The sequence below is a fragment of the Flavobacterium sp. genome (genome assembly GCF_040402955.1).
Lineage (GTDB): Bacteria > Bacteroidota > Bacteroidia > Flavobacteriales > Flavobacteriaceae > Flavobacterium.
This window is the reverse complement of the sequence record NZ_JBBALQ010000001.1, coordinates 1-57,671: the sequence shown is the minus strand read 5'-3', so window position 1 is coordinate 57,671 and position 57,671 is coordinate 1. Positions and strand designations below refer to the sequence as shown.

Below are 57,671 nucleotides of genomic sequence, written 5' to 3'. Positions count from 1 at the left end.
GTTCTGCCTCTTATGGCCTATTTGGCTTTCTTTTGTGGTTTAATGGAGTTGCTAATAATTTCAGGTGCATCCGAAAAATTAGCCAAAAAATTAAGTCCGTTTTTCGCACAAATATTTCCATCTGTACCTAAAAATCACGAATCGGTTTCTTATATGACGTTAAACTTTGCGGCAAATTTCTTAGGATTAGATTCTGCTGCCACACCTTTCGGATTAAAAGCTATGGAAAGTTTACAAACGCTTAATACAGACAAAGACAAAGCCAGCGATGCGCAAATTATGTTTATGTGTTTGCATGCGGCAGGGTTAACTTTAATTCCAACATCAATTATTGGTTATCGTGCAGCAGCAAATGCGGAAAATCCAGCAGATGTTATGTTGCCTTGTATCATCACCTCATTTATAGGCACTATTGCAGCCCTATTAATTGTTGGAATCAAACAGAAAATAAACTTTAAAAGCGCTACTTTAATCGTTGGATTAATGACTATAATTGCTGCAATCACCGGATTATTATTTTACGTTAACGGATTAAATTTAGTAGAAAAAAACTTCTTTACCTCTAATTTATCAGGTTTAATGTTAATTGGAATTATTGGGATTACATTAGTTTATGCTTTCACTAAAGAAAGTAAATTTGTTGAGCAAAAAACCACAATCTTTGATGCTTTCGTTTCCGGTGCCAAAAACGGATTAACAACTGGTGTTACAATTTTTCCTTACGTAATGGGAATGTTAGTGGCCATTTCATTTTTTAGAAATAGTGGCTTGTTTGAAATTATGAGTAACGGAATTTCTTTTGTATTTTCCAATATTGGCGTAAGTAAACAAATTACCGATTCTTTACCTGTTGCCATGTTACGCCCTTTCAGCTCAAGTGGTTCGAGAGGATTCATGATTGATGCCATGAATACGTTTGGAGTAGACTCATTAACCGGAAGATTGAGCGCTATTTTTCAATGCAGTGCAGAAACTACTTTTTATGTAATTGCGGTATATTTTGGAAGCATTCATGTAAAAAACACCCGATACACTTTAGGAATTATGCTTTTGGTAGATTTAATTTGTGTAATAGCAGCAATTGCTGTGGCGAGTTGGTTTTTTTAGAAGATAGTTACCTGTAAGAGTTTGAAACTCATGCCCGGTTTTTTTAAAATATTCCTTAACTTTACGCTTCAAAACTCAAACAAATGGACTTTATATATCAAGACCCGTATCCTATTTTAAAAGACGATACAACCTACAAAAAATTAACTTCAGATTTTGTAAAAATAGAACTACATGGCGATAGAGAAATCTTAGTGGTAGACCCAAAAGGATTAGAATTATTAGCACAAGAAGCGATGGACGATGTTTCTTTCATGCTGCGTTCAACACATTTACAAAAATTACGAAATATTATCGAAGACCCAGAAGCCACAGACAACGACCGATTTGTAGCCTATAATTTATTACAAAATGCGGCTGTAGCTGTAGAAGGTCAATTACCTTCTTGTCAAGATACAGGAACAGCGATTGTTGTGGCTAAAAAAGGTGAAAACGTGTACACAGGTGTAGAAGATGGCGAATGGTTATCCAAAGGAATTTACAATACGTACCAAAATAAAAATCTTCGATACTCGCAAATTGTACCAATTTCGATGTTTGAAGAAAAAAACTCAGGTTCAAATCTTCCAGCTCAGATTGATATTTATGCAAAAAAAGGCGCCACGTATGAGTTTTTATTTCTAACAAAAGGTGGTGGTTCGGCCAACAAAACCTTCTTATATCAAAAAACAAAATCGTTATTAAATGACAAATCTTTAGAAGAATTTGTTCGCGAGCGCATTATGGATTTAGGAACAGCGGCTTGTCCGCCGTATCACTTAGCTTTAGTAATTGGTGGTACATCTGCTGAAGCGAATTTAGCAACTGTCAAAAAAGCATCAGCGGGATATTATGACAATCTTCCAACTTCTGGAAATATGTCTGGTCAAGCGTTTCGCGATTTAGAATGGGAAAAAAGAGTGCAGATTATTTGTCAAGAAAGTCAAATTGGAGCCCAGTTTGGTGGAAAATATTTAACTCATGATGTACGAGTAATTCGTTTGCCTCGTCACGCAGCATCTTGTCCTGTTGGAATGGGAGTTTCGTGTTCTGCAGATAGAAATATTAAAGGAAAAATTACGAAAGACGGTATTTTCTTAGAACAATTAGAAACCAACCCAAGTCAGTTTTTACCAGCAACAGCACCACATTTAGAGCCAGCGGTAGAAGTTGATTTAAACAAACCTATGTCGGAAATTTTAACTGAATTATCGAAATATCCAATCAAAACCCGTTTAAAATTAAATGGCACATTAATTGTAGCTCGTGATATTGCACATGCAAAAATTAAAGAATTATTAGACGCTGGAAAACCAATGCCAGAGTATTTTAAAAATCATCCTGTATATTATGCCGGACCTGCAAAAACACCAGACGGCATGCCATCAGGAAGTTTCGGACCCACAACCGCAGGAAGAATGGACGTGTATGTAGATGAATTCCAAGCCGCTGGCGGAAGCATGATTATGCTAGCGAAAGGAAACCGAAGCAAGGATGTAATGAATGCTTGTAACAAATATGGTGGGTTCTATTTGGGTTCTATTGGTGGTCCTGCAGCCATTTTGGCAAAAGAAAACATCTTATCTGTGGAAGTTATTGATTTTGAAGAATTGGGTATGGAAGCCGTTCGTAAAATAACCGTGAAAGATTTCCCAGCGTTTATTATTACCGATGACAAAGGAAATGATTTCTTTGCCAATTTGTAATAATAATTAAATAAAAGCAAATTAATGGATTAGATAACAAATGTTAAAGTTAAGAAATTTAAAACCAAGATATTGTTATTAAACCTTAAATTAATATATTTGCTATCTATACCACACGATATCACCCGAAAAAATAAAAAAAATGAAAAATAAAATACTTATACTAACTTTATGCTTTACAAGTCTTTTTGGATATGCACAATCTGAAAAAGACATTATAAATATCACTAAAGATTATGATGTTGCGCTAATTAAAAGCAAAGCAAAGGAATTCAAAATTTTAGAAGAAAAGGAGAAAGCAAGAGCTTATGACTTTTCATTAAAAAATAATATCCCAATGAGTTACACGGATAGTAAAGGTAATTTTCATGAATTAGTAAGAATTACTTCTGATGGTTTTCCTATTTATCGATCAACGGAAAATCAAGCCGCAGCTAAATCAACTAGAGCAGTACAATTAAATACTGGTGGAAGTTTAGGGCTTACCCTAAACGGCCAAGGGATGGTAGCGCGAGTATGGGATGGTGGTACGGTTAGAGCCGAGCACAATCATTTTGGAGGAAGAGTAGTTTCAATTGATGACGGAGGCGGAACAACTTATATTCAACATGCTACGCATGTAACTGGAACAATTTTGGCTAATAGTACAAATTTAGCACATAGAGGAATGGCTTATGAAGCCACCGGAAGAACATTTAATTGGACAAGTGATCAAACAGAAGTTCTTGATGAAGTTTTGGGCGGGATGCTTATTTCAAACCATTCTTATGGTGTACCTGTAACAAATAATAATGTGACCTTACCAGCTTGGTATATAGGAACTTATGATCAAGATGCAAAAAATTGGGATGAAATTGCTTATTTAGCACCTTACTATCTAATGGTGGCTTCTGCAGGAAATTCAGGAGAAGACGAAAATAATACTAATCCAATATCATTTGGAACTGATAAACTTACTGGAAATAAAACAGCCAAAAACAATTTAGTCATAGCAAATTGTCTAGATGTTTCTGTGAATTCAGTTGGAGATATATTAGCTACACCAGGAATTAATACTTCAAGTAGTCAAGGACCAACTGATGATAGAAGAATAAAACCGGATATAACCGGTAACGGAACTGGGTTAACATCAACTAGTCATACAAGTAATACCTCAACCGCCACATTAACCGGTACATCGATGGCTTCGCCTAATGTTGCAGGTACTTTATTGCTTTTACAACAACATCATAATAATTTAACTACTAAATTTATGAAAGCGGCTACCTTAAAAGGTTTGGCTTGTCATACCGCAAATGATTCTGGAAGTATTGGTCCAGATATAAATTTTGGTTGGGGATTATTGAATGCTAAAGCAGCTGCGCAAGCTATTACTTCTAATGGTTTAAATGCATGGATTTCTGAAGAAAAACTAAATCAAGGACAAACATATACAATTACAGTAAAATCTTTGGGAACTTCTCCTTTAATGGCTTCCGCTTGTTGGACAGATGTTCCAGGAGACCCAAATAATGGACAAAGAGGAGCTAACGATTTAACTCGCGCTCTGGTAAACGATTTAGATGTTAGAATCACAAGAAACGGAACTACATATTTCCCATGGAAATTAGATTCAGACCCAACTCTTGATGCCACTAGATTTGGTGATAATAATATTGATAATGTAGAACAAGTAAAAATAGATGCGCCGCCTGCGGGAGATTATGTAATAACAGTTACTCATAAAGGAACCCTTGTAACTAACAAACAAGACTTTTCGTTAATTATTACTGGCGTTACTTCTGGATTTGCTATTATTCCTACTTCTAATGATCTTGAAGTATGTGCTAATCAAGATGCAACATATACTTTTAACTATTCTCAAACAGGTACAACAACAACAAATTTTTCAACAATTGGTTTACCAAGTGGCGCAACTGCTGTTTTTACACCTTCTTCTAGAAATTCTAATGGGCCGGTTAGTTTAACTGTTTCAAATTTATCTGCAGTAAATCCAGGAAATTACAACATGGGTATAGTGGGAAACAACGGTTTAGAAACTGAAACTAGATATAAAAATTTAAAAATATTTAGCAGCACTTTTACACCAGTTGTTATCTCTAGTCCTATTAATAATCAGGTTGGTGTGGCTACGACTGTAAATTTAAAGTGGAATGTGCAAGCAAATGCTGAATCATACCAATTACAAGTTTCTTCGTCTCCTTCTTTTGCAACTACAATTCTGAATGTTTCTAACATAATTGGAAATTCTTATATAGTATCTAATTTAACCCAACAAACTACTTATTATTGGAGAGTATCACCATCCAACAGATGTGGAGCAGCTATAGTATCAAACGCAACAGTAAATAACTTTCAAACTGGTGTATTATCTTGTGGTAATGAATTTTCTGCTACTAACTTTTCAAATGCGACGATTGCCAGTACTGCAAACGCTATAGCTTCTGTGCCAATTGTAGTTACAGGTGGGTTTACAATAGGTGATTTGAATGTTGCACTAAATATATCGCATACTTATATTCAAGATTTTAAAGTTAAATTAACAGGACCGGCTTCAATTGGAAGTCCAGTGATAATACTATTAGATCAACCTTGTGGTGACAATGATAATGTAAACTGTACAATGGATGATAGTGGTATAGCTGTTGCATGTAGTACTGCTGTACCAGCATTAACTGGAAGTGTAATTCCCTCGGAGACATTAACAGCATTAAATGGTTTAATTGCGGATGGAACATGGACACTTACCGTTGATGACCCTTATAATGGTGATGGCGGAACAATCAATTCTGTGAAATTAATAATTTGCAGTATACAACTTCCACTATCTGTAGCGGATACAACTTTTTCTAACTTAAAAATATATCCTAATCCAACAACTGGATTTGTAAATATTGATTTGGGTAATCAAAATTTAGAAAGTAATTCAATCGTAAAACTATTTGACATACAAGGCAGAATAATTTCAACTAAAGAAATGAAAACCGCTGTAGACAATGTAAACATTTCTAATTTATCGGATGGCGTTTATATAATAACTATAGAAAACGGAAGTTCTAAAACAACCAAGAAAATTGTGTTAGCAAAATAATCATAAAAAGGAGTTCTAATTAGAACTCCTTTTTATGTATTAAACACGCTAGTAATTTTTGTTTACATTTTATAGCTTTACTTTTAATTTATCAAAGCAAATTAATATAGAGGTTGAGCAAACGCTAAAAAATAAAGTGTAGAAAATATCCATAAAAAAACCCGATAAAGAATATTTATCGGGTTTAAATATAAAAAATACTTTATTATTTTGAAGCTGGAGCAGCTACTGCTGGTGCTTCATTAACTTTAACTGTTCCCTTAATTGTAATTGTTTTCGGCATAGCGTTTTCTTCACTAGTTATTACTGTAACCGTTTTATGGAAAGCACCACCTGCAGCTGCATTATAAGTAGCTGTAACTGTTCCTTTTTCACCTGGTTTAATAGCTGTTTTAGTGTAATTTGTTGCCGTACATCCACAAGATGCTTTTACATCTTTTAAAGTAACGTCTTTGTTAGTTGTGTTTGTAAAAGTAAACTCATAAGAAACTGGTTTTCCTTGTTCAATAGTTCCGAATTCGTGTGTTTCTTTTTCCCATTTCATTTGTGATGGTGTTTGTGGAGTCGCTAGAGTAGCTACTGTAGCTGGCGCAGCATTTTGGGCAAATGAAAGTGAACCCATAAATAATGCAAATGCAAGTAATTTTACTGTTTTCATAATTTTTATATTTAATTAGTTGTTTATTAACATCACAAATGTATTTATTTTTTTAATTAATGTTGTTAATCGACAGTATTTATTGTGTTAATGAGTTGTTAATGATTAATTTCGCTCGATAATTTATCTTAATATCGTTAAAAATTTAGAAAATAAATGAAACTATCACGATTTAATATTGTCATAATAATTGGATTTCTTGCTATTGTAGGCGTGATTATTATGCAATTGTTTTTAATAAATAACGCCCATAAATTAGCTAAAAAAGATACTGAAGATAAAATATTTTTTGCTTTACAAGACGTATTAGAAAAACTATACAAAGATAATTTAACAGGTTTACTAGTTTCTAATCAGGTAGAAAAAGTGACTGGAAATTATTTTACGGTTAATGTAAATTATGAATTTGAAAACACCATTTTAGAACATTATTTAATTTCAGAATTTGAGAAAAATAATTTAGATGTAGATTTTGAATATGCGGTTTACAATTGTTCGTCAGATAAAATGGCATTTAGCAATCACATCAATAGCAATGGAAAAAAAGAGCCTATTAAATGTCCGAATTGTTTTACGAAAAATCCTAAATACACGTATTATTTTGCCATTCGATTCCCAGATATTGAACAAAATTATTTTAAAAACTTAAATCAATATTGGATTTTTACAACCGTTTTGTTTCTCGTATTAATTATTTATGTGTATTCAGTTGTATTAATGTTAAAACAGAAAAAATATACCGAATTACAAAAAGATTTTATTAATAATATGTCGCACGAATTTAAAACGCCGTTGGCCTCCATTCTCATCGCGTCAAATTATGTTAAAGAACAAAACGAGATAAAAGAAAATCCGAAACTTAAAAAATACAATCAAATTATTGTCAACCAAACCAATAAATTGAACGAACATATTGAAAAGATTTTATACGTAGCAAAAACTGAAAGCAAACAAATGCTTATTGATAAAACTAAGTTTGAGTTAAGACCCGTTTTAGACTTATTAAAAGACAATATTATATTAAAATATGATAAAGAAATAGATATTAATATAATTACCACAAAAAAATATGTTTTAAAAGCAGATGAATTTCATGTGTACAATATTTTATTTAATTTAGTAGATAATGCAGTGAAATATTCAGGATTATCGCCTAAAATTCAAATTGTTGTTACTGAAATGAACCAACAACTTTCTATACAGATTAAAGATAACGGTTGTGGAATTCCAACTAAAGATTTACCTTTTGTTTTCGATAAATTTTATAGAGTAACTCGTCAAGACATTAAAAATATTGAAGGTTTTGGTATTGGTTTATCGTATGTGAAAAAGATTTGCGACTTACATCGTTGGAAAATTACTATCTCGAATAATTCAGACAAAGGAATTGTAGTTACAATTTTAATTAATCAAAAAGATTATGAGTAAAAAGAAAGTTTTATATATAGAAGACGAGGAAACGCTGGCGTTTTTAACTGTTGATAATTTAGAACAATATTTTGATGTGGTGCATTGCAGTAACGGTAAAACGGGTTTAGATGCTTTTTGCTCACAACTTTTTGACATTGTTGTTACTGACATTATGATGCCTGAAATGGATGGATTTGAGTTGGCAACAGAAATCAGGAAACGCAATCAGGAAATTCCAATTATTTTTTTATCGGCAAAAACGATGAAAGAAGATCGTATCAAAGGTTTAAAACTCGGTGCCGATGATTATTTAGTGAAACCGTATTCGATTGAAGAACTAATTTTGAAAATTGAAGTCTTTTTACATCGCAGTCAAAAAAACATTGAAAGAAAAGTAAAAACATATCAATTTGCTAATTTTATTTTTGAACCAGAAAATTATTTAATCAAAAACGAAACTACAAAAACAACACTTACAGAACGAGAAGCTCAATTACTAAAACTGTTTTTAGACAATCCAAATACCGTATTAAAACGCGAAAAAATTCTTATCGAACTTTGGGGTTCCGATGATTATTTTTTAGGCAGAAGTTTGGATGTTTTTATTTCTCGATTACGAAAAATAATAAAAGAAACACCGAATATAGCTATTGAAAATATTCCGAGAGTGGGTTTTAAATGGGTTAGTGAGTAGAAAAATTTGTGGGGAATTACTCCTTTTTAACTACATTCAACGAGTCAGAAACTTTTTCGTTTTCAGGTGTTTCTTTTGTTCGCTCTTTTATTTCTTCGTACCATTTTTCCAAGTTTGGCAATATAAATTTAGATACTTCTTGGACCGGTTGATAAAAAAGAGATTGGTCAAGCGTAGCTTGTTTTACCAGCATTCCATTACTATTTATTTTTTGAAGTAAATTTAGTAAAACACCTAACATTAAAATGGTTTTTAACATACTAAAAACTGCTCCTCCTAATTTGTTTAGCCAGCCTAAATAAGCAAAACTTACTATTTTTGTAAAAAATTTTGCTAATAAATGAATACCAATCAATACTAAAATAAAAGTTATAGCAAAAGCAATAATTTCAATATATTTTGGATTGGTTTTTATTTTTTCTTCTAAAGCCAATCGGACAATGTGTGAAAATTTAATCGCTACAAAAATACCCACAATTAAAGAACTAAAAGAGGCTATTTCTACAAAAAGACCGTTTTTTAATCCATTATATATACTGTAACCTAATAAGAAGGCAAAAACAATATCAATAAATTCCATAAATAATATATTTTTTATAAAAACAAAACTACAAAATGCAAACCTCAAATACTATCTTTGTAAAAAACAAAATATAGATGTCTAGAGATATACAATTAAAAGAACGCTGGGAAAAAGTAGTGGCTTTTTTATCTGATAAATTTGCCGATGGTGAAGTATTGGATTTAGATGCGATTATTTATTTAATTGGCGTTCAGGAATTAGGCAAAATTAATATCGAATTTAAAAAAGACGAAAAAGTAAACCTGATGCACATTGCCATTTGTAAGCTTTTAGAACCTTATGGATATTACGAATTTGAATTTTTTGATAAAGACGGTTGGCCACATTATAAAGTAATAAAAGAATTACCTGCACTAAAAGCAGGAGAACAATCGGTTTTAATGAAAGAAGCTATTGTGAATTATTTTTTAGAAAAAGAAATTATTGAGTAACTAGTGATAAGTAAAGAGTCAATGGTGAAAACCTTTAAATTAAACTTGCTAATTACTTTTTACTTTTTACTTTTCACTAATTACTTTTTTATAGACTAATCGCTAAAAAAAACATAAATTTGTAGCTTATTACCCTTTTACGATGATAAACAAGATAAAACAACATATTGAAGAAGCCAAAGCGTTTCAAACTGAAGACAAAAGTACTTTAGAAGCGTTTCGTATTAAATATTTAGGAAGTAAAGGTTTGCTTAAAGATTTCTTTGCCGAATTTAAAAACGTACCAAACGAACAAAAGAAAGAATTTGGACAAGTAATAAACGAGTTGAAAAACACGGCAGAAGAAAAAGTAAAAGCCATCCAAGAACTTCTTGAAACTAAAACGGAATCTATTAACGTATTCGGCGATTTGTCTCGTCCAGGAAATCCAATAAATATTGGTTCGCGTCATCCGATTTCATTAGTAAAAAATCAAATTTTAGATGTTTTTTCAACCATTGGTTTCAATGTCTCTGAAGGTCCAGAAATTGAAGACGATTGGCACAATTTTACAGCGTTAAACTTACCAGAATATCATCCGGCACGCGATATGCAGGATACGTTTTTTATACAAACCAATCCAGATGTTTTGTTACGTACGCATACTTCATCAGTACAGGTTCGTTATATGGAAAACAACCAACCGCCTATTAGAACCATTTCTCCAGGAAGGGTTTTTCGTAATGAAGCTATTTCGTCTCGTTCACATTGTATTTTCCACCAAGTAGAAGGTTTATATATTGATAAAAATGTGTCGTTTGCCGATTTAAAACAAACGCTTTTATATTTTACGAAAGAAATGTTCGGTAAATCTAAAATCAGATTGCGTCCGTCTTATTTTCCATTTACAGAACCAAGTGCTGAAGTAGATATTTATTGGGGATTGAAAACCGAAACCGATTATCGCATTACAAAAGGAACAGGCTGGTTAGAAATTATGGGATGCGGAATGGTTGATCCGAATGTGTTGAAAAACTGTGGTATTGATCCTAACGAATATACCGGATACGCTTTTGGAATGGGAATTGAAAGAATTGCTATGCTATTATACCAAATTGGCGATATTAGAATGTTTTATGAAAACGATGTGCGTTTCTTAGAACAATTTAAGTCAAGTTTATAAAATAAAAAAATCCCGAAATTATCGGGATTTTTTTGTGAATTTATTTTACTTAAGTACCCCTAATTGTGTTAAGAAACTCATATTATCCATAAAATCTCTTTCTTCAACAATTTTTCCGTCTACCATTTTTGCAATAGTACAACCTTCGATGTCGATAGTTTTTCCAGTTGCTGGAATTCCCATAAAAACCCCCGTGTGAGTTCCTTTAAATTGCCAGTATTTTGTTACTTTGTCGCCACTAGCATACATATCTTTCACGATGAATTTTCTGTTTGAGAATCCAGTTACAAAATTAGCATAATAAGCTTTTGCGCCTGCTATTCCTTTAATTTCAGGTACTGTATGTAATACGATTTCTGGTGAGTAAGCAGCGTCTAATACATTTACTTTACCTTCATTTACAACTAATTCCCATGTTTTAGAATAGGAATCGATGTTGGCTTGTGCAGCTTTCTCTCTTTCGGCACTTTCATTTTTACAACTTACAAAAAGTAAGCTTGTTAATGCAATAACTACAATAGATATTTTCATAATATAGAATGATTAAAATTTTGGATGATTATTTTAATAAGTTCAAAATTGGTGCAGAATCATAGATGTCCCATTCTTCAACAACTTTTCCGTCTTTGATAGCGAAAATCATATTGTAATTGATTACAACTGATTTTCCTCCTCTTGAAAAAGTAGCGTTATAATAGGTAAACACGTAATTTTTAACACCTGTTTTTTCATCTGCTTTATCATTAATAATTTCCCAAATAAGCGGTTTTTTACTTAATGAAATTGTCATCCCATTTGCTTTAATATCTTGTAACATTTTAATGTTTTCGTCAATACTTATATCATTCATATTATCATGAATAACGGCTTTTGGTGCGAAGTTGGCTTTAAAATTAGGGAAGTCAGAATTTTCAGCCATAGCAGTCAATTTTTTCACCATTTCAATATTGGCTGATTTACTAACCGTTATACCAATTTGATCTGGATTTTTAGATTCTACAGTTGAAGCCGTTCCTTCTTTTTTACAAGAGATAAATAGCGCCCCAACTAAAGCAATAAGGTAAATTGTTTTTTTCATTTTTTTAATATTTAAATTAATAAAGATATCAAAAATATAAATTTAACTATTTAAAAACCAATTAACTAAGTAATATTTCATTTTTTAATATTATTTAATCTTTAAGTGAATAGATTTTATTTTTCACTACTTTTGAAATTCCAGTAATTCAAAATTTACTATGAAGAAAAATAAGAATAAAAATTTTGGAATCGGGATAGCTCTTGGTTCTTGTTTTGGAGTAGCTTCTGGAGCAGCCTATGGAATTATTATTGGAAATATCGGCAAAGGTTCTGGATTTGGATTAGCTATAGGTGTTTTTATCGGAGCAATTTTCGACTTTATAAATAATAGAGAATAAATTAAAAAAGCAACTATAGACCCTCACAAATAAACACAAAAAACCCGACACTTTCGTGTCGGGTTTTGTTTTGCTCCCTCTCTTGGAGAAAGTTACAATTTTAATGCGATGGTAATTTACTTAACTATCAGAAATACAATGTTTTGAGTTAAAAGTATTTTGTTTATATTTGAAAATAATTTAAAAATGAAAAAATGAAAAAAATAATATTTATTTTCTTAGTAGGAATATTTCTGTCTTGCTCAAGTAATAGTGATAATAATGATGTTGGCACAAATTCAATAACGGGAATATGGAGATTCAAAATGGACGGGGTTCAATATCAATGGATTAATGGAAATTCTGATCCATTAACACCCGGTTCTGGTAGTAGTACTTTTTTGGAAAGTAGTTCAATGACCGAAATAGATTTATATAAAACTTCCGACCCAATTTTTAATTTTACTTTTAAAATCCCAACATTAAATACAGGAACTTATTTATTGAATAATTTTAATGCCGCTTTAACTGATTATTCTGGAACAATTGTAACATATTATACTAATGCTTCAAATATAATTACGCTAAATATTACAGAAATAAATAATAATGTAACACCTAATATAATTAAAGGAACTTTTTCAGGTAAACTTCGAAGAGAAAACAATCAAGGCGTTATTATTGTTAAAAATATTTCAGAAAGTTATTTCGAAGCTGTTAGAGAATAAATCTAAGAGTTAGTGTAAACAAAAAAAGCCTAACATTTCTGTTAGGCTTTTTGCTTTTTGCTCCCTCTCTTGGAGAAAGTTACAATTTTAATGCGATGGTAATTTACTTAACTATTAGAAAAACAATTAATTAACAAATCATTATTTGTCGTAATTAAGCGCCCTAACCTTAATTCAATCTTCTAACATAAATTGCATTAATAAAAGGTTTTCCTTTCAATTTTTAAATATAAAATTAATAGTCCTTTTATTGTTGGATAATAATTTTCTTGTTAGCTATCAATGTGTTTTTACTATTATAAATTTTAACAAGATAAACCCCTTGTCGATTTATATTGTTTAATAAAATGATGTTTCGTTGAGAGTTTAGCACACCATATAGAACTTCTTGACCTAATGCATTTACTATTTTATAATACCAGCCAACTATGTTTGAATTGTTTTTAAAATCAATTGTTAATTGATCTTTAGCTGGGTTTGGGTAGACGTTAAACAACTGGTTAATAAATGTGTCATTTCCCATTATTAAATTTTTCACCCACCGCACAGAACAACCAGTTCTAGAGTCAAAGGTAGAATTAACAACAGCACCATTAGTCCAAGTTAGTTGGAAATAATTAGCTGAAAATGGTGCTAAATAATCTGAACACCACCAATGTCCAGTACCTGTAAGGTTCTGTCCTATACTAGTAGTCGCTCGATAGCCCCCTGGAAGACCTGTAAAACCACTGAAGTTAGTAGCGTCTGTGTTGGGGCTCATCCATAAGCCCGTGCCATCTTGAAGGTTTCCTGTTGATTTCATTTTGCCTCCAGCTAAACTACTGCCTCCTAAATAATTAAATAATAAAGACCAATCACTAACACTTGATACATTCCAATCGGATGGGGCTAATGACTTTCTACTTGCAATTTGTACAGGTGTTGGAGGGTTTGACTCTACCTGCCATATTCCTGCAACTGCATACCAATTATACATTTTTCCATAAGTGCTACCAAGTGAGGCATCATTATTATAATAACACCAGGCACCAGTAGTTAATCCTGCCCAAGCAATTGGATCAGTTACTTGAGGGATTGGAGTGCCATCTGAATATTTAGAAACCTTCAAATTTTCTTTCATCCATTCTTGGGTTCCAATAATAACACTGTTATAATTGTTTCCATCAATATCAGTAACTCCATTTCCTGGCGCTTGACTAAATGTGCTTAAAGTTATAGCTAATGTAATCCACGTTAGATGTTTCATTTGATATGAATTTATATTAAAACTAATCAAATGTAATAAACTATTGTAATAGATTTATCTTTTTTGTATATAAAAAAATCAAAATAATTTATTGTATCTAATTAGTTATTAAATAGTTGGATTAAATTAAGGGCATGAATCAACATAAAATTATCACTAGGGATTTTGATGAGGAGGATACTTCAAATGCAAATGCTTATAAATTTTTTTAATATAACGATTTCACTTCGTTGCATCGGGGTAAATTTCTCGCAAAATTTGGTCACAATAAAACCCGACACTTTCGTGTCGGGTTTTGTTTTGCTCCCTCTCTTGGAGAAAGATGCAACTATAATGCGATGATTGAGTATGTGTCTATCAAAAATCAAAAGGTTGAACTAATGGTCATAACTAATTACTCTTGAAATTTTCCAGTTACCGTTATCATTCTTCCAAATCATTAAGAATTTGAAAGTACCAAATTCGAGTTTACCATTTTCAATGTGTTTGAATTGGTGCTTGCCAATTTCTATTGCCCCATAACCTTCTATTGGATGTACTTCTAAGCTCTCTTTAATAAGATTTCTTTTGAGATCATAATCTCTATTGAAAATGGATTGAAAATTCGAAAATACTTTTTCAAAATCTATTAACCCCCCATTATCTTGATACCACTCGAGGTCTTTCGTAAAATAGGTCTTCATTAAATCTAAATTCTTTAAATTATATGCTTCGAATAAAGAACTATCAAGATTGGCTATTTTATTAAAAAGCGCAGTTTGAGTGGTTTCAACTTTTATTTCATCTTGGATTTGTGCAAAACCGCTTTTACAAATTGTGAAAGTTAATAATAACAGGATTAGATTTTTCATATGTAAATATAATAAAAAGATATAACTATCCTGATTGAATGATAGACAATAAAAAAGCCTTTACATTGCTGTAAAGGCTTTTTGTTTTTTGCTCCCCCTCTGGAGAAAATTACAATTTTAATGCGATGATTGCTTACTCAATTATCAGAAAATCAATGAAGTAAAGGTCTAACACTTTTAAGTAGTTATTGTTGAGTTGCTATTCATAGTTAATTAACTCAACTACAACTTCATTTCGTCTATTCATAACTTCATATGGGGGATTGTAGCCCAGAAAAGAAAATTTATTTATAAAATTTAATTTCTCATTGACTAATTCATTCCTTAAAATAGTCTTATATTTTTGAATCTTTTCATCATCTGACCAACCATCAAAGCGAATAGCAGCAATAATTTTTTCTTCCTCTTTTTCAAAAATTATTTTAGTGTTTTTAGGATTTGGTAAATTTTTCAAATTATAATTTTTTGGAACCATAAACCTCATTTTAGAAGTATCTCCTAATTCCATAACTACAGGTGATGTCATGGCGATTTTTTCGTTGGCTTCATTATCTCCAAAAATATAGCCAGCCAATATTCTAAAACCTTCACTTGAGCTTTCTTTATATCCTTTCTTGTTGAGTTTTACGCTCGAAAATAAGGCCGCGTCATATTTTCTTATCTCAAATTTGTCAAACTTCTTAATTACCTTGTAACTGTGTTGTTCAGTTTGTTGCGTACTTCTAGATAAATAAATTTGCGCTATTGCAATTAATAATAAAATTGAAATTATAATAATTACTATTTTCATTGGGATTATATTTTTTAAGATAATAACAAATATAAACAAAAAAAGTCCAACATTTCTGCTGGACTTTTGCTCCCCCTATTGGAGAAAGTTACAATTTTAACAAGTTAAAAAATCTGTCAATAATATTGAAATCAATTAGTTAACAATGTTAATAAACTAAATTTAGACATAAGTAATTATGATAAAATCACTTTTCATTATTCAATTGGAAAAGTTTGCAAAAAGAAGAGTTTAAAATAAAACAGAATCACTTTTAACGGTACACAATGACTTTGTAAATCGTTAAAACAAAGAATTCGTCTAGAAAAAAAGAATACTTAAACAATAACAATCAGCTATAATTAAAAACAAAAATGACTTTAACTTATTAAAAGAAAAAATATAAAAATCAACTTGATTTTTATAAAGACAATTCGTTTTATTACTAATAACTTATTTTATATCCTATTCAATAAAACTAAACTAATTTTTGATTGTTTTTATCGTGTAAACTTTATTTTTTGTGGTTATTTTTATAAAATAGATTCCTTTTTGAAAAGGAGTATCAATAATATAATTTTCTGAAAAAGCTTCTTCTGAATTATTCTTTTGGTAAACTAATTTACCAACAGAATTGTATATTTTAACAGAATTAATTTCGTTTGCAATATTGCTAAAATTAATATTAATTTCATTTGAAAATGGATTTGGAAATACTTTAATGTTATTTTCCAATAAATCTGATTCATTAACATTCAAATTTGTAGTTGCCCATCTATAAATAGTTCCAGTTGCAGGTCTGGTTGTTATTGTATTAAAATTAGTTCCATATATAGCATTTGACAAACTTGAATTTAAACACCAAAAATCAGTAGTTGACGCATTTCCTATACCGATAGAAGCACTGTTGTTAGTTGGATTTCCTGTTTCTTGATTATAAATAAATTCTATCGTTCCAGTTGCTTCATATAGTTTAGCTTGTAACGAAATACTTGGACTAGATGCTGCCCAATACCATTTCATTTTCAACCATTCGATTGTTAATATTCTATTTCCAACAATACCAGAAGTTTGATAGCTTATTTTTCCTCCGTTACCTATATTCAAATCACCCCATAATGGAGCTATGATTGGAAAATTAGTTGACTGCATATTAGGAGTTGCATATGAAACAAGATTAGGCACAGTTTGAGAAGTAAGCCCTATCCATCCGTTTGAATTTAGACAGAATTGACTATAAGTTGCGGATGTTGGTAACCCAAAAGTAAAATTAAATCCTATTGGTAGTATGCTTAAAGTTACATTGTCTCCGGAACCGGTACTCCAAGCAAGTGTTGCTCCTGTTAATGGAGTAAATGTGCCTGAATCAATTGAAAAATTATAAGAACTTAAAGTTTGAGATTTTATGGATGAATTGGATAGTAAAACCAAGAATGATGCAAGCAATATTTTTTTCATATGTTTTTTAAATTATTCCTTTGTATAAAGGACTCTCTATTTAGCAAACAAAATTAAAATAAAATATTTGATATGCAATTAGAAAAGGGTCTCAAAACTAAATGTCTTGAAACCCTTATCATTATTGCTCCCTCTCTTGGGCTCGAACCAAGGACCCTCTGATTAACAGTCAGATGCTCTAACCAACTGAGCTAAGAAGGAAGTTGCTTCTTTATCTAAGCGAGTGCAAATATAATTGAATTTTTATTTTATCAAAAATATTTAAACACTTTTTTATTTTAATTTGCTAATTTGTCTAAAATTAACTGGTATATGTCTTTCCCAAAGGTTAGTGCCATCAAGGAAAGTAGAAAAATCATTCCTCCAGTTTGTACATAACCCGCTGCTTTGTCAGATAATTTTTTACCCGTAACCATTTCTACTATAGTAAATAAAGCATGTCCGCCATCTAAACCTGGAATAGGCAATAAGTTCATAAAAGCCAAACCTATTGAAAATAAGGCTGTAAAATTCCAAATAAATTCCCAATCCCAAGAATCTGGTAATTGACGTGCAATACCAATTGGACTTTTAATTTGTTTGTAAGCGCCTGTAGCTGGTTTTAATATTAATTTAAACTGTTTAACATTATAAACTAATAGTTGATACGATTCTTTTACTGCTGCAGAAATTGCCTCGCCAAAAGAAAGTTTGTTGGTGATTTGAAAATCAAATTTATCTTTAGTTTTATGGATAAATCCTAATTTACCCTCTGGATTTACTTTAGCTTTTAGATTTACTAACTTAGAATCTCTTTCAACAACTATATTAATTGAGTCATTTTTTAATTTTTTTAAGTCTTCTACAAAAACATCAAAATAACTAAATTGTTTGCCGTTTACAGATTGTATTACATCACCTTTTAAAAGTTTCGCTTTCGCCGCTTCCGATTTTGGTGTTACCGAATCAATATAAATATTTGAAATTCTTGGTTGTATGAAGTTTTTTCCTTCACTTCCTAAAATTTCACCTTTTTGTTCATCAGATAAATTTAATTTTACTTCTGTTCCGTTTCTATTTATAATTACTTCATTGCTCAATAAAACATCAATTACCGCCCAATTAAACTTAGGTTGTAAGGCTCCGTCAATTGAAACAATTTTATCGCCATTTTTAAAACCTACGCTTTGCCCTACTTCTCCAAATGCTAATCCACTTTTTTGGAATTTTTCCATCGAAATGTATTTTTGACCTACAGTAGAAAACATCACCGCGTAAATAAACCAAGCCAATAAAATATTAACTATAATTCCACCTAACATTACAATTAATCGTTGCCAAGCTGGTTTTGAACGAAATTCCCAAGGTTGTGGCTCTTGTTTCATTTGGTCTTCATCCATACTATCATCAATCATTCCTGAAATTTTCACATAACCGCCTAATGGCAACCAGCCAATTCCCCATTCGGTTTCACCAATTTTCTTTTTAAATAATGAAAACCCAACATCCATAAACAAGTAGAACTTTTCTACTCGCATTTTAAACATTTTTGCTGTTATATAGTGTCCAAATTCGTGAAGAATTACTAAAACCGATAATATAAAAAGTATTTGTGCAACTTGAATCATTGTAATTTTAATTTGTATTTAAAAAGCAAAAGTAAGGTTTTCACCTTACTTTTTAATATTATTTTATAGTAACCCTATTTTTTTATGAAATTTTTGTGAAATAGGCCTTCTGAAGTTTCAATTTTTAAAAAATGAACCCCACTTGAAAGTCCAGAAATATCAAGAATATTTTTGAAATCTGTTTTCAAAAGTTGGCCTAAATTATTATAAATTTCTACTTTATATAAAGTTACATTATTGGGAAATTGAATAGTTAATTCGTTTTCTGAAGGAACTGGATAAACAGAAATCGCCGAATTCATATCAAAATTTTCAGTGCCTAATGTAGCCGTATTGTTTTTAGAAATAATATGTTTATTTGGGTCAAAAGCAACTCCCGTTACTACAAACAGAACCGGAACAATAAATTCTTGAGCATTGGTTGTGTTATTAACTACAACATCTAAAACTTGTGAGCCACTACCTGTTAATCTAATTTCTAAAGGCATTTCAAAAAAAGAAACACTAGCATGTGATTGAGTTTGATTTACAATGATTTTCACTTGTCCTGCGCCCCAGTTTTGAGCCGTAATTGTATAAGTAGGATATCCTTGATTGTACAACCAATCGTTGAAAAATTCTGTTAAACTATTGCCGTTATCCGCGGCTTCTAAATGTGATTTTAAATTCGCTGAAACTGCATATCCAAATGCTAATGCTGGATCGGCTAAATAGCTTTTTAATGCTTGAAAAAATTTGACATCTCCTAGTTTCCAACGCAACATGTGCGTAATCATCGAACCTTTATTATAAGTCAATCTTGAACTAAAAATTGTATTTACACTTAATGCACCAGCATCAGATAAATAAGTAGCGCCTCCAAGTTGTGAGGTAATACTGGTTATTTTATTCGCTTTCCAATTTACGAAAGTTGTTGGGCCATCTAAATATTCATATACCATTCCAGACATATATTCTGTTAACCCTTCATTTAACCAAATGTCTTTCCAAGTACCACATGTAATTTTATCTCCAAACCATTGATGTGCCATTTCATGCGCAATTAAATCTCTACTAAAATTAAACATTGATGAAACGGTAGTATGTTCCATTCCACCACCCCAACCAAACTGAGCATGACCATATTTTTCGGTTCTAAATGGATAAGGTTCTAATATACTTTCATAAAAATTTATAATAGTTGGCGTAACTCCTAATTGTGTTTGTGTGGTAGCTGTATTGGTTTCTGGATATAAATAATTTATAATTGGAAAATAAGGAGAAGCTACAGTTCCTAGACCTCCTTGTTGGTTATACACTTCATAATTGGTTACGTTTAATACAACTAAATAAGCCGGAATCGGATATAAATGCTTAAAATGTGTAGTAGCATTAGCGCCTGTTATAATTCTGCTCTGTTCTAAACCGTTCGAAACACTATTAAAAGTAGCAGGTGCCGTAATATACATATCAAAACTGTTGATTTTATCGTTTAAATCTTGCTTACAAGGCCACCAATCTCTAGCGCCAAATGGTTCAGAAAGGGTACAAATTACTGGCGTTCCGGCATGAGTTCCTCTAGTGAAAGCGCCTTCAGCTGTTGGCGGAATACCTGCATAAGTAATTATTACTGAAGCGCTAGTTCCTGTGGAAATGGTACTCGGAAAATTTATGTTTAATTCGTAATTACTTTGAGAATAAGTTAAATTCACACTATTTATCGTAACGGAACTCACTACTAACTGAGTTGCCATATCAAAAGTGATCGTGTTCATGTTTGCTAAAGCCGTAAAAGTGGTTTTTACTACACCACTAATAGCTGCTGGGGTATTGTTCGGGTTTACTGTAAAACGTAACTCATGATAAGTAATGTCATAATTTTGTGTGTTCGGATTTACTTGAATATTCATCGTTGAAGCTGCCGATTTTGATTCGGATTCCACCATTATATCAAATTCCGATTCTGAAGTTTGTGAAAAACAGAAAGTAGTGAATAAAACAAAAAAGTAGTGAATAATTTTTTTCATTATTGTAAATTAAAACACGAAATTAAGTATTTTTTTTCAATTTTTAAACATAGTTTACATTTGTACCCGTTCTTTTCTAAAAAATTTACAACAATTTCTTACATTTGCTTTCCAAAAACAAACAAACATGTTACAAGTACATTTTATTAGAGAAAACAAAGAAGAAGTAATCACGCGATTAGCGAAAAAAAACTTCGATGCCACTGCCATTGTTGAATTAGTTGTAGAATTAGACGAAAAGCGTAGAAATACACAAGTTGAATTAGACAATCTACTAGCAGAATCTAATAAACTATCCAAAGATATTGGAGAAATGATGAAAAATGGTGAAAAAGCCAAAGCCGAAATCTTAAAAGAAAAAACGACTCAAATTAGAGAAAATTCGAAACAATTAAACGAAAGTTTACAAGCAATTACGAATCAATTGCAAGACGAATTATATAAATTACCAAATTTACCAGTTGAAATTGTTCCTTTTGGAAAAACGCCAGAAGAAAACATAAACGTTTTTGAAGAGGGAGACATTCCAAAATTACACGAAGGCGCTTTACCGCATTGGGAATTAGCGAAAAAATATGATATTATCGATTTTGAATTAGGCGTAAAAATCACAGGTGCAGGTTTTCCTGTATATAAAGGTAAAGGCGCAAAATTACAACGGGCACTAATTTCATATTTCTTAGATAAAAATACAGATGCCGGTTACAAGGAATACCAAGTACCACATTTAGTAAACGAAGCATCAGCTTATGCAACGGGACAATTACCAGATAAAGACGGACAAATGTATCACGATGCTACAGATAATTTGTATTTAATTCCAACAGCTGAAGTGCCTGTAACAAATATTTTTAGAGACGATTTAGTTTCAGAAAACGATTTGCCTATTTTATGTACCGGTTACACACCTTGTTTCCGTAGAGAAGCAGGTTCTTATGGTGCGCACGTTCGTGGATTAAATCGTTTACATCAATTTGATAAAGTTGAGATTGTACGAATTGAAAAACCAGAAAATTCTTATGCCGCTTTAGACGGGATGGTAGAACACGTAAAAGAAATATTACAAGAATTAAAATTACCATACCGAATTTTAAGATTATGCGGCGGTGATATGAGTTTTGCTTCTGCGTTAACGTATGATTTTGAAGTCTTTTCAACTGCACAAGACCGTTGGTTAGAAATTTCTTCTGTTTCTAATTTTGAAACCTTTCAAGCAAACCGATTAAAATTAAGATATAAAGATGCGAATGGTAAAAACCAATTGGCACACACTTTAAACGGAAGTTCATTAGCGTTACCTCGCGTTTTAGCAGGAATTTTAGAAAATTATCAAACACCTGAAGGCATTATAATTCCTGAAGTTTTAAGACGATATACTGGGTTTAATATTATAAACTAATCTTAAATCTTTACTAATAATGCACTGAGTTAAACAATTTTTGTTACTTTAGTGCATTCTTTTTATGAAAAAAATTTATACCATCATATTGTCTTTTTACTCGCTAATTGTGGTTTCTCAAAACGAACAACTGGCACAAAATTATTTTGACAAAGGTGAGTTTGATAAAGCGGCATCTTTGTATGAAGAAATGGAAAAAAAACAACCTAATAACTTCTATTTTACTCAAAAATTAGTGGTTTGCTTTCAAGGTTTAAAACAATTCGATAAAGCAGAAAAATTACTTTTAAGCAAAATAGACAAATCTAATCAACCAATTATTTTTGTTGAATTAGGGTACAATTCGCAATTGCAAAAAGACACAAATAAAACAGAATCCTATTACAAAAAAGCACTTGATGTTGTAGCAAAACAACCTAGTTATGCCTATCAAATTGGGCAAGCTTTTGAGCAAAAAACATTGTTATTTCAGGCGTATTCCACTTATGAAATTGCACAAAAAACAAATTCAAGTTTGAATTTCGATTACCAAATGGCACTGCTTCAAGGTCAAATGGGAAATTTAGATGTGATGGTAGTAAAATTATTAGATTACTCTTATGCCAATATAAATACGACGTTAAGTGTACAAAATCAGTTGGTGTTTTTTATGCAAGATGATGCCGAAAATGTATTTGCCAATTCGCTAAAAAAAGAACTTTTACTTCGCACCCAGAAAACACAAGACATTTATTGGAATCAATTTTTAAGTTGGCTTTACATAAATCTTAAAGAATATAACAAAGCTTTTATTCAAGAAAAATCAATTTATAAAAGAAATCCAGAATCGTTTGACGATATTATTCAACTGGCGCAAATTTGTGTAAATGAAAAAGAAAACGAAACCGCACAAGCTATTTTTCAATTTATATTGCAAAACACTACAGACGAATCTACCATTTTAAATGCACACTATTTTCTGCTAAAAAACGAAATCGCCAATGCAAAACCAGAGAATTATCCTTTAATTCAATCGAAATTTGATACCTTATTGACTCAGTTTGGCACCTCTCCATTTTCGTTAGATATTCAAATTTTGGCAGCCCATTTTAAAGCGTTTTATTTGAATGATTTTGAAAATGCAAAAGTGCTTTTAGATAAAACTATGGAAATGCCATTAAATATTCGTCAGAAAGCAAAAGTAAAGATGGAATTGGCAGATGTTTTTGCTTTTAATGAAAAATTCAATCAAGCGATAATTTATTACGCGCAAATTCAAAACGATTTACCTAATGATGAATTTTCGCACGAAGCCAGTATGCGAATGGCAAAAACCAGTTTCTTTAAAAAAGATTTCAATTGGGCAAAAAAACAAGCAGGCGAATTGAAACAAGCTTCAACCCAATTAATTGCGAATGACGCAGTAGAATTATTTTTGTTAATTAGTGATAATTCTGCAGAAGATTCACTTCAAGTGGCGTTACAAGATTTCTCAAAAGCCGATTTGTTAGAATTTCAAAACAAACCAAAAGACGCTCTTGACGCTTTTTTACAAATTTTAGAAAAACACAAAGGGCAATCCATAGAAGCCGGAACGTTGTATAAAGTAGCCAAAAATTACGAAAAATTAGGTGATTTTACAAAAGCAAATGGGTATTATCAAAACATTTTAGAGAAACACAAAGACGGAATTTATATTGATGAAGCCTTATTTTATTCAGCTGAAATTTATAAAAATCAGCTAAACGATTTAGAAAAAGCTAAAAATTTATACGAAAAAGTTGTTCTAGAACATCCCGATAGTATTTATTTTACGGAAGCCAGAAAACAATACCGCCAATTGCGAGGCGACAAACAACAAGGGATTTAAAAATTGTTAAAATACTCACTATAAAAGTTATTTGTTTCCATTAATTTTTTGTGATTCCCAAAATGGGATATGGTTTTGTTTTCTAAAACATAAACAATATCTGCAAAGTTTTTTAACGTGTTTAAACGATGTGATATAAAGAAAATAGCGCAATTTGGTTTAATTTTTTCGAACAAATTCATTGTAAAATTTTCGGTATTTCTGTCCATTGCAGATGTTGCTTCATCAAGGATTAAAAACTGTGGTTTTTTATATAAAACTCTTGCTAAAGCTATAATTTGTTTTTGTCCTCCACTTAAATTGATGCCTTCTTCGCCTAGAATTGTCACTAAACCTTGTGGCAATTGATTAAAATAAATATCAAACCCAAAATAGGTTAAAAATTGCATGATGCTTTCTGGCGTATCCGTATTTCCTAATAAAATATTATCGACAACATTGCCATTAAAAATCGTTATTTCTTGAGGAATTACACCAATTAAATTGCGATAATTTTTTAATTCAATTTCGGTTAATTTGGATTGATTATTAATTAAAATTTGCCCGTTTTCATAAGAATAAAAACGTTGTAATATTTGTCCTAACGTGCTTTTTCCGCTACCACTTTCGCCTACAATGGCTGTGAATTTTCCTTTTTCAATTTCAATATTTAAATTTTGAAACAATTCAATTCTACCTGCAAAACGAAACGACAAATTTTGAATAGAGATTGAATTTATTTCAGAAATTGGCACGCCTTCTTCTTTTTCTTTTTCAATAGATGCAAATTCATACATTCTATTAAATGCAATTTTTGCCTCGCTTATTGGAATGGATATTAATGCCAAATTAGCAATTGATGGCAATAATGAACCCACAATTCCTAAAATCGCCATCAATTCTCCTAGCTTTATGTCTTTATTAAAAACTTGAATAGAGGTGTACACTAAAACACCAATTAAGAAGAAAACGCTAGCCAATCCTGATTGCCAAGATAAGGTAATATTAATTTTCCCCAGATTAAACATTTTATCTTGAAAATTACCAAAAACAATTTCGTTAGCTTGGTAAAAAACATCTTGCTTGTTATTGTTTTTTATGGCTTCAATGCCTTGTATGGTGTTAATATAGTTACTTTCATTAAAGGCATAACTTTGCATCACTTCCTTTTGAGAATGTATAATTTTAGCATTACTCCTGTAAATAATATAAAAATAAATAGGCAATGACAATAAAATAATTAAACCTAATTTCCAAGAATAGCCAAATAAGAAAACTAATGAAATGATGGCAACTAAAACATCAATAACCAAACTACTCGCTAATGTTTTTATAACACGTTGCACACGTTGCGTGTCGTTTAATCGAGCAACTAATTCGCCTATTTTTCTGGTATCAAAAAACGGTTTTGGTAAATGTAATAGTGAATAAAAAAACGTGTTATTTATTCTATTATTAAAATCTTTTGACTGCAATAATAAAAAATATTCTCTTAAAACCGATAATCCCACGCGAGCTAATAGCAAAACCGCTAAAAGAGCAATACCTGTAATTAATTTTTTTATGTTGTGAGATGGCAAAATGTCATCAATTAATTTTTGCGAAAACAAAGACATTGCCATACCTAAACCTGCTACAAAAACACCTAAAAGCAAGCTTATACCAAGTAAATTATAATCTTCTTTTAAAATTTTTAAGAACCAGTTGCGTTTTGCGTTTTTCTCTGTAATTTCTTTTAGAAAACTTTCGTTTGGTTCTAAAGTTAAACAACTTTTTGAAACCCAAATTTTATTTAATTCTTCGTTTGTTACATAATATATTCCTTTTGCAGGGTCGCCAATTAAAAAACCTTTTTTTTCATCATAAAAGTAGCAAACTACATAATGTTGCAATTTTTCTTCCATTACAACATGTAATATTACTGGTTGTTTATGGTCAATTAATGCTTGAATATCTGCTTCGCAACCTTCAGCGTTGAAACCAATTTTATTAGCCACTTGATATAAACCAAGCATACTTGTACCTTGCTTTGTGGTGCCGCTTAATTCTCGTAATTTCTCTAATGAGTTATTGCCTTCATACAATTTTATTACAGACAACAAACACGCCACGCCACAATCTGAGTGGTCTAATTGTAGTGTATGGGTTTTTTCAATATGTTTTAGGTTCATTTGATATGGTCAAAAGTTTGAAAGTCAAAAGTTATAATGTCTTTTAATTTTCTAATTTGTAGTTTGTAGTTTTTTCAAAAGCGTTTCCACTTTTATTTGTCCTCTAATTTTTTCAATTAACTGTTTGTCTTTGTTGTACAAAACCATACATGGCAAACTTTTTACATCGAAAGTAGTACGGAAAGACATTTTTCTATCAGAAAGAAAAGAAATAGTATCATCAATATTTAATTTATGTTTTGTTGCAAATGCAATAATTTCTTTTGGGTTTTCATTAGAAATAAAAACCAATTGAACGTTTGAAAATTTTGCCCTATTTTCTTGTATCATTTTAGCTTCTTCATTGCAAAATTCGCATTCACTATTATAGTAAACAAACAAAGTTGCTTTATTTGCAATAATATTTTCATTACTAAAAAAACCACCTTTTACATTTTCATAAGAAAAAGCAGGCATGGTTTTTATGTTTTCAGCAACTTGTTTTTTATGGTTTATTTGAGTAACAATTTGAAACCCAAAATAACCCAACAATCCAACAAATACTATTGGGAGTATTATTTTTAAATAATGTTTCATTTTATGACATACTTAACGTTAAAAACATCACCACAAAAACCCAAAGCATCATTGTTGGCACATAACTATACATCATCATTTTAAAACCATTATCAGTATGGGTGCTTGTTAGTTTGCCAATTAAATAAGCCAAATAAAAAATATACGCCAACTCAAATAAATTTAAAATTTGCAACGGATAAATAAGCCAAGGCTCTAAACCAGTATAACCAACAATATTTAATGCCGATAGCGGATAAAAATATTGCAAATCTTCCAACGTATAATTGGTTTCAAAAAAACAAAACCAAATTATTTTTAAAACAGGCACCAGCAAAAAAACAAACTCTGCCTGAAAAACAACATTTAAAATGCTTTTAAAACTAATTTTATTTCTATTAAAAAAGAAAACAGCCGTGTACACAGCACTTGCAATTATTAAGGTTTTAATTAATATTAAAATAGGAATTATAATGTATGAAACCCATTCCCATTTATCTTGAATCAAAAGATATTCTTCTATTTGGTTTTGAGTTAGTTTTTCTGCTAAAGAAGAATAAACAAGTTTATCGAATTTTAAAATTAATTTAGTTATGTTAGTAATTAAAATTACAATAATTGAAAGACTAGTATATTTATATAAGATATTTTTCATTATGAGTATTAAAAAAAAGAAAGACATATAATATGTCTTTCAAATAATAGTTTTTATAAAATGTTTATGCTTTTTTACTTTTACCATAAAAAAACATAATACCATAAAAAAATGCTGAAAAGATTGATAATATTTTAAATTGTAATTTAGTCAAAATTAAAATATCAAATATTAATAAAGCATATAGTATAAATAAAATCAAAGCAAATATTAGTAAAACAATTCTTTTCATATTTTATTTAATTATACAGCACAATAAATCCCAACAAGAACTAAAGAAGCTGCACCACCCCATCCAATTGGATTCCAAAAGTTCGCAACAACACCAGCCTCATATCCTAATGCAACCAATCCAAAACCAGCACAAAACTCTGCTTTGTTTATTCCTCCATTAATATTCTCTATTTGATTTAGTTCTAATTTTTTCATAAGACAACTTTTAATATTATTATTTACAACCTAATAATCCAATTGCACAACCAATTCCTGTAGCTGCTGCTATAGGAGCAAATGGGGAAGCCGCTAAAATTATTGTTGCCGCACACATACCTCCAGTTACTCTACTACAAGGATCCGTTAATCCTCCATCCAAATTTTCCATTTGGTTTACATTTAATTTTCTCATAATTAAAATTTTTTGTTGTTATTTGTTCCACTATTGAAACATTTCAAAATTGAGAAATTAGAATTAAATTACAAATTCAAAAAAGATAATTAAAATTCCATTTTTGATATTTGTTTTACCATAAATGACAAAAATATGAAAATATCTTTATATTTGTAAACAACTAAATTATTTTTTATGAAAATTGGTGATAAATTAAAAACACTACGAACTTCAAAGGGCTATTCTCCTGAAACGGTTTCAGAAAGAATAGGTGTTTCAAAAACTACTTATGGCAGATATGAAAGAAACGAAACAGCACCAGATATAAATATTCTTGAAAATATTGCAAATTTATATGAACTGGAAATGTTTGAACTTTTGTCGGATGAAAAAATTATTTTAAATCAAAAAAATAAAAAAGGCGACAATAATGGATTGGTATTTAATAATTTATCTGAAAAATTAATAGATCAATATGAAAAAAGGTTATTAGAAAAAGACGAAAGAATTAATGAATTGAGAGAAATTATTTCGGAATTAAAAGCAAAATAATACCTCACAACAAAACAAATTACAATTATTACTTTTCTTATATTTGCATAAAAATAAAGAAAAATGAAATTCAATACCAAAGTAATTCACGGAAATCAGCATCACGATCCAAGTACTGGAGCGGTAATGCCACCAGTATATCAAACCTCTACATTTGTACAAACGAGTCCAGGTGTGCCTTTATCAGAATACGAATACAGTAGAGCTGCCAATCCAACTCGTACGGCTTTAGAACAAGCTTTAGCAAGTATCGAAAATGGAGTGCGTGGTTTAGCTTTTGCTTCAGGTTTAGCGGCAACAGATTCAGTTATGAAACTTTTAAAACCTGGCGATGAAGTAATTGCTATGGACGATTTATATGGTGGAACTTACAGAATGTTTGCTCGTATTTATCAAGAATATGGAATTAAATTCCATTTTATTGATATGACAGATTATGCAAAATTTGAAGCGGCTATCAATGAAAACACGAAATTGGTTTGGGTAGAAACGCCAACCAATCCATTAATGAAATTGGCGGATATTGCAGAAATTGCGAAAATCACTAAAAAACATAAGTTACTTTTTGCCGTTGACAATACTTTTGCCACGCCATATTTACAAAAACCATTAGATTTAGGTGCAGATATCGTAATGCATTCAGCAACTAAATATTTAGGCGGACACAGTGATGTAATTGCTGGTGCTTTAATCGTAAAAGATGAAGCGTTAGGCGAAAAATTACACTTTGCGCAATTTGCAACAGGTGGAACTTTAGGTCCGATGGATAGTTATTTGGTGTTACGAGGCATCAAAACCTTACACTTACGTGTACATAGACATTGTGAAAACGGTGCAAAAGTGGCGGAATATTTAGTGAATCATCCAAAAGTAGCCACAGTGTATTATCCTGGATTAGAAAGTCATCCCAATCATGAAATTGCCAAAAAACAAATGATTGGTGGTTTTGGTGGTATGGTTTCTTTCACTTTTAAATCGGGTGCGAAAGCCGATGCAATTAAAATGTTAGAAAAAGTAAACGTATTTACATTAGCCGAATCTTTAGGTGGTGTGGAATCTTTAGCAAATCATCCTGCGTTAATGACACACGCCTCAATTCCTGAAGAAAAACGAAAAGAAATTGGTATTACTGACGATTTAGTTCGTTTAAGCGTGGGAGTAGAAGATATTTCAGACTTACTTGCCGATTTAGAACAGGCGTTTCAATAAAAATTAGTGTAAACTAAACCGCTTTGGACTGAAAGTCTTTTGGTTTCGTAGGCAGACTAAAACGGCAACTCTAAATTTATTTGACACAAATTTCACAAATTAGCACGAATTAGTTTGTGAAAATTTGTGAAATTCGTGTAAAAATTTTAGAAGCTAAAAAGGAAATGCACTAAAGGGAAACAGTTAGCAGATATAGTCTCAAAATTCGTGTAAAAATAGAAAATCAGAAAAATATTTGGGAAATTAGTAACTTTTAAGTTACCTTTGAAAAATGAAAGTACGTGAAGTTATAGCATACGAAAATCACTTTGAAGAATTTCTTCTTGAGCAACCGCAAAAGGTTCAAGATAAAATATTTAAAATAATTGAGGCAATTGAAACTTTAGAAAGAGTTCCATCAAATTATTTAAAATCGATGGAAGGAACAAATGGTCTATACGAAGCAAGAATTCAACTTGGCTCGAATATTTGGCGTGTATTTTGCTTTTTCGACAATGGAAAACTCGTAATTTTATTAAATGGCTTTCAAAAGAAAACACAAAAGACTCCAAAAAATGAATTGGAAAAAGCGTTACGATTAATGACAAAATATTATTCTGAAAAAACTAAATAATTATGGAAACTAAAAGTTGGAGAGATATTAAAAATGATGTATTCGGTGAAAAAGGAACCGAAAGACGTGACGAACTTGAAAGAGAATTCCAAGGTTTTAAAATTGGAATACTTTTGAAAAAAGCTCGTGAAGAAAAACATTTGACGCAAACTGAACTTGGTGATTTAGTTGACAAGAAAAGAGAATATATATCAAGAATTGAAAATAACGGAAGTAACTTAACGCTAAAGACTTTGTACGACATTGTCGAAAAAGGGTTAGGTGGAAAAGTAAAAATCCAAATTGAAATATAACTACATCTGTTAACAGCAGATACACAAGATGCAAGGATTTAGTGGAATTGCCGTTTCGAATTGAACTTTTTAGTTAAATAGAAAATATGCAGTCCCGAAGCCTTGCGCCTCGTGTAGCTGCGGAACGTTGTAGGATATTTTCGAGAAACCGAAAAGTAAAAAGAAACAAATGAAATCCTCAGAATTAAAAGAAGTTATTGAAAATCAAATCCTAAATATTTCAAATGACAAATGGAATGTTGAAGTTTCATATTCTAAAATTAATCCAGAAAACAGAAAACTTGAAGTAGAAAAAGTAATAGAAGTACAAAATGAATATAAAACGAATTCAATATTCATTTCTTTTCATAAAAATAATTCTGATATTCATAAAAATGTTGAAATAAATGGATTAGATGGTGGAATTTATCTATATAAGTCAACACGAAAAGAAAAATCACAAACTGTAAAATTGACTGAAAATAATTTAATAATGAGCTTAGGTTTTTCACTTTTATCATTAAATTTAGACGAAGCTGAACTAGAATGGATTATAAGACCTGATTTTAATGAAATATTTGGTTTCTTAGATTTAGAAAACGATTTATTATTAAGAGGAGAAAGTCAAATACATAGAATTGACAAAAATGGAAATATAAAATGGAGTTTTAGTGGAAGAGATATTTGGGTAAATTTAGTAGGTAAAAATGAATTAGATATTGAAGAAAATAAAATTAGACTTTTCGATTTTGAATCTAACGAATATCTATTGAATTTTGATGGAGAATTATTAGAAGACAAACCAAGAATTATAAAAACAAAGAAACCAACATTTTTTAAAAATCCTAAAAGATGGTTTTATCAAAAAGTTTGGGAGAAAATGACGGAAAATGGAAATAAATAAAAAAACATTTTACAACAGCGGTTTTAACTTTTTTTCAGTCCAATAAAAAAGCGAGAAATGTTTCTCGCTTTTTTATTGTTCTGGCGCAATTTCTATTTCCAAGCCCTCTAAATCTTCCGAAATATGTATTTGACATCCTAGTCGGCTATTATCTTTGACGTGATAGGCATCAGCTAACATAGCTTCTTCGTCGTCGTTTCTTTCAGTTTTTAAAACATCGTTAAGTAAATAACATTGGCACGAAGCACACATAGCCATTCCGCCACAAATGCCAACTGTTCCTTCTTCTGCCAATTCATAAGAACGGATGAGTTCCATCACGTTCATATTCATATCCGTTGGGGCCAACACTTCGTGTTTGATTCCGTTTCTATCCGTAATAAATAGGATTACATCTTGACTCATAATTAATCAATAGCTTTTACAACCGCTTTTTCTGCTTCTTTTCTAGTGCCATCAAAACCATTTACGCCAGAAACAGTGGTGTATTTCAGTACATAACGTTTTCCTGGATGTATTCGATTGTACACGCTTTGACACATTAGTGTGGCTTCATGAAATCCGCATAAAATCAACTTCAACTTTCCAGGGTAGGTGTTTACATCGCCAATGGCATAAATTCCGTCAATATTTGTTTGGTAATCTAGTGCGTTATTTACTTTAATGGCGTTTTTTTCAATCTCCAATCCCCAATTAGCAATAGCACCTAATTTTGGTGTTAGTCCGAAAAGTGGAATAAAATAATCGGTTGGCACATTCATACGAGCGCCGTTTATTTCTATATCTAACGATTCAATTCTTTCGCTTCCTTTAAAACCAACAACTTCAGCAGGAGTAATTAATTTTATTTTTCCTGAAGATTTTAATTCCTGAACTTTTTCTACTGAATCTAAAGCACCACGAAACTCATTTCTTCGATGAATTAATGTAACCGAAGCCGCTACGTTTGCTAAAAAAATACTCCAATCTAAAGCAGAATCACCACCACCTGCAATTACAATATTTTTGTTTCTATATTTTTCTGGATCTTTTACAAAATAATCGACGCCTCGGTCTTCATTTTCATAAAATTCTATGTCTTTTAAAACAGGTTTTCTGGGTTCAAATGTTCCTAAACCCCCAGCAATAGCAATAGCTTTGGCTTTATGTTTTGTGCCTTTATTAGTGGTAACGATAAACGAACCGTCTTCTAATTTTTCTATAGTTTCAGCCGTTTCAGCTAAAGTAAAACCGGGTTGAAATTGCTTAATTTGTTCCATTAAATTGGTAACCAAATCACCCGCTAAAACTTCAGGATAACCTGGAATATCAAAAATAGGTTTTTTTGGATATAATTCTGCTAACTGTCCTCCTGGTTGAGGAAGGGCATCTATAATATGACATTTTAATTGTAATAAACCGGCTTCAAAAACTGTAAAAAGTCCTGTGGGACCTGCTCCAATTATCAATATATCTGTTTCAATCATTTTATTTATGTCTTAATGTAAAAGGTCGAAAGTCGAAAGTCTGATGTCCGAAGTTTACTATTTTATATTTTCTACTGTTTCAATTTGCGGAACAAACTTCTTAATCGTTGTTTCTACACCCGCTTTCATTGTGCTAATGCTTAAACTGCAACTCGTACAAGCGCCTTGTAATCTAACTTTTACGTGTTTTCCATCAAGAACTTCTACTAATTCAATATCGCCTCCGTCGGAATTTAAAAAAGGGCGAATTTCAGCTAAAGCTTTCTCAATGTTTTCGGTTATTTCAATTTCTGTCATTTATTTAGACTTTAATAGATTATTAGAATCTTTAGATTTTTAGACTGAAATGTCTAAGAAATTTAAAATGTCTATTTTTTTATAGCAGCACATCCTGCCATTGTTGTAATTTTTATCGCTTCTGTAGCAGGTAAATTTTCGTTTCTTTTTACCGTTTCTGCTACTACACTTCTGGCTAATTCTTCAAAAACGGTTTCTAAAATCGTTCCCGTTTGCATTGCCGCTGGTCTTCCGTAATCTCCTGCTTCTCTAATGCTTTGTACTAAAGGTACTTCGCCTAAAAACGGCACTTCTAAATCTGCTGCTAAGTTTTTGGCACCTTCTTTTCCAAAAATATAATATTTATTTTCTGGAAGCTCTTCTGGTGTAAAATACGCCATATTCTCGATAATTCCCAATACTGGAACCTGAATGGCATCGGACATAAACATAGAAACTCCTTTTTTTGCATCTGCTAAAGCAACCGCTTGAGGTGTACTAACTACAACAGCACCTGTTATTGGCAACGATTGCATAATTGACAAGTGAATGTCGCCTGTTCCTGGAGGTAAATCTATTAACATAAAATCTAATTCGCCCCAATTGGCATCAAAAATCATTTGGTTTAAGGCTTTTGAAGCCATCGGGCCACGCCAAATAACCGCTTGGTCTGGTTTGGTGAAAAATCCGATAGATAATATTTCTACACCATAACTTTGAACGGGTTGCATTTTAGATTTGCCATCTATTTCAACTGAAATTGGTTTAGCCGATTCTACATCGAACATTATTGGCATGGATGGCCCATAAATATCGGCATCTAAAATACCAACTTTGAATCCCATTTTAGATAATGCTACGGCTAAGTTTGCTGTAATAGTAGATTTTCCAACACCGCCTTTTCCAGATGAAACTGCAATAATATTGCTTATTCCAGGAATTTGTTTTCCTTTAATGGTATTGGCTTCTTCTTTTGTAGACGTTTCAACTTTTATATTGACTTTAACTTTTGCATTAGCATCTATTTTTTCGGCAATGACTTTTTTGATATCGGCTTCAGCACGATTTTTTATATGTAAAGCTGGGGTGGTTAAAATCACATCTACAACTACCTCATCGCCAAAAGTTACTACGTTTTGAACTGCACCACTTTCTACCATATTTTTTCCTTCACCAGCAATTGAAATGGTTTCTAACACAGCAAGTATTTCTTTTCTATCTAATTTCATTTTATTGTGTAAACTTTTTTACTTTTATTTAAACTGAATCTGAATTGCAAAGATAGTTTGAAAATGACAAATGACAAATGACAAACGATAAAAGTTTGTTAATGAATGTATAAGATTTATTTATGTGATTAAAACATAGAAAAAACCTAAAAATCAGGTTCCCAAAAATGTTTTTTGAAATCTATTATTTGATTATCAATTACTTGAATGCCTTCGCTTTCTAACAATTGTTGCATTAAATTAGTGCCTTCAAAATGGTGTTTTCCCGTTAAAAGTCCTAAACGATTGACCACACGATGTGCCGGAATATCATCTTGTCCGTGACACGCGTTCATAGCCCAACCAACCATTCTTGCGGAACGACCCGCGCCCAACGCTTTTGCAATAGCGCCATAAGAAGTTACTTTCCCGTAAGGAATTTTTCGGGCAACTTCATACACACGTTCAAAAAAATTGTCTTCTTTTATTTTCAAACTACTTATTTAAGTTATAAATGGTGAAAACAGCAATTAATCCGGTAATAATAGCAATTATAAAATTAATGTTTTTAATAAAAAAAGCTACTTTATGTTTAATTTTTCGAAACAGAAAAGCATAGCCCATAAAAACTGTAAATGTGCCTAAAGTTGTGCCAAAAACAAACGCCAAACCTACTAAATTAGTAAAAAAATCTTCAATAAAAGCTGATAAATACAAACTTACAAACGCATAATATGGAATTGGGAAAATATTTAATCCCGAAATAAAAATGCCGTGTAAAAAGGGTTTCCATTTGGTTTTATTGGCTTTTTTCTTGATTTCTTTAGAATGCGTAAACTTCTGAATGCCTTTACCCAGAAAAAAAAGTGTAAGTAATATAAAAACTATACTCCCCACTAATTTTAAATTTTGAATTACTTGTGGATGATTTTCTAAAAAAGTAGCAAAATAAAACCCTAATACACTTTGAATAAATACTACTAAAATAGCGCCATTGATAAACTTTTTAGCTTTGAATAACGTTTTTTTAACGCTATAATTTGCCACAGTCATATTTACAATTCCAGGAGGTAAAACGCCTACAATTGAAAACAAAAGTGCAAATGCAAAAGCTAAAAATAAAGCCATTATTTAATTTTAAATTGAATATACGTGATGCTTTTATTTATTTTTAAATACTGACTTTCATAAAAAGTTTGAATACTGGTTACTTCTTCTGGTGCGCCCGCGTTGTTGTAAACGTTATGATTGGCGTACAAAACTTCGTGTCCTTCACCGTGTAATAAACCTAGGGTGTAGCCGTGCATAAATTCGCTATCTGTTTTTAAATGCATCAATCCATTAGGTTTTAGAATTTTTTTATAGTTCTGAAGAAATTCAGAATTGGTCATTCGGTGTTTTGTGCGTTTGTATTTTATTTGTGGATCTGGAAAGGTAATCCAAATTTCATCTACTTCATTTTCATCAAAACAATGCTTTATTAATTCAATTTGAGTACGAAGAAATGCCACATTATTTAATCCGTTTTCTACTGCGGTTTTAGCGCCGCGCCAAAATCGAGCACCTTTAATATCAATTCCAATAAAGTTTTTGTTTGGAAATTTTTCTGCTAAACCTACAGAATACTCGCCTTTTCCACAGCCTAATTCAAGAACAATTGGGTTATTGTTTTTAAAGAAATCCGAATTCCATTTTCCTTTTAATGCTAAACTATCGGTAACTACTTCTTCACGAGTTGGCTGAAAAACATTTGGAAACGTTACATTTTCGTTGAATCTTTTTAATTTATTTTTACTTCCCACAACAATTAATTTTATATTGCAAAAGTATAAAAATTAAAGTTTTGAAGGTCTAATTATTTACTAGTTTTCAAGGTAAACGAAAACTCAGAACCTTTTTGATACGTACTTTGCACAAATATTTTTTCGTTATGCGCTTCAATAATGTGTTTTACGATGGCTAAGCCCAAGCCCGAACCGCCTTCTTCTCTTGAGCCGCTTTTGTTAATTCTGTAAAAACGTTCAAAGATTCTTGACATATGTTGATGCTCAATACCTTGTCCGTTATCGTAAATGCGCACCAAAATTTTGGTTTTACTTATTTTCTCAACCGCAATTTCTGTGGTACCATTTTCTTTTCCGTATTTAATTGAATTCATGACTAAGTTGGTTAAAACTTGTTGAATTTTATCTTTATCGGCATAAACAATTATGGGAGAAACGTATTTTTCATCAAACATTAAAATAATGTTTTTGGCATCGGCTTTCATTTCTAAAAGATCAAAAACGTTTTGAATTTCGGCAATAATGTCAAATCCTTCGATATCTATGTTTAAATCACCAATTTCAAATTTAGAAATCATATCTAAATCTTGCACAATATTAATTAGTCTTTCAACGCCTTTTGATGCGCGTGCAATATATTTTACACGTAGTGCTTTGTCTTTAATGGCACCGCCTTCGATAAGTGTTTCTAAATAGCCTTGAACCGTAAATAAAGGTGTTTTTAATTCGTGAGAAATGTTGCCTAGGAATTCTCTTCTATATTCTTCACGAATGTTTAAGGATTCAATTTCAATTTTTTTCTCTTTGGCGAAGTTTCTAATGTCGTTAGTTAAAGTAGAAACGTCAGTGGTAACGGTTTTGTTTTTTAAAGAAGTGGCGTCTAAAAGGGAAACCTCATCGTATAGTTTTTTAATTCTTTTGTAGATAAATACTTCTACCCGATATTGCATTAGAAAAAAACTAAAAAAGAAAAGCGTAATAGGAAAAACAATAAGTATTAAGTAGTCTACTAACTGAATAAAATTATGGTAAATCAACAAACTTAATACAACAAAAAAAGAAATGTAAAGCGATGATTTAAAGGCAAATTTGTAAGATTTTTTAAAACTAATCGCCATTTAATTCAATTTTGTATCCCACACCTTTAATGGTTTTGAATACATCTTCGTCAATTTTTTCTCTAAGTTTTCTGATGTGAACATCTATGGTTCTTCCGCCAACAATGACTTCATTGCCCCAAACTTTATCTAAAATTTCGGCTCTGGTGAACACTTTTCCTGGTTTTGAAGCTAATAAATATAATAATTCAAATTCTTTTCTTGGTAAAACGATGGTTACGCCGTCTTTGATAATTTTATATTCTTCACGGTTAATTTCAAGATTCCCCACGGTTAACGTTTCGGAATTTTCTAATTCTGTATCTTTTAATCTACGTAATAGTCCTTTTACCTTACTAACTAACAACTTTGGTTTGATAGGTTTTGCGATATAATCGTCGGCACCAACTTCAAAACCGGCTACTTGCGAATAATCTTCACTTCTAGCGGTAAGAAAGGTAATAATGGTGTCTTTTAATTCTGGAATTCCTCTAATTTTTTCACAGGCTTCCATTCCGTCCATTTCTGGCATCATCACATCCATAATAATAAGATGTGGTTTTACTTTTATAGCCAATTTAACAGCTTCTTTACCATTTTCTGCTTTGGTAACGTGGTAGCCCGCTTGCTCTAAATTATAACCAACAATCTCCAGAATATCCGGTTCGTCGTCAACCAATAATATTTTTATGTCTTTCTTTTTCATATTGAATATAAAAGTAATTAAAAAAATTTAAGTTCCGTAAAATTATATATAAAAATGACAATAAATACTTATTTACTATTATTTAATCTGTTAACATTAACTTAACATTTTGCGTACTAATAAATAACCTCTAAGTAACATTAACGTAATTGAGGTAGGTCTATTTTTGCAACAAAAATAAACACAAACTCATGAAATTAAAATTTCTACTTATTGGATTATTCGTTACGGTAATCTCATTCGCACAAAACACAGCTAAAGTTGCTGGTTTAATTACAGACAAAGACAGCAAACAACCTGTTGGTTTTGTATCAGTATCCTTAAAAGGAACTATGATAAATGCGGAATCTGACATTAATGGTAATTATGAAATTACTATGAAACCAGGAAAGTATACAGTGGTATATGCTTTTATAGGATACAAAACTTTTGAAAAAGAAGTTGTTGTAGCTGAAAATGAAAACATTACTCAAAATGTTTCTTTACAAGAAAACTCTAATAGCATAGAAGGTGTTGTTATTAAAGGTTCAACTAGTAAAACTAAAGAAACCGCTTTATTGAAAGAGCAACAAAAAGCCGTGGAAATAAAACAAAGTATAGGAGCTCAAGAAATGTCTCGTAAAGGAATTAGTGATGTAGAAGAAGGATTAACGAAAGTAACTGGAATTTCAAAAGTAGACGGAAGAGGAATTTTTGTAAGAGGTTTAGAAGATAGATATAATAATTTATTGATTAATGGATTAGCCGTTCCATCGAATAACCCATTTAAAAAAATCATCCCTTTAGATATCTTTCCAACTGATATTGTTGGAATTATTGAAACATACAAAACATTCAACACAAATTTATATGGTGATTTTGCTGGAGGAACATTTAATATTATTACTTCAACGGGTGAAAAAAGTCAAACCAAATTTAATTTTGGTGCGGGTTATACGACAAACAACAATTTAAGTAAATTCTTAATGTCTAAAGACGCGAAAGGAACAAGTGATTTCTTTGGTTTTTCTGGAAATGAAAGAGATTTACCTAAAATTTTTGGAACCAACCCTGGTTATTTAACATTGACGCCAAGTCAAGCACGTAATAGTTTTGGTTCTGGTTTTGATGTGGAGAGTTCAAATTCGCCATTAAACACAAGTATAGGTGTTACTCATAACGAGAAGTTCAATATCGGTAAAAACAAAAACGTTTTTAAATACTTGTTGTCATTAAATTTTGACAATAAATTTCAAGTTAGAGAAGGTGTAAATCGTTTGTTCAACATCGCGCAAGGAAACTATGACAATAATTTATATTTTAAACAATATAAATATTCTACAAATGGTTCTGCTTTAGTCGCTTTAAATTATAAAACAGATAGGTTAAACTTAACTTCAAACACGTTTTATTTAAAAACTACGGATAACACCATACAAGATCAAACAGGTTCTGTAAATGGTGCTGCTAATCAAAACAATACATTCATTAGAATTAATGAATTACAAGAAACCGATTATTTAAACACGCAATTATTTGGAAATTATAAATTATCTAAAAACGAAAGACATAATTTAAAAGCAGGAGGTTCGTTTACTAAAACCAATTACCAATTACCAGATAGAAAATCCTTTAAAGGAATAAAAGTTGACGAAAACACAACAAATGTAAGTTATTCAGGAAATAGTTTTTACAGACAGTTTTTAAACTTCGATGGTAAATTTAATGCATCCGGATTATTAGAGTATTCATGGAAATTTGGAAATGAAGATGTTGACAAATCAAACAAATTAACAGTTGGATATAATGGTTATGTGAATAGTGTAGAATCTTCTTTTAGATTTTTAGTTTCTATTCCAACACCTACTTCAACAGGAGGTGTTAATTTCCAAACAAACACTCCAGATTCAGTTTTGTCAAATGAATTAGGCGCTAATAATTTCACATATAATGAAGGTACTAACGCAACTTATAAAACAAAATTGAATGAAGTAGTGAATGCTGGATATTTTGATTTGGCTTGGAAATTTGGTGAAAAAGTTGACTTAAATTTTGGTGCAAGAGCAGAACAAACAAACAGAGAAACTAAATATAAAGAATCTGGAAGTTTTGATGACCCATTTATTATTAAAAAAGTTAATAAAATTGACATCTTGCCTTCGTTGAATGTGAAATATGCTTTAAATGACAATAGTAATTTACGTTTTGCCGGATCCAAAACAATAACAAGACCTGTTATTATGGAAGCATATCCTTTGGAGTTTGTTAATCCTGACGGAACTATCGAACAAGGTAATACAAATATTAAAAATAGTGAAAACATTAATTTTGATTTGAAATATGAAATTTTCCCTACGGCTAAAGAATTATTTGTAGTTGGTGCCTTTTCAAAATTTATTCAAAATCCTATTGAAAGAGTATTTATTCCTTCTGCTGGTAGTGGTGGTCAAATTATATCTTACGATAATTCTAAGAAAGCTCTATTATTTGGAGCCGAAATTGAATTTTTATTCCAATTAGAAAAGATTTCTAAATCATTACAAGACTTATCTTTCGGGTTAAATACCACTTTAATGTATTCTAAAGTAAATATTAATACTGTAAATAGCGCGGAAACTATTGCTGTTGATGCAAATCCTTCAAGAAAACTACAAGGCGCTTCACCTTGGATAGTAAACGCTGATTTAAAATATGAATTTGATTTCAATAAAAACTGGAAAAACACCATGACTATTGTGTACAATGTTTACGGAAAAAGAATTTATGCTGTAGGAACAAACGGACTAGATCATTATTACGAAATGCCTTTTAGTAAATTAGATTTTGTATGGGGAAATAAAATTGGGAAAAATTGGGATTTAAAATTATCTGCTGATAACATTTTAAACCCATTATATCAAATTGAATTAGGAAGCCAAAGTAAAATTAACATTACGGAAACTGACTTAACAATTAGAGATTTCAAAAAAGGCGTAGGCTTTTCCTTTAATTTAGGGTATACCTTCTAAAAACACATAACATTTATTTAATATATTCTTAATTTTAATATCACTTTTAATTATAGCATACCGCATATATTTGCATTAAACAATAAACTAAAACAAAATGAAAAAATTAGTATTTAGCCTTGCAATCTTGGCATCAATCTTTACGGGTTGTTCTGATGACGAAGAAGAAACTCCTGTAAGAACTCCAACAACCGGAGAAATCACTGGTAACTTTACAGCTAGTAAAGCTTACGCTTTTGGTAACTATACTTTGAAAGGAATGGTTCAAATTCCAGCTGGAGTAACAGTAACATTTGAAGCAGGTTCAACAATTACAGCTGACGCTACTACAGGTGAATCAGGAATAGTCGTTTTAGACGGTGGAACATTAATTGCAAATGGTACTGCATCAGAACCTATTGTATTTACTTCATTACAAAAAACACCAGGTGACTGGGCGGGTATCATTATGTATGGTGATGCACCAATTGTAAACTCAGCAACAAACCCAGCTCTTCAAACTGCAACTTCAGAAGATGGATTATTAAAACCATATGGCGGATCAAATCCATTACATAATGGTGGGTCTTTAAAATATGTAAGAGTAGAATATGCTGGTAAAGTAATTACTTCTAACAATAAAGAACACAATGGATTTTCTTTTTACTCTGTAGGTTCAGGTACAACTTTAGAAAACTTAGTTTCTTACAAGGGAAATGATGATGGTTTTGAATTTTACGGTGGAACTGCAAGTTTAAAAAATGCAATTTCTTACGGAAACTCTGATGATGCTTTTGACTGGCAAGATGGTTGGAGAGGACAAAATAATACAAACTGGTATGCTTACCAAACAGTAAAAGGTAATTACGGTATTGAAGCTGAAGCTAAAAGTGTTGATAATGCATTTTGGCCAGTTGTTTCTAACATCACATTAAAAAGAGCTACAGGAACAATTACTGAAGCACAAAGTGAAGTACAATTAGATGCTTTCCAATTCAAAAAACATGGTAATGGTTATTACAGTAACATCGTAATTGATGGCTACAAAAACCAAACTGCACCTACTGCAATAAATGGTGGTGCTATTCAAATATTAGATTTAATTACTTACAACAGCCAAGTTGTTGGTGGTAAAATTAAATTAACTGATGTAAAAATCACTAACACAGATAATAACTTTATCTCTGGTGTTACTAGTGCTTTTACGGTAACTGCTACAAGTTTTGCTCCAACTACAAACTGGACAACTAGTACAACTGCTACAGGTGCTACTTTAGTTTCTGGTGCATGGTCAACAATAAACGGAGTTAATTTAATTCAATAATTAACACCAAAATAAATATCAAAAGCGGTCTTAAATAGATCGCTTTTTTTATGCTCTTTTTTCTAATGTTACTAAATTGTTAATATTTTGTTTGGTTATTGTAAAAATATGTTGTAGGTTTACATCATTATTAATCATAAAGCCTAATATTATGAAAAATTTAGCACTAATTTTTGGTTTGATTTTGTTTACTTCTTTCGGTTTTGCTCAAGAAACAGAGGCAGTTGGAGAACAAATTTCTGAAAACACAGTAAAAGTAACGTATTATCATTCTAACGGTAAAGTAATGCACCAAGGAAATTATATTGATGGAAAAGCAGATGGTTTATGGAAATCATTTGATGAAGCAGGAAATTTAGTTTCGGAAGGTTCTTTTGAACAAGGTAAAAAAACAGGTCTTTGGAATTTTTATACTACAAAAGCATTAAACGCAGTAGTATATTCTGATAACGCAATTGCCGATGTGAAAAAATTTAACACCAATGCTTTAGCAGGAAACTAAAAAAGCAATTACAAATAAAAAACCACGTAATAACTTACGTGGTTTTTTTATGCCTTATACTTTCAAAATCTCATCTGAAGTTAATAATTTTTGCAGTCGCAACTTTAATATAATTTGCGCTACAGCTATTACATCTTTTTCGCAATAGTTTGCAATTCGGTCAATGTCTTTGTCCTTGTAAAAAACTTTTGCTACTTCGCTTCCATCAATGTCATCTTTAGGAGAAGGCACACCCAACACTTTCGTTAATAATTTTAAAGAGGTAAAGTGTTTATAATCACCAAATTTCCATAATTCTAACGTGTCTAAATGCGGCACTTCCCATGGTTTTTTACCCATTAAATTCAATTTAGCTGGAATTTTTATCCCGTGAATTAACATACGTCGTGCGATAAAAGGAAAATCAAATTCTTTTACATTATGACCACACATCACGTGCTGAGGCAAATTAAAATGATTGTTTATCAAATTAGAAAAATCCAATAACAAACGCTCTTCATCTCCTTGAAACGTCGTGACTCTAAACTGCCTTTCGCCATTTTTTTGCGTAAAATAACCAACAGAAATGCAAATTATTTTACCAAATTCGGCCCAAATGCCTGCTCTTTCGTAAAATTCTTCTGGAGAAACGTCTTCTTTTCTTTGGTATTGCGTTTTGTGTGCAAAAAGTTCTTGAAAATCCGAATCTAAATCCGAAAAATGTTCCGTTTCAGGAACCGTTTCAATATCTAAAAATAAAATATTGTCTAATTGAATGGAGTCTAACATATCTATTTCTTTTTATTAATCATTTTTAAAGCTTCTTCTATATATATGTACAAATCGTTACTGTGTGGATCAATTTTAGTTTGTTTGCCTTTTAAATGCCCTAATCGTACAATAATAACATCGTCTTCCGGCAAGACAATTACAAATTGCCCTAAATGACCTCGCATATAATATATCTTTTTTCCATTTATTTGATGCAACCACCAACCATAACCATATTCTGGACTTTCCGAAAAACGAGGTTGTAATGATTTTTCCACAAACGAACGATCTAAAATTTGCTTGCCATTCCACACACCATTTTGTTTATAAAGTTTTCCAAAACGAGCAAAATCTCTGGCAGTACTGGCAATACAGCAATATGCCTTTTCAATTCCAAAATCGGTTGCATCTAATTGCCAAAGGGCGTCGTTTTCAGCTCCCATAGGTTTCCAAAAATGCTCAGACACATAATTAGAAAGATACGTTCCTGTGGCTTTTTCAATACACATGGCCAATAATTGTGTGGCACCACTCAAATAACGAAACTGTTGTCCTGGCTTGTCTTTAATACTTAATCCTAAAATAAGTTCTTTTAAATTGTCGTCAAAATAGGCCCGAGTTACAATTGAAAACGGACTGTAGTATTTTTCATCCCAACTTAAACCAGATGCCATAGACGACAAATCGCCTACGGTGACTTCTTTGGCAAATTTGCCTTTTAATTTTGGGAAAAAATCGGTGACTTTTTGATCTAAACTTTTAATTTTTCCTTCCATAATGGCTTTGCCTAAAGCAGCCGAAACAATACTTTTTGCTATGGAAAAGGAATTGCTCTTAGACGTGTTGGTATACCCATCAAAATAACTTTCATGCCAAATACTATCGTTTTTTATGACTAAAAACGCTACGGTTTGTAAGTTTTTGTGAGTCGTATTTAATTTGTCCGTAGCGGGAACGCTATTGTAATCTTTAGAAACTGCCCAAGGTTGTGCTGTTCCTTTTTGAATGGTACGATTTGGAAATTCTTTATAATCTTCTAAAAACGCAGTGGTATGTCCTTTTAAATAAACGGTTTTTACAGCCCGTAGCAAATAATCCACATCAAATATATATAAGATGAGAATAAAGCCAACACTGCTAATAAAAAACCATTTAAAGTAGGTAAATAAACGTTTCATGGGGCAATAGATTTGATAAGCAATATAATAAAAATTATTATGTTATTATTTCTTTCTAATAAAAAATTAATAATTGATGATTAAAAGTTTTTTTAAAAAGAAAAACCCTCTTAGAGTTTGGAACTTTAAGAGGGTTAAGTGGTTTTCGAAACGTTGCAAAAATAAACTAGTTTTTAATAAATTTTTAAACGTTATCAAAACAAATTATTTATTAAATTCAACTATGTCAGCGTTTACAGTACATTCTACAACACTTACTAGTCCCAAATAATAAGACGTTTTATAGTTAGTAATAATATTTGCCAAAGATTGTCCTGCTTTTAAATTGTGTTTAGACATTAAGTCTTGCTTAGCCTCACTAACCAGTGAATGTCTTTCAAATCCACCAATTCCAAAAATATAAGTTGCTACTGCTTTACCTTCAACATTAACTTCTGCGTAAGTAAAGTTTGCAGAACTCAATGCGGTAGAATTGTTAATTGCTCCGTTAAAGGTAGCCATACAGCTTGTTAATGTTGTGATAATTAACAAACTAAATAAAATTTTAATTTTTTTCATAATGATTAATTTAATGATTTAGTGCTTACTCTATTCAGTTTTCGGCCTCCCTGTTAATTTTAAGTTGATGCTTACTATTAATACTATTCCGAACTTGCGGAGTATCGAAGTATATAAATTTAGCTTGGCAAAACATGACAAATTGGATGCCCTCCTTAGTTGCACCGACAAAGTTTCCAAAAACCTTTTAGGTGTTTTTATTAAGAACAATAAGTTTCAAAAAAGACCTATCAGGATAATAAACTAGTTTTTAATAATGGTATACCCTTTATCTAAATCATTTACTTTTACTATATACGTGCCTTGGGCTAGTTTTTCAATATTTATAGTGCCTTCTAAAGCATTAACTTTTTCTTGTTGCACCAATTGACCTAACATATTGTAAATTAAAATTTTCTCCACTTGAATAGCAGATTTAAAATTTAAAAGACTTGTTGTGGGGTTGGGGTAAATGTCAATAGTATTAATTGCAAAATCTTCTGTAGATAATGATGCGTTATACAAATTAGTGATTTCTTGTTGGGTTAAAGCACGGTTCCAGATTCCTATGTCGTCTATTTTGCCGTTTAGCCAGTAGGGCCAAGTGGAATTACCAGCCATAGTTCCAAAATATAAGTTTTCACTACTTACTCCTTGAACATTATTAGGACTATAGATACTATTTTCTAATATTCCATTTATATATATTCTTAAATTATTCCCATCCCAAGTATTGGCAAGATATATCCAATTATTAAGATTAATGTTTGAATTCGAGGCAACATACAAACCACTCGACCCAATACCAATAGAAGCTCTGGCTTTAAGGCTGATAGATTTATAATGAAGTGAATAATGACCTACATTAAAATCAGTACCCTTACCTACAATATAGTTTGCGTCATCTTGTCCATTAATGTAATATCCATTTGATTTTACCCAAGCCGATATACTATATACTATAGGGCATAAGGAGGTGTTGTTATTAACTAATATGTAATCATTTATCCCGTCAAAACTATAAGCATTATTTAAATTTCCAAAACGGTCTGTTGTCAATATAGCTCCATTTACTAGACCATTATTAGTATTGCCGCTTAAATCATTAGCATTCCCAGTAAAAGGCCACCAACCCACAAGACCGTTTGCTGGGACATAATTTGGTACTTGGGAAAAAAGTAAAGTTGTTGTAAAAACTAAAATTAGGGTAATTATTTTTTTCATAGTAATTTGAATAAATATTAAAATTGCATTTCAAAATTATACTATGTACAAAAAATAGCTACAAATATTATTGGAAATCATACCTTCCAGTATTTTAATCTCTAACTATTTGGTTTATTTTTGTAAATTAATAAAGAAAAATGAAAAACGTTGTTGTTTATCTGTTAGCTATGTCTTTCAGTAACTTTACTTTAGCTCAAGAACTAAAATTTAGTCAAAAACCTAAGTTAATTTATGACTACAATCATAAAGAAGCCTTGCTGTTTAAAAACGATTCTGTAGTACTTAAAACCAAACAAAAAAAAGAAGTCTCTATTTTTAAAGAGGCTTTCCCTGGCAATTTTTCTGAATATATTCATGTTAATATTCTAGGGAGAATTATTTTAGTTCATGAAGGCTGTGGCCCTGTATTAGAATTCAGAAACGATAGTTTAGTTCGTTTAGACAAATCTTATTTACACCGAAACCAATTTTTAGGTAATTTATTTGTTTACCAAAATGAAATTTATTTTTTAGGCGGTTATGGTTTATTCACGCATAAAAAATACTTACCAAATTCGATTTTGAAAACAAAGAATGGGATGTTGTTAAAACTAATGATAAAAATATGCCTACATTTTGGAATTGTCTTTCAAAAGTAATTGATGACAACCTATATGTCTTTGGTGGTTTTACTAATGAAACCACTAACCATAATTTTTATGTTTTAAATCTAAAAACTAAAGAATGGAAAGTGTATGAGTCTAATATTTTTAAAAATTTAGATGCAGTGACACAAAATCAAAATACATTAATTGAAGAAAAAAACGGATTTTATATCATCGATGAGTATAAGATGTTTTACTTAGATTTAAAAACAAATAGTATTAAGCAATATAAAAACAAATTGTCAAAACACTACCCTGGGAAGTTCATTTTAAATGATACTGTTTATGGTATATTTGAATCCAAAACTGATCCAAAATACAATTTTATCTTCGAAAAATACCCTTTAAAAAAACATATAACTAATGTAAATGATTTTATAGTACTAGATCAAATATACTATGAAGACCGCACAGAATTATATTTTACAATTAGTGTTATTTTCATGCTTTTAGTCATCACAATATATTTGATTATTACAAAAAAATATTGGTTTATTTCACTCATTTACAATACCCCTTTTATTTATTCAATTAAAAAAGATAAATTGTTTTACAAGGGCAAATTAGTTTCTGTTTTAAACAATTACGATAGGTTACTACTAGAAAAACAAATTTTATCTAAAAATAATTTTTTCCCTTTAAGTGATTTAAACGACTTGTTTTCAGATTGTAAACAGCAAGACACGATGGATGTTTTAATAAAAAGAAGAGAAACTAAACTTAATGGTTTTATTAAAACTATTGCTGCGGTATCTGGTTTAAGTCCAGAAAAAATATGTGCTTTTAAGAAACATGATTCAGACAAAAGAATTAAAGAAATTCAAATTTTACCAAATGCTATTACATATATTTAATAATGAAAAATTGCTGTACTGAAATTATTAATGGATAAATACTAGATCCTGAAACAATCTCGAAGTTTCGGGACAGAATTATAAATCACCAGCTTACCACTGACAGCTGATAGCTAAAAGCTAATTGCTGACAGCTAAACTTACTCCACAAACAAAACCAATCCTTTTAAATAATGCCCTTCTGGGTGGTAAATATTGGTTGGGTGATCTGGGCCTTGTTCTAATTTATGCAATACTCTAATGTTTCTTCCGGTTTCTATGGCTGCTGCTGCAACGGTATTGTAAAACAACACATCGTCAATTACTTGAGAACAAGAGAAAGTAAATAAAATTCCATTAGGTGCTAAAGCTTTTAAACCTGCAATATTTAGACGTTTGTACGCTTGCGTTGCCGTATGTTTGCTTTTGATGCTTTTAGCGAAAGCGGGTGGGTCTAACACAATCACATCGTATTGCTGCGTGTGTTCTTTCATGAAGTTGAACACATCATCGGCAACTGCTGTATGGTAGGCTTTTGGGAAGTTTAATTCCATATTACTAGCCGCTAAATCTACCGCTTTTTGAGAAATATCTACCGAAGTTACTAATTCCGCTCCAGCGTGCATCGCATAAATAGAAAATCCGCCTGTGTAACAAAACGTATTTAGTACTTTTTTACCTTTTGAGAATGCACCTAATAATTTTCGGTTGTCCCGTTGGTCTAAAAAGAAACCTGTTTTTTGACCTTCTACCCAATTTACAGAAAACAAAATGCTGTTTTCTTTGGCAACGGTTTCTGTGTTAGTTCCAAATAAGAAATAATCGGTACCCGTATTTGGTAATGTTCCCGAACTTTTACAATAAATGGTATCGCAATGCTCCGAAAAATTAGATTTAATCGCTTCAGCAATTTGCTCCATTTGAAGAAAAATTCCAGTAGAATGGGCTTGTATGACCCAATTTTTATCGTAATAATCAATAATTAATCCTGAAATGCCATCCCCTTCTCCGTGAATGACGCGGAACGCATTGGTTACTTCAAAATCTAATAATTGGGTACGTAAATACCAAGCCGATTGTAGTTTGTCTGCCCAAAAGTTTTCAGAAAAAGTTTCCTCACCAAACGTCAAAATTCGAACTACAATACTTCCTTTATCACTGAAATATCCTGTGCCTAAATGTTGGTTTTTTGAATCCACTACATCTACCATTTCTCCGTCGTGTATTTCCCGACTTACGCCATACACCGCACCGCTGAAAATCCAAGGATGACGACGTTGAATGGATTTTTCTTTACCTGATTTTAGAATTACTTTAGCTCTCATATTTCTTTGAAAAGACCTAACAGGTTTTAGAAACCTGTTAGGTCTGTATAAAATTTTTATAATTTAAAAATTAGTTACACAACAATCAATTGGCACATTAACTAATTAACTAATTGCCTAATTAATACTCATTTCCGGAATTTCTCCTTCAATGATTAAATTAGCTTCTGTTGCTGTAATGATGTCTTCTACTGAAACACCTGGTGCGCGTTCTAACAATTTAAACCCATTTGAGGTAACTTCTAAAACGGCTAATTCGGTAACGACTTTTTTCACACAACCTACACCTGTTAATGGCAACGAGCATTTCTTTAAGATTTTTGATTCGCCAGCTTTGTTAACGTGCATCATCGCAACGATAATATTTTCAGCCGAAGCTACTAAATCCATAGCACCACCCATTCCTTTTACCATTTTTCCTGGAATTTTCCAATTGGCAATGTCGCCATTTTCAGAAACTTCCATCGCACCTAAAATCGTTAAATCTACTTTTTGCGCACGAATCATTCCGAAACTAAAAGCGGAATCAAAGAAACTTGCTCCTGGTAAAGTCGTGATGGTTTGTTTTCCTGCGTTGATAATGTCAGCATCTTCTTCTCCTTCAAAAGGGAACGGCCCCATACCTAACACCCCGTTTTCCGACTGAAATTCCACCGAAATATCCGTACGAACATAATTCGCAACTAAAGTTGGAATTCCGATTCCTAAATTTACGTAATACCCGTCTTTTACTTCTTGGGCGATTCGCTGTGCGATTTGATTTTTATCTAATGCCATAATATAATGTGTCAATGTGATAATGTGTCAATGTGCCAATTCTTGAAGCTACTTCAATTGGCTAATCGGCTAATTGCCGCATTGACTAATTACTTTTGTCTTACCGTTCTTTGCTCAATTCTTTTTTCAAATTTTTCCCCTTGAAAAATACGATTTACCATAATTCCTGGGATATGAATTTCATTTGGATTCAACGTTCCGGCTGGCACTAATTCTTCCACCTCAGCAATTGTTATTTTTGCAGCACCTGCCATACAAGCATTAAAATTTCGAGCCGTTCCTTTGAAAATTAAATTTCCCGCTTCGTCGCCTTTCCAAGCTTTTACGATGGAAAAATCAGCTTTGTATGCCAATTCCATTACGTGCATTTTTCCATTGAATTCACGTGTTTCTTTTCCTTCTGCTACTTCTGTTCCGAAACCAGCAGGTGTAAAAAACGCAGGAATTCCGGCTTGTGCCGCACGACATTTTTCGGCTAAAGTGCCTTGCGGGGTAAGTTCTACGTCTAATTCTCCTGAAAGCATTTGGCGTTCAAATTCGGCATTTTCTCCTACATAAGAAGAAATCATTTTCTTAATTTGACGCTTTTGTAACAATAATCCCAAACCGAAATCGTCCACACCGGCATTATTTGAAATGCAAGTTAAATTGGTGATATTTTTTTCTACCAATGCAGCAATACTGTTTTCGGGAATGCCACAAAGTCCGAAACCGCCTAGCATTATCGTTTGTCCATCTTGAATTCCTTCAAGTGCTTCTTGTACGTTGTTTACTTTTCTTGAAATCATAATATAAGTTATAGTCCGTCTAATCCGTCGGTATCTGGTTGTGCATCTATTGGCGCTGCGGTTGAATCTGTAGCCGTTGAATCTAAAACCGCTTTAGGTTCTGGTCCGCAATCTACTTTTATAGACATATTTGCAGGTCTTTTAAATGGCTGTTGTGAAACATTTAGCGTTGGATCTGCCAAACATTTTCGCATAAATATTCCGTAAATTGGTAAAGCTGTTGTAGCGCCTTGTCCCATATTTGTACTTGCAAAATGCGCGGAACGATCTTCATTACCTACCCAAACTCCGGCGGCTAAATTTGGCACCATTCCGATAAACCAGCCATCAGAATTGTTTTGAGAAGTTCCTGTTTTTCCTGCAACTGGTCCTCTAATATTATAAGGCACACCCGTTAAAAAATTGGATGGTGCGGAAGCTGCCCAACGCAAACGAGAACCCGTACCTGATTCGGTAACGCCTTCCATTAATTTAATAACGGAATAGGCTACATCTTTATTTACCACGTCGTGGGATTCTTCTACACCTTGGTAAATTACCACGCCGTTTTTATCTTCAATTTTTGTGATTAATTGCGGTTTAATGTATACGCCTTCATTAGCGAAAGTGCTGAAAGCGGCTACCATTTCTTCTACTGTAATTTCTACTGCACCCAAAGCAATTGCTGGGCGGTTTGGGATGTTAGAAGTAACTCCTAAATTTTTTGCCATTTCCACAACAGCTGGAGCACCCACTTCATGAATTAACCTTGCCGAAACTGTGTTAATAGAGTTGGCTAATGCTCTTTTCATAGAAACCAATCCGCGATATTTTCCATCTGAATTGTTTGGTGTCCAATTTTTATCGTTATTATCTCCTTTTAAAATGGTAAATGGCGAATCCATAATCATGTCGCAAGGCGATTTTTGTAATCTGTCTATGGCTGTAGCATATACAAATGGTTTAAAAGTAGAACCTACTTGACGTGCCCCTTGACCCACGTGGTCGTATTGAAAATATTTATAATTAATTCCGCCCACCCAAGCTTTTACATGACCCGTTTGAGGCTCCATGGCCATCATTCCGGTTTGCAAGAACTGTTTGTAATAAAGTATAGAATCTTTGGGCTTCATAATGGTGTCTCTTTCGCCTTTCCATGTAAAGATTTTCATTTTTGTAGCCACTTCAAAAGATTGTTTTATTTCTTCATCCGATTTTCCATTGATGCTCATAATACGCCATCTCTCCGAATTTTTCATGGCTTGATTCATGATTTTCTGAGTTTCCGCAGGCGTAATGTCTAAAAACGGTGCGGTTGGATTATTTTTTTGACGACGATTAAATTCCGGTTGTAAGTTAGATAAATGTTCTTCTACTGCTTCTTCAGCATATTGTTGCATGCGCGAATCAACTGTAACATAGATTTTTAAACCGGCGGTGTAAAGGTCTATTTCTTCTCCTTTTTCGTCCTCAATGGCTTTAATGATTGGTTTTAAACTTTCACGTAAATATTCTCTAAAATACGTAGCGGTACCTTCAGCGTGACTTTCCGGTTTGAAGTTTATTTTTACAGGAATTCGCTTCAATTCTGCTGCCTTTGCTTCCGATAAATACTTGTTTTTTACCATTTGATCTAAAACGGTATTTCTACGTTGGAAAACTTTTTCTTTTCTTTTTTCTTTGGTTGGATTAAACAATGCTGGGTTTTTTAGCATTCCAACAAATAAAGCACTTTCTGCTAATGTTAAATCTTTAGGTTCTTTGTTCATGTAGATTTTTGAAGCGGAACGAATGCCGACTGCACTATTTACAAAATCTACTTTGTTTAAATACAAAGCTATGATTTCTTGTTTGGTATATTGACGTTCTAATTTTGTAGCAATAATCCACTCTTTACATTTTTGAATGATACGAAATGGTAAAAATTTAGAGCCTTCACCATGAAATAAATTTTTAGCTAATTGTTGCGTGATAGTACTTGCTCCACCGCTTCCTCCTAAACTTGAAATAGCTCTTAGGGTTCCTCTTGCGTCTACACCAGAATGTTCGTAAAAACGTTCGTCTTCTGTAGCTACTAATGCATCTACTAAATGCTTTGGTAAGTCTTGATATTTTACAGGCGTTCTGTTTTCTTTATAAAATTTTCCTAACGTTACGCCGTCTGAAGAAATAATTTCTGTAGCGATATTGGTATCTGGATTTTCTAATTCGTCAAATGAAGGCATTTTTCCGAAAAATCCCCACGATGCCAAAAGAAAAAATAATAATACGCCACCAAAAGTGTAGCCGAATAATTTCCAAAATTTTCTAACGTAATCTGAATAACTGACTTGGGTGTTGTTAGTTGCCATTTTTTTCTTTATTTTCTTTTTTCAATTCTAAATCCTAAATCTGTAATGCCGGTTAAGTCTTTTACGCCTTGTACTTTTCCTGTTTGTCTTACAGCGTGTTTAACTTCTAACGTATATTTTCCAGGTTTTTCAAAACTATAATTTTCTTTATACCACAGTTTGCTTTCTTTTACATCTGAAAAACCAGTACCTAACAAAGTGCCGTCTGGATTCGCCATTTGGTATTCTAAAGTATCTACTACCACTTTTCCGTTTGGCTGGTTTAACGATACAATTAAAAACAAATTATTATACGGATAATCGTTATTATTTCTGACGTTTAAAAATAAATTATACACGCTTGTGGTGTCTTTTTGTTCAAAAGTAAACGTGGCTTTTTTATTTTTTTTCCACGTGCCATCAAACGCATAATATTCATCAAAAACCTGTTTTTTATCGCAAGAAATTACAATAAAAAGCAAGAAAAGACTTAGTATTTTAAAAAAATTATTGTTCATTTTTCTTAAACGGTTTCTTTTTTCTTTTATTATTATTGTTCGATTTTTTCTTAGGTTGATCAAATCGTGTTAAACTATCTTGTCCTACCACATTTTCGAATTTTTTCTCCACATTTACTGTTGAAACTTCCTCTACAAAGTCTTCCAATTGTGCGATTTTTTTGCCTTGTTTGTTAATCGCAACAATTTCTTTTGCTTTTTCAGCAGTTAACGTGTGCCAATGCGCTGGTGCATTTGCGTATGAAAACCACATTAAATTTTTGAAAATATCTATTTTTTGACAATACGCATCACCTTTATCCGTAAGCAATTTTGTATCCATATCTGGCAAGCCTTTTAATGCGTCTAAATACGTATCTAATTCGTAATTTAAACAACATTTAAGCTTTCCGCATTGCCCAGCTAATTTTTGTGGATTTAACGATAATTGTTGGTATCGAGCTGCAGAAGTATTTACGCTTCTAAAATCGGTTAACCAAGAAGAGCAACATAATTCGCGTCCACAAGAACCAATTCCGCCTAAACGAGCGGCTTCTTGACGGAAACCAACTTGTTTCATTTCTACACGGATTTTAAATTCACTTGCATATTCTTTGATTAATTGTCGGAAATCGACACGGTCATTTGCGGTATAATAAAATGTGGCTTTTGAACCATCGCCTTGAAATTCGATATCCGAAATTTTCATTTCTAATTTAATCGCTATGGCAATTTCACGAGCACGAACTTGAATGCCATCTTCTTTATTTCTTACGCCATGCCAAATATCGATGTCTTTTTGAGTCGCTTTGCGATATACTTTAGGAATTTCGGCGTTGTCTTTGACGTTTTTCTTGTTCATTTGAACACGGACTAATTCGCCAGTTAAAGACACCAAACCCACATCGTGACCAGAAGAAGCTTCAGTTGCTACTACATCACCGATGCTTAAAGTAAGTTTTTCGGTATTTCTAAAAAATTCTTTTCTTCCGTTTTTAAAACGTATTTCTACACAATCAAACGGTGCTTGACCACCTGGTAATGTCATATTGGCTAACCAATCGAAAACCGTTAATTTGTTGCAGCTATCGGTGCCGCAAGTCCCATTATTTTTACACCCCTTTGGTGCACCACCATCGGAAGTTGAACAACTTGTACATGCCATAATTTATATATATTGATCGCCTCAAAAAAATTGAAACTACTTTTCAAATGTTATTTTGAGCGTAAAGATAGCATTTTTTTAACTGAATTTAAACTTTTGATTTTTCAAGTTGCTACAAACAAAAAAACCTGCTACATCTTTATAACGTAGCAGGTAATTTTTTCTTGTAATTTGGTTGTTATATTTTATAAGTTAATGACAACATAACCACTCTTGGTAAAATATACGTTTTGCTTTCGGATATTATTAGATCAGATATACTGATGTTATTTTTAGTTTTCGTATCAAAAATATTATTTGAAATAACTTATATATGAATTATACAAAGGAAACCAATAATGTTTTAATCCCATGTCGTTAAATAATTTAAAACTATAATCCTTTACCGTGTATTTTCTTGATATATTTTTAAAAATTCTTCCATATTAACAATCGTGCCTTTTTCTTCAAAAAAAAACGCAATATTTTTGTTAATTAACTTTAATGAAGTTATCTCAAAAGTATAGGAGTCAGTTTCTACTTGAATTATTAAACCTGGTAAACCATGAAAATCTCCAGGGCCATTAGAAACAGGCACATCTGACGTAAACCACACTAATACTTTATTTCCAAATAAATCAATCGTTTCTGCTGAAAAACAATTAAATCCCTTAACCTTTTTTTCTTTATTGTTCAATATCCAGTTATAACTTTTAAGTGTGTCAGATATTACAAATGCTTTATCTATTATAAATTCTCTATTCTTTGTTTTCTTTAATTTAAAATCTTTAAAAATTATTGAGGTAAAATCGTTTAGCTTATAATTATTTAAAAAATCTAATTCAGTTTTTTCACTTGGGTTAGAAAAAACTTTTACATCTTTATAACTTTTAAAAATTGATTGTTGCTGGCTATGTATTAAAGTGTATTGTATAATATTATTAAAATTTAATTTCAATTCATTATCTATATCTTTAATTCTGGTATTAATACTATCGATTTTGGTAAAATTACCTAGAATTAAATTGTAATCTACAATGAAAGTTTGAGATTTAGATGCGTTAGTATAAAAAATAAACGATAAGAAAATTATTCTATAAAACATAATTTTGAGTTAATTTTTTTTTATTTTTTTTATACTCCGATAATTTTTTTTTATCCCAAAACTCAAATTTTTCAAAAAAACTTTTTTCAGGACATAATATTAACCCTCTATTACTTAAAACATACCAATAATCGAACTCTTTATTGTTTATCAATTTTTTAATCGAATAATATTTATATAAGGGTGTAAAATAAGACCAATAAAAAAACATTACAGAAATAAAAATTAATGTATAAAGTAAAAAATCTTTAACTTCAGAGTATTTAAACACAAAGAATATACCAGAGACAAAAGGTAAATTTAACAAAATAAAACCTAAAAAAACAATTTTAATTATTTTTAATTTATTCATTTTATAGTTTTAACAATCTACTCATAGTAATAATTATATCTTTTACCATGAGTAAATTTTAGATTAGAAATTTTTATTAATGCGGGTCACAACTACAACCACAAGCACTAACAGTTAATTTACCATTACAAGGGCTACAAGCATTAAAAGCATCTGTACAAATTTTTGTTACAGCAGCTGAAATTGCGACAACAGCAATATATGCACAAGGAGGACAATCATCTTTTGAAATCAAAGATGATTTGTTAATGTTAGAAAATATATTTTTAATAAAGTTGACGTTTAAATTCTCACCAATAAAAGATGATTTATAAATAATATTATTGTTTTCTACATTTACAAATGCTTGTTTGCCATCTTTAGAGACTTCAAAATTTGTCAGCTTAATTACATTGTTTATGTCATTATAATTAACTTCTAAAACAATATTTCCATCAATATCTATAGTGGAACTGCATTTACCGAATGCTAAGCCTTCAATTTCATTGAAAGGATTGTAAAAAGAATACCCGCCAGTTTTGCAATTATTCTTTTTAAACAGGAAATTACTTATAGCTCCTTTTTCTATATTTAATATTTCTAAATTAGCTAATGTGAATTTTGATATTTTTGGAACTTCTGTTACAGGTGAATTATTTTCTGCAAAAGTATACGAACCGACTAGCATAAATGCTAAAGATAAAAATAAATTTTTCATAATGTTAAAATTATGTTTCAATCCTCTGTCAGAACGAAGACCTCCACGTTAATTTGTTTAATATTATTCTGCCCTTTTGTTACTGACAACTTTCAAATATACAAATTTTTTTATTTCATCTAAATTACTCTTTCAAAAGTATGTCGTTTATTATTTTTGCTAATGAGCTACCTTTACGTTGGCTGGACTTAAACGCTAATCTAATGACTTTCTTTTAGTTTACTTGTTTATATTTTGTTTTTCAAAGGTTTCTTGCAACTTTTTTAATACTCATTTTTTTTGTATTTAAAAAAATAAAAATTGGATATTCTATCCTAATTTCTAATTTTTAAAATTAAACATTTATTTGTTTTTAACAACCGGTTTCTCGAGAACTTTTTTGTTAAAACAAATTTATGGACTAAAAATTAATAATACTATGCCAAATAGTTCTAAATTATGCCTATTTGGCATAAAGTTTTTGTTGTTTTATTTTATTAACCCGTTGTGCATTATTAAACGAGATTTATTTTTAAGTTGTTAATATTTCTT

At 31.4% G+C, this 57,671-nt stretch carries 57 protein-coding genes and 1 tRNA gene (1 of these 58 running past the window's edge); 21 read left to right on the top strand and 37 right to left on the bottom strand.

The genetic code is table 11. The annotated features are described in order from the left end of the window. The 3 genes from ABWP78_RS00290 to ABWP78_RS00280 all read left to right on the top strand — a co-directional run. On the top strand, window positions 1–1,107 hold the 3' portion of the coding sequence (locus tag ABWP78_RS00290) for a spore maturation protein (RefSeq protein WP_353167721.1). 333 nt of this gene lie to the left of the window's left edge; 1,107 of the gene's 1,440 nt are visible here — the last part of the coding sequence; the start codon falls outside the window, past its left edge; its stop codon occupies window positions 1,105–1,107. A gap of 83 nt (window positions 1,108–1,190) precedes the next feature. Continuing rightward, a complete protein-coding gene (locus tag ABWP78_RS00285) occupies window positions 1,191–2,792 on the top strand; it encodes a fumarate hydratase (RefSeq protein ID WP_353167719.1) in 1,602 nt (533 codons plus the stop codon). Window positions 2,793–2,934: 142 nt separating this feature from the next. Next, the gene (locus ABWP78_RS00280) at window positions 2,935–5,883 is read left to right on the top strand and encodes a S8 family serine peptidase (protein ID WP_353167716.1); all 2,949 of its coding nucleotides are present in this window, start codon (window positions 2,935–2,937) and stop codon (window positions 5,881–5,883) included. A gap of 205 nt (window positions 5,884–6,088) precedes the next feature. Here ABWP78_RS00280 and ABWP78_RS00275 read toward each other — a convergent pair whose 3' ends face one another. Further along, window positions 6,089–6,541 (bottom strand): DUF1573 domain-containing protein, encoded by a 453-nt coding sequence (locus tag ABWP78_RS00275; RefSeq protein WP_353167714.1) that lies wholly within the window; start codon window positions 6,539–6,541, stop codon window positions 6,089–6,091. Between the two features lie 156 nt (window positions 6,542–6,697). Here ABWP78_RS00275 and ABWP78_RS00270 point away from each other — a divergent pair, with 156 nt between their 5' ends. Together ABWP78_RS00270 and ABWP78_RS00265 are read left to right on the top strand one after the other, a co-directional pair. Continuing rightward, window positions 6,698–7,969, top strand: coding sequence for a sensor histidine kinase (locus ABWP78_RS00270; protein WP_353167712.1), 1,272 nt, complete (start codon window positions 6,698–6,700; stop codon window positions 7,967–7,969). Next, window positions 7,962–8,645 carry a response regulator transcription factor gene (locus tag ABWP78_RS00265; RefSeq protein WP_353167710.1) on the top strand — a complete coding sequence of 228 codons (684 nt, stop codon included), beginning with the start codon at window positions 7,962–7,964 and terminating at the stop codon, window positions 8,643–8,645. Before ABWP78_RS00270 ends, ABWP78_RS00265 begins: the two co-directional genes overlap by 8 nt. 16 nt (window positions 8,646–8,661) lie before the next feature. Here ABWP78_RS00265 and ABWP78_RS00260 read toward each other — a convergent pair whose 3' ends face one another. Further along, entirely contained in the window at window positions 8,662–9,225 is a 564-nt protein-coding gene (locus ABWP78_RS00260; RefSeq protein ID WP_353167707.1) for a CvpA family protein, read from the bottom strand. 77 nt (window positions 9,226–9,302) lie between these two features. Here ABWP78_RS00260 and ABWP78_RS00255 point away from each other — a divergent pair, with 77 nt between their 5' ends. Together ABWP78_RS00255 and pheS are read left to right on the top strand one after the other, a co-directional pair. Beyond that, complete coding sequence (locus ABWP78_RS00255; protein WP_353167704.1) at window positions 9,303–9,659, top strand: hypothetical protein; 357 nt, start codon at window positions 9,303–9,305, stop codon at window positions 9,657–9,659. A 142-nt stretch (window positions 9,660–9,801) separates the two neighbouring features. Then, complete coding sequence (gene pheS / locus ABWP78_RS00250; RefSeq protein ID WP_353167701.1) at window positions 9,802–10,821, top strand: phenylalanine--tRNA ligase subunit alpha; 1,020 nt, start codon at window positions 9,802–9,804, stop codon at window positions 10,819–10,821. A 45-nt stretch (window positions 10,822–10,866) separates the two neighbouring features. Here pheS and ABWP78_RS00245 read toward each other — a convergent pair whose 3' ends face one another. Further along, window positions 10,867–11,352: an ester cyclase gene (locus ABWP78_RS00245; protein ID WP_353167698.1), complete on the bottom strand. Its 486-nt coding sequence runs from the start codon at window positions 11,350–11,352 to the stop codon at window positions 10,867–10,869. A gap of 28 nt (window positions 11,353–11,380) precedes the next feature. Beyond that, window positions 11,381–11,899, bottom strand: a complete 519-nt coding sequence (locus ABWP78_RS00240; protein ID WP_353167695.1) for a nuclear transport factor 2 family protein — start codon at window positions 11,897–11,899, stop codon at window positions 11,381–11,383. A gap of 160 nt (window positions 11,900–12,059) precedes the next feature. Between ABWP78_RS00240 and ABWP78_RS00235 the strand changes: the two genes are divergently transcribed. Together ABWP78_RS00235 and ABWP78_RS00230 are read left to right on the top strand one after the other, a co-directional pair. Next, complete coding sequence (locus ABWP78_RS00235) at window positions 12,060–12,239, top strand: glycine zipper domain-containing protein (protein WP_353167692.1); 180 nt, start codon at window positions 12,060–12,062, stop codon at window positions 12,237–12,239. Between the two features lie 194 nt (window positions 12,240–12,433). Continuing rightward, complete coding sequence (locus ABWP78_RS00230) at window positions 12,434–12,946, top strand: hypothetical protein (protein ID WP_353167689.1); 513 nt, start codon at window positions 12,434–12,436, stop codon at window positions 12,944–12,946. A 247-nt stretch (window positions 12,947–13,193) separates the two neighbouring features. Here the strand turns inward: ABWP78_RS00230 and ABWP78_RS00225 are convergent, their stop codons facing one another. From ABWP78_RS00225 to ABWP78_RS00195, 7 genes are all read right to left on the bottom strand, one after another. Next, complete coding sequence (locus ABWP78_RS00225) at window positions 13,194–14,192, bottom strand: FISUMP domain-containing protein (protein WP_353167686.1); 999 nt, start codon at window positions 14,190–14,192, stop codon at window positions 13,194–13,196. A 377-nt stretch (window positions 14,193–14,569) separates the two neighbouring features. Then, on the bottom strand, window positions 14,570–15,043 hold the full coding sequence (locus ABWP78_RS00220; RefSeq protein WP_353167684.1) for a nuclear transport factor 2 family protein: 474 nt from the start codon (window positions 15,041–15,043) through the stop codon (window positions 14,570–14,572). Between the two features lie 199 nt (window positions 15,044–15,242). After that, a complete protein-coding gene (locus ABWP78_RS00215; protein ID WP_353167681.1) occupies window positions 15,243–15,833 on the bottom strand; it encodes an SOUL family heme-binding protein in 591 nt (196 codons plus the stop codon). A 462-nt stretch (window positions 15,834–16,295) separates the two neighbouring features. Further along, on the bottom strand, window positions 16,296–17,270 hold the full coding sequence (locus tag ABWP78_RS00210; protein ID WP_353167680.1) for a T9SS type A sorting domain-containing protein: 975 nt from the start codon (window positions 17,268–17,270) through the stop codon (window positions 16,296–16,298). A gap of 127 nt (window positions 17,271–17,397) precedes the next feature. Then, window positions 17,398–17,471: transfer RNA gene (locus tag ABWP78_RS00205), tRNA-Asn, on the bottom strand. A gap of 77 nt (window positions 17,472–17,548) precedes the next feature. After that, window positions 17,549–18,877 carry an RIP metalloprotease RseP gene (gene rseP, locus ABWP78_RS00200; RefSeq protein WP_353167677.1) on the bottom strand — a complete coding sequence of 443 codons (1,329 nt, stop codon included), beginning with the start codon at window positions 18,875–18,877 and terminating at the stop codon, window positions 17,549–17,551. 74 nt (window positions 18,878–18,951) lie between these two features. Continuing rightward, window positions 18,952–20,883 carry a M1 family metallopeptidase gene (locus tag ABWP78_RS00195; RefSeq protein WP_353167674.1) on the bottom strand — a complete coding sequence of 644 codons (1,932 nt, stop codon included), beginning with the start codon at window positions 20,881–20,883 and terminating at the stop codon, window positions 18,952–18,954. A 127-nt stretch (window positions 20,884–21,010) separates the two neighbouring features. Here ABWP78_RS00195 and serS point away from each other — a divergent pair, with 127 nt between their 5' ends. Together serS and ABWP78_RS00185 are read left to right on the top strand one after the other, a co-directional pair. Next, a complete protein-coding gene (gene serS, locus ABWP78_RS00190) occupies window positions 21,011–22,282 on the top strand; it encodes a serine--tRNA ligase (RefSeq protein ID WP_353167672.1) in 1,272 nt (423 codons plus the stop codon). 64 nt (window positions 22,283–22,346) lie between these two features. Continuing rightward, on the top strand, window positions 22,347–24,131 hold the full coding sequence (locus ABWP78_RS00185) for a tetratricopeptide repeat protein (RefSeq protein WP_353167669.1): 1,785 nt from the start codon (window positions 22,347–22,349) through the stop codon (window positions 24,129–24,131). On the opposite strand, the gene ABWP78_RS00180 is transcribed toward ABWP78_RS00185, so the two are convergent. The 5 genes from ABWP78_RS00180 to ABWP78_RS00160 all read right to left on the bottom strand — a co-directional run bounded on the left by ABWP78_RS00180 (window position 24,128) and on the right by ABWP78_RS00160 (window position 28,116). Then, window positions 24,128–26,281 (bottom strand): peptidase domain-containing ABC transporter, encoded by a 2,154-nt coding sequence (locus ABWP78_RS00180; RefSeq protein WP_353167667.1) that lies wholly within the window; start codon window positions 26,279–26,281, stop codon window positions 24,128–24,130. The genes ABWP78_RS00185 and ABWP78_RS00180 overlap by 4 nt on opposite strands. Window positions 26,282–26,332: 51 nt before the next feature. After that, on the bottom strand, window positions 26,333–26,857 hold the full coding sequence (locus ABWP78_RS00175) for a peroxiredoxin family protein (protein ID WP_353167664.1): 525 nt from the start codon (window positions 26,855–26,857) through the stop codon (window positions 26,333–26,335). 1 nt (window position 26,858) lies between these two features. Next, window positions 26,859–27,491 carry a hypothetical protein gene (locus ABWP78_RS00170; RefSeq protein WP_353167663.1) on the bottom strand — a complete coding sequence of 211 codons (633 nt, stop codon included), beginning with the start codon at window positions 27,489–27,491 and terminating at the stop codon, window positions 26,859–26,861. A 243-nt stretch (window positions 27,492–27,734) separates the two neighbouring features. Then, a complete protein-coding gene (locus ABWP78_RS00165) occupies window positions 27,735–27,920 on the bottom strand; it encodes a hypothetical protein (protein WP_353167660.1) in 186 nt (61 codons plus the stop codon). Between the two features lie 19 nt (window positions 27,921–27,939). Then, the gene (locus ABWP78_RS00160; protein WP_353167657.1) at window positions 27,940–28,116 is read right to left on the bottom strand and encodes a hypothetical protein; all 177 of its coding nucleotides are present in this window, start codon (window positions 28,114–28,116) and stop codon (window positions 27,940–27,942) included. Between the two features lie 177 nt (window positions 28,117–28,293). Here ABWP78_RS00160 and ABWP78_RS00155 point away from each other — a divergent pair, with 177 nt between their 5' ends. The 5 genes from ABWP78_RS00155 (at window position 28,294) to ABWP78_RS00135 (ending at window position 31,648) form a co-directional block, all read left to right on the top strand. Continuing rightward, entirely contained in the window at window positions 28,294–28,650 is a 357-nt protein-coding gene (locus ABWP78_RS00155; protein WP_353167655.1) for a helix-turn-helix domain-containing protein, read from the top strand. A gap of 63 nt (window positions 28,651–28,713) precedes the next feature. Next, window positions 28,714–29,859, top strand: coding sequence for a cystathionine gamma-synthase (locus ABWP78_RS00150; RefSeq protein WP_353167652.1), 1,146 nt, complete (start codon window positions 28,714–28,716; stop codon window positions 29,857–29,859). Between the two features lie 271 nt (window positions 29,860–30,130). Beyond that, entirely contained in the window at window positions 30,131–30,472 is a 342-nt protein-coding gene (locus ABWP78_RS00145) for a type II toxin-antitoxin system RelE/ParE family toxin (RefSeq protein WP_353167650.1), read from the top strand. Window positions 30,473–30,474: 2 nt separating this feature from the next. Then, window positions 30,475–30,765 carry a helix-turn-helix transcriptional regulator gene (locus tag ABWP78_RS00140; RefSeq protein WP_353167648.1) on the top strand — a complete coding sequence of 97 codons (291 nt, stop codon included), beginning with the start codon at window positions 30,475–30,477 and terminating at the stop codon, window positions 30,763–30,765. A 169-nt stretch (window positions 30,766–30,934) separates the two neighbouring features. After that, entirely contained in the window at window positions 30,935–31,648 is a 714-nt protein-coding gene (locus ABWP78_RS00135) for a hypothetical protein (protein WP_353167646.1), read from the top strand. Between the two features lie 72 nt (window positions 31,649–31,720). Here ABWP78_RS00135 and ABWP78_RS00130 read toward each other — a convergent pair whose 3' ends face one another. The 9 genes from ABWP78_RS00130 to ABWP78_RS00090 form a co-directional block, all read right to left on the bottom strand. After that, on the bottom strand, window positions 31,721–32,053 hold the full coding sequence (locus ABWP78_RS00130; RefSeq protein WP_353167645.1) for a 2Fe-2S iron-sulfur cluster-binding family protein: 333 nt from the start codon (window positions 32,051–32,053) through the stop codon (window positions 31,721–31,723). 2 nt (window positions 32,054–32,055) lie between these two features. Continuing rightward, a complete protein-coding gene (locus tag ABWP78_RS00125; RefSeq protein ID WP_353167643.1) occupies window positions 32,056–33,114 on the bottom strand; it encodes an NAD(P)/FAD-dependent oxidoreductase in 1,059 nt (352 codons plus the stop codon). Between the two features lie 57 nt (window positions 33,115–33,171). Further along, entirely contained in the window at window positions 33,172–33,411 is a 240-nt protein-coding gene (locus ABWP78_RS00120; RefSeq protein ID WP_353079544.1) for a NifU family protein, read from the bottom strand. A 71-nt stretch (window positions 33,412–33,482) separates the two neighbouring features. Further along, window positions 33,483–34,619: an Mrp/NBP35 family ATP-binding protein gene (locus ABWP78_RS00115; protein ID WP_353167640.1), complete on the bottom strand. Its 1,137-nt coding sequence runs from the start codon at window positions 34,617–34,619 to the stop codon at window positions 33,483–33,485. 146 nt (window positions 34,620–34,765) lie between these two features. Then, window positions 34,766–35,086 carry an MGMT family protein gene (locus ABWP78_RS00110; RefSeq protein WP_353168093.1) on the bottom strand — a complete coding sequence of 107 codons (321 nt, stop codon included), beginning with the start codon at window positions 35,084–35,086 and terminating at the stop codon, window positions 34,766–34,768. A gap of 7 nt (window positions 35,087–35,093) precedes the next feature. Next, window positions 35,094–35,726, bottom strand: coding sequence for a LysE family transporter (locus ABWP78_RS00105; RefSeq protein ID WP_353167638.1), 633 nt, complete (start codon window positions 35,724–35,726; stop codon window positions 35,094–35,096). Then, window positions 35,726–36,400, bottom strand: a complete 675-nt coding sequence (gene trmB, locus ABWP78_RS00100) for a tRNA (guanosine(46)-N7)-methyltransferase TrmB (RefSeq protein ID WP_353167636.1) — start codon at window positions 36,398–36,400, stop codon at window positions 35,726–35,728. Before trmB ends, ABWP78_RS00105 begins: the two co-directional genes overlap by 1 nt. A gap of 53 nt (window positions 36,401–36,453) precedes the next feature. Beyond that, window positions 36,454–37,332 (bottom strand): sensor histidine kinase, encoded by an 879-nt coding sequence (locus ABWP78_RS00095; protein ID WP_502905433.1) that lies wholly within the window; start codon window positions 37,330–37,332, stop codon window positions 36,454–36,456. A gap of 157 nt (window positions 37,333–37,489) precedes the next feature. Beyond that, window positions 37,490–38,185, bottom strand: coding sequence for a response regulator transcription factor (locus ABWP78_RS00090; RefSeq protein WP_353167633.1), 696 nt, complete (start codon window positions 38,183–38,185; stop codon window positions 37,490–37,492). A gap of 191 nt (window positions 38,186–38,376) precedes the next feature. Here ABWP78_RS00090 and ABWP78_RS00085 point away from each other — a divergent pair, with 191 nt between their 5' ends. The 3 genes from ABWP78_RS00085 (at window position 38,377) to ABWP78_RS00075 (ending at window position 42,977) form a co-directional block, all read left to right on the top strand. Beyond that, window positions 38,377–41,172 (top strand): TonB-dependent receptor, encoded by a 2,796-nt coding sequence (locus ABWP78_RS00085; protein WP_353167630.1) that lies wholly within the window; start codon window positions 38,377–38,379, stop codon window positions 41,170–41,172. A 97-nt stretch (window positions 41,173–41,269) separates the two neighbouring features. Continuing rightward, window positions 41,270–42,475, top strand: a complete 1,206-nt coding sequence (locus tag ABWP78_RS00080; RefSeq protein WP_353167628.1) for a beta-helix domain-containing protein — start codon at window positions 41,270–41,272, stop codon at window positions 42,473–42,475. A 151-nt stretch (window positions 42,476–42,626) separates the two neighbouring features. Next, on the top strand, window positions 42,627–42,977 hold the full coding sequence (locus ABWP78_RS00075) for a toxin-antitoxin system YwqK family antitoxin (RefSeq protein WP_353167626.1): 351 nt from the start codon (window positions 42,627–42,629) through the stop codon (window positions 42,975–42,977). A gap of 54 nt (window positions 42,978–43,031) precedes the next feature. Here ABWP78_RS00075 and ABWP78_RS00070 read toward each other — a convergent pair whose 3' ends face one another. The 4 genes from ABWP78_RS00070 to ABWP78_RS00055 form a co-directional block, all read right to left on the bottom strand. After that, window positions 43,032–43,745: a 3'-5' exonuclease gene (locus tag ABWP78_RS00070; RefSeq protein ID WP_353167625.1), complete on the bottom strand. Its 714-nt coding sequence runs from the start codon at window positions 43,743–43,745 to the stop codon at window positions 43,032–43,034. A gap of 2 nt (window positions 43,746–43,747) precedes the next feature. After that, on the bottom strand, window positions 43,748–44,905 hold the full coding sequence (locus tag ABWP78_RS00065; RefSeq protein WP_353167623.1) for a serine hydrolase domain-containing protein: 1,158 nt from the start codon (window positions 44,903–44,905) through the stop codon (window positions 43,748–43,750). Between the two features lie 204 nt (window positions 44,906–45,109). Continuing rightward, on the bottom strand, window positions 45,110–45,463 hold the full coding sequence (locus ABWP78_RS00060; protein ID WP_353167621.1) for a DUF6567 family protein: 354 nt from the start codon (window positions 45,461–45,463) through the stop codon (window positions 45,110–45,112). 243 nt (window positions 45,464–45,706) lie between these two features. Continuing rightward, window positions 45,707–46,579, bottom strand: a complete 873-nt coding sequence (locus ABWP78_RS00055) for a LamG-like jellyroll fold domain-containing protein (protein ID WP_353167618.1) — start codon at window positions 46,577–46,579, stop codon at window positions 45,707–45,709. A 227-nt stretch (window positions 46,580–46,806) separates the two neighbouring features. On the opposite strand from ABWP78_RS00055, the gene ABWP78_RS00050 reads away from it, so the two are divergent. Both ABWP78_RS00050 and ABWP78_RS00045 read left to right on the top strand, forming a co-directional pair. Next, window positions 46,807–47,307, top strand: coding sequence for a hypothetical protein (locus ABWP78_RS00050; RefSeq protein ID WP_353167617.1), 501 nt, complete (start codon window positions 46,807–46,809; stop codon window positions 47,305–47,307). After that, window positions 47,274–48,167 carry a kelch repeat-containing protein gene (locus tag ABWP78_RS00045; RefSeq protein ID WP_353167615.1) on the top strand — a complete coding sequence of 298 codons (894 nt, stop codon included), beginning with the start codon at window positions 47,274–47,276 and terminating at the stop codon, window positions 48,165–48,167. Before ABWP78_RS00050 ends, ABWP78_RS00045 begins: the two co-directional genes overlap by 34 nt. A 140-nt stretch (window positions 48,168–48,307) precedes the next feature. Here ABWP78_RS00045 and ABWP78_RS00040 read toward each other — a convergent pair whose 3' ends face one another. From ABWP78_RS00040 to ABWP78_RS00005, 8 genes are all read right to left on the bottom strand, one after another. Further along, entirely contained in the window at window positions 48,308–49,471 is a 1,164-nt protein-coding gene (locus ABWP78_RS00040; RefSeq protein WP_353167614.1) for a class I SAM-dependent rRNA methyltransferase, read from the bottom strand. 117 nt (window positions 49,472–49,588) lie between these two features. Continuing rightward, on the bottom strand, window positions 49,589–50,248 hold the full coding sequence (locus ABWP78_RS00035) for a CoA transferase subunit B (protein ID WP_353167612.1): 660 nt from the start codon (window positions 50,246–50,248) through the stop codon (window positions 49,589–49,591). Between the two features lie 89 nt (window positions 50,249–50,337). After that, window positions 50,338–51,036, bottom strand: a complete 699-nt coding sequence (locus ABWP78_RS00030) for a CoA transferase subunit A (RefSeq protein WP_353150888.1) — start codon at window positions 51,034–51,036, stop codon at window positions 50,338–50,340. 8 nt (window positions 51,037–51,044) lie between these two features. Continuing rightward, complete coding sequence (locus ABWP78_RS00025) at window positions 51,045–53,366, bottom strand: penicillin-binding protein 1A (RefSeq protein WP_353167610.1); 2,322 nt, start codon at window positions 53,364–53,366, stop codon at window positions 51,045–51,047. An 8-nt stretch (window positions 53,367–53,374) separates the two neighbouring features. Beyond that, window positions 53,375–53,863, bottom strand: a complete 489-nt coding sequence (locus ABWP78_RS00020) for a gliding motility lipoprotein GldH (protein ID WP_353167608.1) — start codon at window positions 53,861–53,863, stop codon at window positions 53,375–53,377. Beyond that, window positions 53,853–55,007 carry a PSP1 domain-containing protein gene (locus ABWP78_RS00015; protein ID WP_353167605.1) on the bottom strand — a complete coding sequence of 385 codons (1,155 nt, stop codon included), beginning with the start codon at window positions 55,005–55,007 and terminating at the stop codon, window positions 53,853–53,855. The genes ABWP78_RS00020 and ABWP78_RS00015 overlap by 11 nt, the downstream gene beginning before the upstream one ends. A gap of 382 nt (window positions 55,008–55,389) precedes the next feature. Continuing rightward, window positions 55,390–56,091: a GLPGLI family protein gene (locus tag ABWP78_RS00010; RefSeq protein ID WP_353167603.1), complete on the bottom strand. Its 702-nt coding sequence runs from the start codon at window positions 56,089–56,091 to the stop codon at window positions 55,390–55,392. 428 nt (window positions 56,092–56,519) lie between these two features. Continuing rightward, window positions 56,520–57,140 (bottom strand): hypothetical protein, encoded by a 621-nt coding sequence (locus ABWP78_RS00005; protein ID WP_353167602.1) that lies wholly within the window; start codon window positions 57,138–57,140, stop codon window positions 56,520–56,522. Window positions 57,141–57,671: the final 531 nt, after the last annotated feature.

Excerpts from the sequence above, each read along its gene's own strand:
- ABWP78_RS00270 (WP_353167712.1), top strand. The coding sequence starts at position 6,698 with ATGAAACTATCACGATTTAATATTGTCATAATAATTGGATTTCTTGCT.
- ABWP78_RS00285 (WP_353167719.1), top strand. The coding sequence starts at position 1,191 with ATGGACTTTATATATCAAGACCCGTATCCTATTTTAAAAGACGATACA.
- ABWP78_RS00180 (WP_353167667.1), bottom strand. The coding sequence starts at position 26,281 with ATGAACCTAAAACATATTGAAAAAACCCATACACTACAATTAGACCAC.
- ABWP78_RS00095 (WP_502905433.1), bottom strand. The coding sequence starts at position 37,332 with ATGCAATATCGGGTAGAAGTATTTATCTACAAAAGAATTAAAAAACTA.
- ABWP78_RS00145 (WP_353167650.1), top strand. The coding sequence starts at position 30,131 with ATGAAAGTACGTGAAGTTATAGCATACGAAAATCACTTTGAAGAATTT.
- ABWP78_RS00005 (WP_353167602.1), bottom strand. The coding sequence starts at position 57,140 with ATGAAAAATTTATTTTTATCTTTAGCATTTATGCTAGTCGGTTCGTAT.
- ABWP78_RS00135 (WP_353167646.1), top strand. The coding sequence starts at position 30,935 with ATGAAATCCTCAGAATTAAAAGAAGTTATTGAAAATCAAATCCTAAAT.
- ABWP78_RS00215 (WP_353167681.1), bottom strand. The coding sequence starts at position 15,833 with ATGAAAATAGTAATTATTATAATTTCAATTTTATTATTAATTGCAATA.
- ABWP78_RS00130 (WP_353167645.1), bottom strand. The coding sequence starts at position 32,053 with ATGAGTCAAGATGTAATCCTATTTATTACGGATAGAAACGGAATCAAA.
- ABWP78_RS00265 (WP_353167710.1), top strand. The coding sequence starts at position 7,962 with ATGAGTAAAAAGAAAGTTTTATATATAGAAGACGAGGAAACGCTGGCG.
- ABWP78_RS00020 (WP_353167608.1), bottom strand. The coding sequence starts at position 53,863 with ATGAACAATAATTTTTTTAAAATACTAAGTCTTTTCTTGCTTTTTATT.
- ABWP78_RS00040 (WP_353167614.1), bottom strand. The coding sequence starts at position 49,471 with ATGAGAGCTAAAGTAATTCTAAAATCAGGTAAAGAAAAATCCATTCAA.
- ABWP78_RS00085 (WP_353167630.1), top strand. The coding sequence starts at position 38,377 with ATGAAATTAAAATTTCTACTTATTGGATTATTCGTTACGGTAATCTCA.
- ABWP78_RS00280 (WP_353167716.1), top strand. The coding sequence starts at position 2,935 with ATGAAAAATAAAATACTTATACTAACTTTATGCTTTACAAGTCTTTTT.
- ABWP78_RS00090 (WP_353167633.1), bottom strand. The coding sequence starts at position 38,185 with ATGAAAAAGAAAGACATAAAAATATTATTGGTTGACGACGAACCGGAT.
- ABWP78_RS00160 (WP_353167657.1), bottom strand. The coding sequence starts at position 28,116 with ATGAGAAAATTAAATGTAAACCAAATGGAAAATTTGGATGGAGGATTA.
- ABWP78_RS00050 (WP_353167617.1), top strand. The coding sequence starts at position 46,807 with ATGAAAAACGTTGTTGTTTATCTGTTAGCTATGTCTTTCAGTAACTTT.
- ABWP78_RS00195 (WP_353167674.1), bottom strand. The coding sequence starts at position 20,883 with ATGAAAAAAATTATTCACTACTTTTTTGTTTTATTCACTACTTTCTGT.
- ABWP78_RS00010 (WP_353167603.1), bottom strand. The coding sequence starts at position 56,091 with ATGTTTTATAGAATAATTTTCTTATCGTTTATTTTTTATACTAACGCA.
- ABWP78_RS00165 (WP_353167660.1), bottom strand. The coding sequence starts at position 27,920 with ATGAAAAAATTAGAACTAAATCAAATAGAGAATATTAATGGAGGAATA.
- ABWP78_RS00070 (WP_353167625.1), bottom strand. The coding sequence starts at position 43,745 with ATGTTAGACTCCATTCAATTAGACAATATTTTATTTTTAGATATTGAA.
- ABWP78_RS00115 (WP_353167640.1), bottom strand. The coding sequence starts at position 34,619 with ATGAAATTAGATAGAAAAGAAATACTTGCTGTGTTAGAAACCATTTCA.
- ABWP78_RS00185 (WP_353167669.1), top strand. The coding sequence starts at position 22,347 with ATGAAAAAAATTTATACCATCATATTGTCTTTTTACTCGCTAATTGTG.
- ABWP78_RS00080 (WP_353167628.1), top strand. The coding sequence starts at position 41,270 with ATGAAAAAATTAGTATTTAGCCTTGCAATCTTGGCATCAATCTTTACG.
- ABWP78_RS00140 (WP_353167648.1), top strand. The coding sequence starts at position 30,475 with ATGGAAACTAAAAGTTGGAGAGATATTAAAAATGATGTATTCGGTGAA.
- pheS (WP_353167701.1), top strand. The coding sequence starts at position 9,802 with ATGATAAACAAGATAAAACAACATATTGAAGAAGCCAAAGCGTTTCAA.
- ABWP78_RS00150 (WP_353167652.1), top strand. The coding sequence starts at position 28,714 with ATGAAATTCAATACCAAAGTAATTCACGGAAATCAGCATCACGATCCA.
- ABWP78_RS00225 (WP_353167686.1), bottom strand. The coding sequence starts at position 14,192 with ATGAAACATCTAACGTGGATTACATTAGCTATAACTTTAAGCACATTT.
- ABWP78_RS00060 (WP_353167621.1), bottom strand. The coding sequence starts at position 45,463 with ATGAAAAAAATTAAAATTTTATTTAGTTTGTTAATTATCACAACATTA.
- ABWP78_RS00155 (WP_353167655.1), top strand. The coding sequence starts at position 28,294 with ATGAAAATTGGTGATAAATTAAAAACACTACGAACTTCAAAGGGCTAT.
- ABWP78_RS00170 (WP_353167663.1), bottom strand. The coding sequence starts at position 27,491 with ATGAAAAATATCTTATATAAATATACTAGTCTTTCAATTATTGTAATT.
- ABWP78_RS00260 (WP_353167707.1), bottom strand. The coding sequence starts at position 9,225 with ATGGAATTTATTGATATTGTTTTTGCCTTCTTATTAGGTTACAGTATA.
- ABWP78_RS00045 (WP_353167615.1), top strand. The coding sequence starts at position 47,274 with ATGCCTACATTTTGGAATTGTCTTTCAAAAGTAATTGATGACAACCTA.
- ABWP78_RS00210 (WP_353167680.1), bottom strand. The coding sequence starts at position 17,270 with ATGAAAAAAATATTGCTTGCATCATTCTTGGTTTTACTATCCAATTCA.
- ABWP78_RS00125 (WP_353167643.1), bottom strand. The coding sequence starts at position 33,114 with ATGATTGAAACAGATATATTGATAATTGGAGCAGGTCCCACAGGACTT.
- ABWP78_RS00275 (WP_353167714.1), bottom strand. The coding sequence starts at position 6,541 with ATGAAAACAGTAAAATTACTTGCATTTGCATTATTTATGGGTTCACTT.
- ABWP78_RS00015 (WP_353167605.1), bottom strand. The coding sequence starts at position 55,007 with ATGGCATGTACAAGTTGTTCAACTTCCGATGGTGGTGCACCAAAGGGG.
- ABWP78_RS00245 (WP_353167698.1), bottom strand. The coding sequence starts at position 11,352 with ATGAAAATATCTATTGTAGTTATTGCATTAACAAGCTTACTTTTTGTA.
- serS (WP_353167672.1), top strand. The coding sequence starts at position 21,011 with ATGTTACAAGTACATTTTATTAGAGAAAACAAAGAAGAAGTAATCACG.
- ABWP78_RS00065 (WP_353167623.1), bottom strand. The coding sequence starts at position 44,905 with ATGAAACGTTTATTTACCTACTTTAAATGGTTTTTTATTAGCAGTGTT.
- ABWP78_RS00240 (WP_353167695.1), bottom strand. The coding sequence starts at position 11,899 with ATGAAAAAAACAATTTACCTTATTGCTTTAGTTGGGGCGCTATTTATC.
- ABWP78_RS00035 (WP_353167612.1), bottom strand. The coding sequence starts at position 50,248 with ATGGCATTAGATAAAAATCAAATCGCACAGCGAATCGCCCAAGAAGTA.
- rseP (WP_353167677.1), bottom strand. The coding sequence starts at position 18,877 with ATGATTCAAGTTGCACAAATACTTTTTATATTATCGGTTTTAGTAATT.
- ABWP78_RS00235 (WP_353167692.1), top strand. The coding sequence starts at position 12,060 with ATGAAGAAAAATAAGAATAAAAATTTTGGAATCGGGATAGCTCTTGGT.
- ABWP78_RS00230 (WP_353167689.1), top strand. The coding sequence starts at position 12,434 with ATGAAAAAAATAATATTTATTTTCTTAGTAGGAATATTTCTGTCTTGC.
- ABWP78_RS00105 (WP_353167638.1), bottom strand. The coding sequence starts at position 35,726 with ATGGCTTTATTTTTAGCTTTTGCATTTGCACTTTTGTTTTCAATTGTA.
- ABWP78_RS00255 (WP_353167704.1), top strand. The coding sequence starts at position 9,303 with ATGTCTAGAGATATACAATTAAAAGAACGCTGGGAAAAAGTAGTGGCT.
- ABWP78_RS00220 (WP_353167684.1), bottom strand. The coding sequence starts at position 15,043 with ATGAAAAATCTAATCCTGTTATTATTAACTTTCACAATTTGTAAAAGC.
- ABWP78_RS00025 (WP_353167610.1), bottom strand. The coding sequence starts at position 53,366 with ATGGCAACTAACAACACCCAAGTCAGTTATTCAGATTACGTTAGAAAA.
- ABWP78_RS00175 (WP_353167664.1), bottom strand. The coding sequence starts at position 26,857 with ATGAAACATTATTTAAAAATAATACTCCCAATAGTATTTGTTGGATTG.
- ABWP78_RS00120 (WP_353079544.1), bottom strand. The coding sequence starts at position 33,411 with ATGACAGAAATTGAAATAACCGAAAACATTGAGAAAGCTTTAGCTGAA.
- ABWP78_RS00030 (WP_353150888.1), bottom strand. The coding sequence starts at position 51,036 with ATGATTTCAAGAAAAGTAAACAACGTACAAGAAGCACTTGAAGGAATT.
- ABWP78_RS00075 (WP_353167626.1), top strand. The coding sequence starts at position 42,627 with ATGAAAAATTTAGCACTAATTTTTGGTTTGATTTTGTTTACTTCTTTC.